This is a genomic window from Actinacidiphila rubida (assembly GCF_900110255.1).
Classification (GTDB): Bacteria; Actinomycetota; Actinomycetes; order Streptomycetales; family Streptomycetaceae; genus Actinacidiphila; species Actinacidiphila rubida.
The window spans coordinates 1-54694 of sequence record NZ_FODD01000040.1 but is presented as its reverse complement, the minus strand read 5'-3'; the positions used below and the strand labels follow the sequence as shown (position 1 = coordinate 54694).

General features: G+C 73.5%; 57 protein-coding genes and 1 riboswitch (1 of these 58 cut by a window edge). Of the genes, 32 read left to right on the top strand and 25 right to left on the bottom strand.

The features are described from left to right. The 4 genes from BMW99_RS31270 to BMW99_RS31255 form a co-directional block, all read right to left on the bottom strand. Positions 1-1282: the 5' portion of a cobyric acid synthase gene (locus BMW99_RS31270; RefSeq protein WP_075018008.1), read on the bottom strand. The gene continues 245 nt to the left of window position 1, outside the view; 1282 of the gene's 1527 nt are visible here — the first part of the coding sequence; the start codon lies at positions 1280-1282; the stop codon falls past the left edge of the window. Next, the gene (locus tag BMW99_RS31265) at positions 1279-2253 is read right to left on the bottom strand and encodes a cobalamin biosynthesis protein (RefSeq protein ID WP_075018007.1); all 975 of its coding nucleotides are present in this window, start codon (positions 2251-2253) and stop codon (positions 1279-1281) included. The genes BMW99_RS31270 and BMW99_RS31265 overlap by 4 nt, the downstream gene beginning before the upstream one ends. A gap of 127 nt (positions 2254-2380) precedes the next feature. Beyond that, positions 2381-2578, bottom strand: a riboswitch (cobalamin riboswitch). Positions 2579-2765: 187 nt separating this feature from the next. Further along, on the bottom strand, positions 2766-2978 hold the full coding sequence (locus BMW99_RS31260) for a hypothetical protein (protein WP_069467374.1): 213 nt from the start codon (positions 2976-2978) through the stop codon (positions 2766-2768). A gap of 19 nt (positions 2979-2997) precedes the next feature. After that, entirely contained in the window at positions 2998-4206 is a 1209-nt protein-coding gene (locus BMW99_RS31255; protein ID WP_075018006.1) for an inorganic phosphate transporter, read from the bottom strand. A gap of 221 nt (positions 4207-4427) precedes the next feature. On the opposite strand from BMW99_RS31255, the gene BMW99_RS31250 reads away from it, so the two are divergent. The 3 genes from BMW99_RS31250 to BMW99_RS31240 all read left to right on the top strand — a co-directional run bounded on the left by BMW99_RS31250 (position 4428) and on the right by BMW99_RS31240 (position 7818). Next, the gene (locus tag BMW99_RS31250; RefSeq protein WP_075018005.1) at positions 4428-5129 is read left to right on the top strand and encodes a class II aldolase/adducin family protein; all 702 of its coding nucleotides are present in this window, start codon (positions 4428-4430) and stop codon (positions 5127-5129) included. A 137-nt stretch (positions 5130-5266) separates the two neighbouring features. Further along, positions 5267-6382 (top strand): alpha/beta hydrolase family protein, encoded by a 1116-nt coding sequence (locus BMW99_RS31245; protein ID WP_075018004.1) that lies wholly within the window; start codon positions 5267-5269, stop codon positions 6380-6382. Positions 6383-6447: 65 nt separating this feature from the next. After that, complete coding sequence (locus BMW99_RS31240; RefSeq protein ID WP_075018003.1) at positions 6448-7818, top strand: hypothetical protein; 1371 nt, start codon at positions 6448-6450, stop codon at positions 7816-7818. A gap of 55 nt (positions 7819-7873) precedes the next feature. Here the strand turns inward: BMW99_RS31240 and BMW99_RS31235 are convergent, their stop codons facing one another. Beyond that, positions 7874-8326, bottom strand: a complete 453-nt coding sequence (locus BMW99_RS31235; RefSeq protein WP_075018002.1) for a VOC family protein — start codon at positions 8324-8326, stop codon at positions 7874-7876. Positions 8327-8533: 207 nt separating this feature from the next. Between BMW99_RS31235 and abc-f the strand changes: the two genes are divergently transcribed. The 3 genes from abc-f (at position 8534) to BMW99_RS31220 (ending at position 11682) form a co-directional block, all read left to right on the top strand. Continuing rightward, a complete protein-coding gene (gene abc-f, locus BMW99_RS31230) occupies positions 8534-10132 on the top strand; it encodes a ribosomal protection-like ABC-F family protein (RefSeq protein ID WP_069465928.1) in 1599 nt (532 codons plus the stop codon). Between the two features lie 455 nt (positions 10133-10587). After that, a complete protein-coding gene (locus BMW99_RS31225; protein ID WP_069465929.1) occupies positions 10588-10812 on the top strand; it encodes a helix-turn-helix domain-containing protein in 225 nt (74 codons plus the stop codon). A 78-nt stretch (positions 10813-10890) separates the two neighbouring features. Then, the gene (locus BMW99_RS31220) at positions 10891-11682 is read left to right on the top strand and encodes an enoyl-CoA hydratase/isomerase family protein (RefSeq protein WP_069465930.1); all 792 of its coding nucleotides are present in this window, start codon (positions 10891-10893) and stop codon (positions 11680-11682) included. Between the two features lie 12 nt (positions 11683-11694). Here the strand turns inward: BMW99_RS31220 and BMW99_RS31215 are convergent, their stop codons facing one another. Beyond that, the gene (locus BMW99_RS31215) at positions 11695-12423 is read right to left on the bottom strand and encodes a hypothetical protein (RefSeq protein WP_075018001.1); all 729 of its coding nucleotides are present in this window, start codon (positions 12421-12423) and stop codon (positions 11695-11697) included. Positions 12424-12561: 138 nt separating this feature from the next. Between BMW99_RS31215 and BMW99_RS31210 the strand changes: the two genes are divergently transcribed. The 5 genes from BMW99_RS31210 to amaP all read left to right on the top strand — a co-directional run bounded on the left by BMW99_RS31210 (position 12562) and on the right by amaP (position 15034). Further along, positions 12562-13062, top strand: a complete 501-nt coding sequence (locus BMW99_RS31210) for an Asp23/Gls24 family envelope stress response protein (RefSeq protein ID WP_079176249.1) — start codon at positions 12562-12564, stop codon at positions 13060-13062. Positions 13063-13143: 81 nt separating this feature from the next. Then, a complete protein-coding gene (locus BMW99_RS31205; protein ID WP_069465309.1) occupies positions 13144-13341 on the top strand; it encodes a hypothetical protein in 198 nt (65 codons plus the stop codon). Next, entirely contained in the window at positions 13341-13721 is a 381-nt protein-coding gene (locus tag BMW99_RS31200; protein ID WP_069465310.1) for an Asp23/Gls24 family envelope stress response protein, read from the top strand. The genes BMW99_RS31205 and BMW99_RS31200 overlap by 1 nt, the downstream gene beginning before the upstream one ends. Continuing rightward, complete coding sequence (locus BMW99_RS31195; RefSeq protein WP_407640344.1) at positions 13718-14428, top strand: DUF6286 domain-containing protein; 711 nt, start codon at positions 13718-13720, stop codon at positions 14426-14428. Before BMW99_RS31200 ends, BMW99_RS31195 begins: the two co-directional genes overlap by 4 nt. Before the next feature lie 9 nt (positions 14429-14437). Further along, positions 14438-15034 (top strand): alkaline shock response membrane anchor protein AmaP, encoded by a 597-nt coding sequence (gene amaP / locus BMW99_RS31190; protein WP_069465311.1) that lies wholly within the window; start codon positions 14438-14440, stop codon positions 15032-15034. 102 nt (positions 15035-15136) lie between these two features. Here amaP and BMW99_RS31185 read toward each other — a convergent pair whose 3' ends face one another. The 4 genes from BMW99_RS31185 to BMW99_RS31170 form a co-directional block, all read right to left on the bottom strand. Continuing rightward, positions 15137-15898 carry an SDR family oxidoreductase gene (locus BMW99_RS31185; RefSeq protein ID WP_069465312.1) on the bottom strand — a complete coding sequence of 254 codons (762 nt, stop codon included), beginning with the start codon at positions 15896-15898 and terminating at the stop codon, positions 15137-15139. A gap of 3 nt (positions 15899-15901) precedes the next feature. Next, on the bottom strand, positions 15902-17701 hold the full coding sequence (locus BMW99_RS31180) for a glycoside hydrolase family 15 protein (protein WP_069465313.1): 1800 nt from the start codon (positions 17699-17701) through the stop codon (positions 15902-15904). 726 nt (positions 17702-18427) lie between these two features. Continuing rightward, on the bottom strand, positions 18428-18679 hold the full coding sequence (locus tag BMW99_RS31175) for a hypothetical protein (protein ID WP_075018000.1): 252 nt from the start codon (positions 18677-18679) through the stop codon (positions 18428-18430). 161 nt (positions 18680-18840) lie between these two features. Then, positions 18841-19863, bottom strand: coding sequence for a DEDDh family exonuclease (locus tag BMW99_RS31170; RefSeq protein WP_069464267.1), 1023 nt, complete (start codon positions 19861-19863; stop codon positions 18841-18843). Between the two features lie 142 nt (positions 19864-20005). Between BMW99_RS31170 and BMW99_RS31165 the strand changes: the two genes are divergently transcribed. Genes BMW99_RS31165 through BMW99_RS31155 form a run of 3 tightly spaced genes read left to right on the top strand, consistent with a single transcriptional unit; the run spans position 20006 to position 22701 of the window. Next, positions 20006-20932, top strand: a complete 927-nt coding sequence (locus tag BMW99_RS31165; protein ID WP_069464265.1) for a sterol desaturase family protein — start codon at positions 20006-20008, stop codon at positions 20930-20932. After that, a complete protein-coding gene (locus BMW99_RS31160) occupies positions 20929-21639 on the top strand; it encodes a lysoplasmalogenase (protein WP_075017999.1) in 711 nt (236 codons plus the stop codon). The genes BMW99_RS31165 and BMW99_RS31160 overlap by 4 nt, the downstream gene beginning before the upstream one ends. Before the next feature lie 6 nt (positions 21640-21645). Beyond that, complete coding sequence (locus BMW99_RS31155) at positions 21646-22701, top strand: zinc-dependent alcohol dehydrogenase family protein (RefSeq protein ID WP_075017998.1); 1056 nt, start codon at positions 21646-21648, stop codon at positions 22699-22701. Positions 22702-22731: 30 nt separating this feature from the next. Here the strand turns inward: BMW99_RS31155 and BMW99_RS40910 are convergent, their stop codons facing one another. Further along, a complete protein-coding gene (locus BMW99_RS40910; protein WP_143080587.1) occupies positions 22732-22968 on the bottom strand; it encodes a hypothetical protein in 237 nt (78 codons plus the stop codon). A gap of 242 nt (positions 22969-23210) precedes the next feature. Between BMW99_RS40910 and moaA the strand changes: the two genes are divergently transcribed. After that, on the top strand, positions 23211-24200 hold the full coding sequence (moaA, locus tag BMW99_RS31150) for a GTP 3',8-cyclase MoaA (protein ID WP_075017997.1): 990 nt from the start codon (positions 23211-23213) through the stop codon (positions 24198-24200). Here moaA and BMW99_RS31145 read toward each other — a convergent pair. Further along, positions 24183-24422 (bottom strand): hypothetical protein, encoded by a 240-nt coding sequence (locus tag BMW99_RS31145; RefSeq protein WP_069464641.1) that lies wholly within the window; start codon positions 24420-24422, stop codon positions 24183-24185. The two genes, moaA and BMW99_RS31145, sit on opposite strands and share 18 nt — an antisense overlap. A gap of 273 nt (positions 24423-24695) precedes the next feature. Continuing rightward, positions 24696-25151 (bottom strand): DUF3099 domain-containing protein, encoded by a 456-nt coding sequence (locus BMW99_RS31140; protein WP_075018016.1) that lies wholly within the window; start codon positions 25149-25151, stop codon positions 24696-24698. A gap of 209 nt (positions 25152-25360) precedes the next feature. Here BMW99_RS31140 and BMW99_RS31135 point away from each other — a divergent pair, with 209 nt between their 5' ends. Then, complete coding sequence (locus tag BMW99_RS31135) at positions 25361-25657, top strand: GlsB/YeaQ/YmgE family stress response membrane protein (protein WP_075017996.1); 297 nt, start codon at positions 25361-25363, stop codon at positions 25655-25657. Positions 25658-25925: 268 nt separating this feature from the next. Here BMW99_RS31135 and BMW99_RS31130 read toward each other — a convergent pair whose 3' ends face one another. Genes BMW99_RS31130 through BMW99_RS31120 form a run of 3 tightly spaced genes read right to left on the bottom strand, consistent with a single transcriptional unit; the run spans position 25926 to position 29451 of the window. Beyond that, positions 25926-26483, bottom strand: coding sequence for an RNA 2'-phosphotransferase (locus BMW99_RS31130; RefSeq protein WP_075017995.1), 558 nt, complete (start codon positions 26481-26483; stop codon positions 25926-25928). A 56-nt stretch (positions 26484-26539) separates the two neighbouring features. Further along, positions 26540-27931, bottom strand: a complete 1392-nt coding sequence (locus BMW99_RS31125) for a metallopeptidase TldD-related protein (RefSeq protein ID WP_069465234.1) — start codon at positions 27929-27931, stop codon at positions 26540-26542. Beyond that, on the bottom strand, positions 27928-29451 hold the full coding sequence (locus BMW99_RS31120) for a TldD/PmbA family protein (protein ID WP_069465235.1): 1524 nt from the start codon (positions 29449-29451) through the stop codon (positions 27928-27930). Before BMW99_RS31120 ends, BMW99_RS31125 begins: the two co-directional genes overlap by 4 nt. A gap of 243 nt (positions 29452-29694) precedes the next feature. On the opposite strand from BMW99_RS31120, the gene BMW99_RS31115 reads away from it, so the two are divergent. The 3 genes from BMW99_RS31115 (at position 29695) to fabI (ending at position 32212) form a co-directional block, all read left to right on the top strand. Beyond that, on the top strand, positions 29695-30582 hold the full coding sequence (locus tag BMW99_RS31115) for a lytic polysaccharide monooxygenase auxiliary activity family 9 protein (protein WP_069465236.1): 888 nt from the start codon (positions 29695-29697) through the stop codon (positions 30580-30582). Positions 30583-30704: 122 nt separating this feature from the next. Next, a complete protein-coding gene (gene fabG, locus BMW99_RS31110; RefSeq protein WP_069465237.1) occupies positions 30705-31424 on the top strand; it encodes a 3-oxoacyl-[acyl-carrier-protein] reductase in 720 nt (239 codons plus the stop codon). A 5-nt stretch (positions 31425-31429) separates the two neighbouring features. Beyond that, positions 31430-32212, top strand: a complete 783-nt coding sequence (gene fabI / locus BMW99_RS31105) for an enoyl-ACP reductase FabI (protein ID WP_069465238.1) — start codon at positions 31430-31432, stop codon at positions 32210-32212. A 45-nt stretch (positions 32213-32257) separates the two neighbouring features. On the opposite strand, the gene BMW99_RS31100 is transcribed toward fabI, so the two are convergent. Further along, complete coding sequence (locus tag BMW99_RS31100; RefSeq protein WP_069465239.1) at positions 32258-32935, bottom strand: FadR/GntR family transcriptional regulator; 678 nt, start codon at positions 32933-32935, stop codon at positions 32258-32260. A 23-nt stretch (positions 32936-32958) separates the two neighbouring features. Between BMW99_RS31100 and BMW99_RS31095 the strand changes: the two genes are divergently transcribed. The 4 genes from BMW99_RS31095 to BMW99_RS31085 all read left to right on the top strand — a co-directional run bounded on the left by BMW99_RS31095 (position 32959) and on the right by BMW99_RS31085 (position 35483). Next, entirely contained in the window at positions 32959-34287 is a 1329-nt protein-coding gene (locus tag BMW99_RS31095) for a CynX/NimT family MFS transporter (RefSeq protein ID WP_075017994.1), read from the top strand. A gap of 42 nt (positions 34288-34329) precedes the next feature. Then, positions 34330-34452, top strand: a complete 123-nt coding sequence (locus BMW99_RS42760) for an SGM_5486 family transporter-associated protein (protein WP_256090617.1) — start codon at positions 34330-34332, stop codon at positions 34450-34452. Positions 34453-34639: 187 nt separating this feature from the next. Further along, complete coding sequence (locus BMW99_RS31090; protein WP_407640343.1) at positions 34640-34888, top strand: hypothetical protein; 249 nt, start codon at positions 34640-34642, stop codon at positions 34886-34888. A gap of 64 nt (positions 34889-34952) precedes the next feature. Then, positions 34953-35483: a SixA phosphatase family protein gene (locus tag BMW99_RS31085; RefSeq protein ID WP_075017993.1), complete on the top strand. Its 531-nt coding sequence runs from the start codon at positions 34953-34955 to the stop codon at positions 35481-35483. A gap of 37 nt (positions 35484-35520) precedes the next feature. Here BMW99_RS31085 and serB read toward each other — a convergent pair whose 3' ends face one another. Then, the gene (gene serB / locus BMW99_RS31080; protein WP_075017992.1) at positions 35521-36786 is read right to left on the bottom strand and encodes a phosphoserine phosphatase SerB; all 1266 of its coding nucleotides are present in this window, start codon (positions 36784-36786) and stop codon (positions 35521-35523) included. A gap of 321 nt (positions 36787-37107) precedes the next feature. Here serB and BMW99_RS31075 point away from each other — a divergent pair, with 321 nt between their 5' ends. Then, complete coding sequence (locus BMW99_RS31075) at positions 37108-39705, top strand: FHA domain-containing protein (protein ID WP_075017991.1); 2598 nt, start codon at positions 37108-37110, stop codon at positions 39703-39705. A gap of 159 nt (positions 39706-39864) precedes the next feature. Here BMW99_RS31075 and BMW99_RS31070 read toward each other — a convergent pair whose 3' ends face one another. From BMW99_RS31070 to BMW99_RS31060, 3 genes are all read right to left on the bottom strand, one after another. After that, positions 39865-40686, bottom strand: coding sequence for a transglycosylase SLT domain-containing protein (locus tag BMW99_RS31070; protein ID WP_069467086.1), 822 nt, complete (start codon positions 40684-40686; stop codon positions 39865-39867). 330 nt (positions 40687-41016) lie between these two features. Continuing rightward, a complete protein-coding gene (locus BMW99_RS31065; protein ID WP_177226124.1) occupies positions 41017-42108 on the bottom strand; it encodes an S-adenosylmethionine:tRNA ribosyltransferase-isomerase in 1092 nt (363 codons plus the stop codon). Beyond that, a complete protein-coding gene (locus tag BMW99_RS31060; RefSeq protein ID WP_075017990.1) occupies positions 42105-42812 on the bottom strand; it encodes an SDR family NAD(P)-dependent oxidoreductase in 708 nt (235 codons plus the stop codon). The genes BMW99_RS31065 and BMW99_RS31060 overlap by 4 nt, the downstream gene beginning before the upstream one ends. A 222-nt stretch (positions 42813-43034) precedes the next feature. Here BMW99_RS31060 and BMW99_RS31055 point away from each other — a divergent pair, with 222 nt between their 5' ends. Both BMW99_RS31055 and BMW99_RS31050 read left to right on the top strand, forming a co-directional pair. After that, entirely contained in the window at positions 43035-44186 is a 1152-nt protein-coding gene (locus tag BMW99_RS31055; RefSeq protein ID WP_075017989.1) for a GAF domain-containing sensor histidine kinase, read from the top strand. Beyond that, on the top strand, positions 44179-44823 hold the full coding sequence (locus BMW99_RS31050) for a response regulator (protein WP_069465829.1): 645 nt from the start codon (positions 44179-44181) through the stop codon (positions 44821-44823). Before BMW99_RS31055 ends, BMW99_RS31050 begins: the two co-directional genes overlap by 8 nt. Before the next feature lie 89 nt (positions 44824-44912). Here the strand turns inward: BMW99_RS31050 and BMW99_RS31045 are convergent, their stop codons facing one another. After that, on the bottom strand, positions 44913-45701 hold the full coding sequence (locus BMW99_RS31045) for a hypothetical protein (RefSeq protein ID WP_069465828.1): 789 nt from the start codon (positions 45699-45701) through the stop codon (positions 44913-44915). A 122-nt stretch (positions 45702-45823) separates the two neighbouring features. On the opposite strand from BMW99_RS31045, the gene BMW99_RS31040 reads away from it, so the two are divergent. The 4 genes from BMW99_RS31040 to BMW99_RS31025 all read left to right on the top strand — a co-directional run bounded on the left by BMW99_RS31040 (position 45824) and on the right by BMW99_RS31025 (position 49271). Beyond that, positions 45824-46615 (top strand): ABC transporter ATP-binding protein, encoded by a 792-nt coding sequence (locus BMW99_RS31040; protein WP_069465831.1) that lies wholly within the window; start codon positions 45824-45826, stop codon positions 46613-46615. Between the two features lie 198 nt (positions 46616-46813). After that, positions 46814-47245 (top strand): NfeD family protein, encoded by a 432-nt coding sequence (locus BMW99_RS31035; protein ID WP_075018013.1) that lies wholly within the window; start codon positions 46814-46816, stop codon positions 47243-47245. Positions 47246-47383: 138 nt separating this feature from the next. After that, positions 47384-48346 (top strand): SPFH domain-containing protein, encoded by a 963-nt coding sequence (locus BMW99_RS31030; protein WP_069466584.1) that lies wholly within the window; start codon positions 47384-47386, stop codon positions 48344-48346. Positions 48347-48503: 157 nt separating this feature from the next. After that, a complete protein-coding gene (locus BMW99_RS31025; RefSeq protein ID WP_069466585.1) occupies positions 48504-49271 on the top strand; it encodes a sulfite exporter TauE/SafE family protein in 768 nt (255 codons plus the stop codon). A 78-nt stretch (positions 49272-49349) separates the two neighbouring features. On the opposite strand, the gene BMW99_RS31020 is transcribed toward BMW99_RS31025, so the two are convergent. The 3 genes from BMW99_RS31020 to BMW99_RS31010 all read right to left on the bottom strand — a co-directional run bounded on the left by BMW99_RS31020 (position 49350) and on the right by BMW99_RS31010 (position 51955). Next, positions 49350-49853 (bottom strand): HNH endonuclease, encoded by a 504-nt coding sequence (locus BMW99_RS31020; protein WP_069466586.1) that lies wholly within the window; start codon positions 49851-49853, stop codon positions 49350-49352. Between the two features lie 684 nt (positions 49854-50537). Continuing rightward, positions 50538-51077 (bottom strand): YbhB/YbcL family Raf kinase inhibitor-like protein, encoded by a 540-nt coding sequence (locus tag BMW99_RS31015; protein ID WP_069466587.1) that lies wholly within the window; start codon positions 51075-51077, stop codon positions 50538-50540. Between the two features lie 80 nt (positions 51078-51157). Beyond that, complete coding sequence (locus BMW99_RS31010) at positions 51158-51955, bottom strand: sporulation protein (protein WP_069466588.1); 798 nt, start codon at positions 51953-51955, stop codon at positions 51158-51160. Positions 51956-52050: 95 nt separating this feature from the next. Between BMW99_RS31010 and BMW99_RS31005 the strand changes: the two genes are divergently transcribed. Together BMW99_RS31005 and tyrS are read left to right on the top strand one after the other, a co-directional pair. Beyond that, complete coding sequence (locus tag BMW99_RS31005; protein WP_075017988.1) at positions 52051-52689, top strand: DNA-3-methyladenine glycosylase; 639 nt, start codon at positions 52051-52053, stop codon at positions 52687-52689. A 152-nt stretch (positions 52690-52841) separates the two neighbouring features. After that, on the top strand, positions 52842-54122 hold the full coding sequence (tyrS, locus tag BMW99_RS31000) for a tyrosine--tRNA ligase (RefSeq protein WP_069461862.1): 1281 nt from the start codon (positions 52842-52844) through the stop codon (positions 54120-54122). Positions 54123-54694: the final 572 nt, after the last annotated feature.

Genomic DNA, 54694 nt, shown 5'->3' with positions numbered 1-54694 from the left:
CCCAGACCGCTCCGACCCGGCAGCCGTCGAGGAACTCCTCGTCACCGCCGTGCAGTTCGGCGACCCCGTGGTGGATCTCGTAGCCGGACACCGGCCGGCCCAGCGCCTCGCCCTCGGGCCGTGCGAGGGTCTTGTGCGCGGCGAACCGCACGGTGACCGGCAGCAGCCCGAGGCCGTCGACGGTGCCCGCGCGGGACTCCACGTCGTCCTCGATGCGCGTGCCCAGCATCTGGAAGCCGCCGCAGATGCCGAGCACCGGACGGCCCTGCGCGGCGCGGCGCGCCACGGCGTCGGCCAGCCCCCGCTCGCGCAGCCAGCGCAGGGCCCTGACCGTGCCGCGGGTACCGGGCAGTACCACGAGGTCGGCGTCGGCGATCTCCTCGGGCCGGTCCACGAACCGCACCACCACGCCGGGTTCGGCGGCCAGCGCGTCGACGTCGGTGAAGTTCGACATCAGCGGCACCGCCGCCACGGCGACCCGCAGCACGTCCTCGCCGAGCGGCGCCGCGGCCGCCTTCGACTCGCGCGCCCGCAGCCCGTCCTCCTCGTCGATGCCCAGACCGTGCGCGAACGGCAGCACCCCCAGCGCCGGGCGGCCGGTGAGCTTCAGCAGCATGTCCAGGCCCGGCCGCAGCAGCGACACGTCGCCGCGGAACTTGTTGACCAGGTAGCCGCACACCAGCGCCTGGTCCTCGGGCGAGAGCAGCGCGGTGGTGCCGAAGAACGACGCGAAGACACCGCCGCGGTCGATGTCCCCGACCACCAGCGCCGGCAGCGACGCGCGGCGGGCCAGCGCCATGTTGACGATGTCGGTGCGCCGCAGGTTGATCTCCGCGGGGCTGCCCGCGCCCTCGCAGATCACCGCGTCGTGGGTGCGGCCCAGCTCCTCCAGGCAGCCGACCACGGTGTCCAGCAACTCCCGCTGCCGGCCGCCGTGGTAGCCGCGGGCGCTCAACTCGCCCACGGCGCGGCCCAGGACGATGACCTGGCTGCTGCTCTCCCCGCCCGGCTTGAGCAGCACCGGGTTCATCAGGGCCGTCGGCTCCACCCGCGCGGCCTGCGCCTGCATCGCCTGGGCGCGGCCGATCTCCGCGCCGTCCCGGGTCACGAACGAGTTCAGGGACATGTTCTGGCCCTTGAACGGCGCGACCCGCAGACCCTGCCGGACCAGCCACCGGCAGATGCCCGCGGTCACCACGCTCTTGCCGGCGTCCGAGTGCGTCCCGGCGACCAGCAGCCCCTTGACCCGGCGCCCGCCGGCCGTCCCGCCCGTCCCGCTCACCGCGCCTCCCTCGGCCGTCCGGACACGCCGCCGCGGGCCCGCGCGGCGGACAGCAGCAGTGAGGCGCCGAGCGCCAGCGCGTTCACCCGGCGCGAGAGCCGGACCGCGCGCGGGATGTCCGCGGCCCCGGGGGCGCGGAACTCCGCGCCGAGCAGCGGCCGGTGCTCGACGCGGCCGGCGTAGGCGAGCGTGCCGCCCAGGCGCAGCCGCAGCGCACCGGCGAACGCGGCCTCCACCGGGCCCGCGTTGGGGCTCGGGTGGCGGCGGGCGTCGCGGCGCCAGGTGCGCAGCGCCGACGCGGGATGCGGGCCGGAGGCGGTGGCCAGCGCCGCGGTCAGCCGGGCTCCGGGGTAGCCCGCCGCGTCGTCCAGGCGGGCCGAGGCCCAGCCGAACCGCAGGTAGCGCGGCGAGCGGTGACCGACCATCGCGTCAAGGGTGTTGACGGCCCGGAACCCGGCCAGCCCGGGCACGCCGAGCAGCCCGCCCCACACCAGGGCGCCCACGACGGCGTCCGAGGTGTTCTCGGCGACCGACTCCACCACGGCGCGGGCGATGCCGCCCTCGTCCAGGTGCTGGGGGTCGCGGCCGCACAGGTGCGGCAGCCGGGCGCGCGCCGCGGCCAGGTCGCCGGACTCCAGGGCGGCGCCGATCGCCGCCGCCTCACGGGCCAGCGACGTGCCGCCGAGCACCGACCAGGTGGCGGCCGCGGTCAGCGCGACACCCAGTACGGGCGAGCGCCGCACGGCGCGTTCGGCGAGCGCGGCGGCAGCCGCCGCACCTCCGGCGCACAGCGCCGTGTGGACCGCCCCGTTCAGGCGGTCGTCGCGCCACAGCCGGCGTTCCAGTGCGAGTGCCGCGCGCCCGAAGGCCGCGACCGGATGGCCGCGGCGCGGGTCGCCCGCGGCGAGGTCGCACAGGAAGCCGAGTGCGGCGCCGTACGCGTAGACGCGTTCGGCACGCGGGGCAGGCATCGGCTCAGCCCGCCGTCACGCTCCGCGGGGGCGAGCACAGGGGGGAACAGGGCGGTGCGCCGGGGGTGTTGGGGCCAACTCGGGTGCCGGGCATGGCAGGGGTCCTCACTCAGGGTCCGCGCCCTGGTTCGACGTGACCGGCGGTGAGAGTCTCCTGGCTCCCGGATCAACGCACTCCCGGTCTTCCAGCCGTCGAACACGGCCGTGACGTACGGGTTGGGAGTGCACTCCCCGGTGACAGTGGCGGGACCGCGCCGGATTCGCACCGGACTTCCTCTCCTGCCGCCGTATGGCTTCCGGCAGTTCACCACGTGCGGGATACCCGGTCAACTCCGCGTTGACCTGGGGCGACGTACTGTGTCGAGCCCCACACCCCGCCCGCGGCGCGCCACCGGCCCACTCGCGCCGCGCCGGCGGGCCGCCCGGGCCGCGCTCCGGAACGCACGCAGGGCCGCGCCTCGGCGGCGCGGCCCTGCCCTCAGCGGTCCTGCCCGGTGCTGCCCGGTGCTGCGTTACTTCTGGACGATCAGGTAGATGCCCCAGACGACCGCCGCCGCGCACGCGGCGAAGCAGACCCAGGCGCCGGTGCGGCCGAGCGCGGCGGCGGGGCCCGCGGCGCGGCGGGAGAGGCCGACGATGCCGAGGGTGAAGACGCCGACCAGGCCGACGGTGGAGACGAGGGTGACGGCCAGGACCGTGAGGAGGGCGTGCCAGTCGATGCTCATGGGAGGGCTCTCGCGGGGATCAGGCGGCGGTGCCGGAGGCGGGCGCCGGGGCCGGCGGGGGAGGGGTGACGGCGGCGATCGCGGCGGTGACCGCGTCCTGGGGTCCGGCGGCCGGCGTGCCCGGCACCGGCTCGTTGACGTTGGCGTGGGTGACCGGCTTGCGGCGCGCGGCGCTGCGGATCGCGGCGCAGGCGGCCAGGGCGATCACGGCGACGGCGGTGACGCCCCACGTGCCCTGGTCGGCCAGCAGCGCGGCACCGGCCGCGACGAGGCCGGCCGCCGGCAGGGTCAGCACCCAGGCGGAGACCATCCGGCCCGCGGTGCCCCAGCGCACCACCGCGCCCTTGCGGCCCAGGCCCGCGCCCATCACGGCGCCGGAGCAGACCTGCGTGGTGGAGAGCGCGAAGCCCAGGTGGGACGAGGCGAGGATGGTGGCCGCCGCGCCGGTCTGCGCGGCGAAGCCCTGCTGCGGCTGGATGTCGGTCAGCCCGCGGCCCATGGTGCGGATGATCCGCCAGCCGCCGAGGTAGGTGCCCAGCGCCATCGCTGTGCCGGCCGAGACCATGACCCACAGCGGCGGGTCGGAGTGCGGCGCGAGCACGCCGCCGGTGATCAGCGTCAGGGTGATCACGCCCATCGTCTTCTGCCCGTCGCTGGTGCCGTGGGCGAGCGAGACGAGGCCGGCCGAGGCGATCTGGCCGGCCCGGTAGCCGCGCGAGGTGGCCTCGGGGTCGGCCCTGCGGCCCACCCGGTAGGTGACGCGGGTGGCCAGCGTGGCCGCGAGCCCCGCCACCACCGGTGCGGCCGCGGCCGGGATCAGGACCTTCATCACCACGGCGTCGCCGTGGATGCCGTGCGTGCCCGCGGCCACCAGCACGGCGCCGATGAGCCCGCCGAACAGCGCGTGCGAGGAACTGGAGGGCAGGCCCGCGAGCCAGGTGACCAGGTTCCACAGGATCGCGCCGACCAGGCCGGCGAAGATCACCTCGGGTTTGATGCCGGCGGACTCGTCGATGATGCCGCCGGAGATGGTCTTGGCGACGGCGACCGACAGGAAGGCGCCGACGAGGTTGAGCACGGCGGCCATGGCCACCGCCGTCTTGGGCTTGAGCGCACCGGTCGAGATGGTGGTGGCCATCGCGTTGGCGGTGTCGTGGAAGCCGTTCGTGAAGTCGAACACGAGCGCTGTCGCGATCACGATTCCGATCAGGAGCGTGATGTGTTCCATGGACCCAGGCATTCGTTCGATCGGGCAGTGGCAGGGCGACCGTACGAAGACATGATGAACGGAAGGTGAACTGGGGAGGGATTCAAGGTGTTGCCATGAACGTCACATGAACCACCTTGGAATCGTCAGCGTCTCACAGGTGTCCGACAGGCGTCGCACGCCGTCGCTCGGGGCCGCGCCCGGGCCCGCCGCCGCACTCGCCGGCGGCAGTGGTATGACGGATACCGAACAAGTGCCCAGGGGAAGGGTCCGACGTGCGCGACGCAGTGGAGAACGCCTGGTCGGAGGTGGTGGCCACGGCCCGCAGGACCGTGGCGGACGGCCTCGTCGTCGGCACCTCGGGCAACGTCTCGGCACGGGTCGGCGACCTCGTGCTCGTCACGCCCACCGGTGTCCCCTACGACCGGCTCGGCCCGGACGACGCCGTCGCCGTGGACGTGGCCACCGGCGAGCAGGTGCGCGGCACCCTGCGGCCCACCAGCGAGCTGCCCACGCACCTGGCGGTCTACCGGGCCACGGATGCCCGTGCCGTCGTGCACACCCACGCCCCGCACGCGACCGCGGCCTCCACGCTGGTCACCAAGCTGCCCAACGTCCACTACATGGCGGCGGCGCTCGGCGGCCGGGGCGGCCAGGTCCTCGTCGCCGGCTACGCGCTCTACGGCAGCGACGAGCTGGCCCGCGAGGTCCTCAAGGCGCTGCGCGACGGCCGCACCGGATGCCTGATGCGCAACCACGGCACCCTCGTGCACGGCGACACCCTGGAGCAGGCGTACGACCGGACCGCCCAACTGGAGTGGATGTGCCGGGTGTGGCTGCTCGCCAGGTCCGGCGACGGCGTGCCGCGCACCCTCTCGCACCGCGACATGGCCCGGGTCGCGGACAAGCTCGAGGGCTACGGGCAGGACGCCCCGCCCCGCTGACGGGCCCTCCGCCGCGCGGCCCTCGCCACGCCGACGGAGCCCCGCCCCACCCGGTTGCCCCGGTCGCCCTGACCGGCCCCCGCCCCGCCGGACGCGCTCCCGTGGCAGGCATCCCGGGGGCCGCCCACACTGGGAGCGTGCGCCTTCGTACCGGTGTGGCCCTGGCGGTCACCGCAGCGGTGGGTGCCGGGACGGCCGTGCTGGCGGCCGGCCGGTACGGGTCGGGTCTGGCCCTGAAACCGTCCGCCGCGGGCCCCGCCCCCGAGGGCCTGGTCAGCGTCCGCGGCGTCGGCCGCGACCGGGTCGTGGTCGACCGCAGCGACGCCTCCGCCCGCCCCGGCGTCCACGGGCTGACCGGCCGCGGGCTGCACGCCACCGTCGGCCCGGTCCTGAGCCAGGACGACCGCACCGTCACCCGCCGCCTGCTGCGCGTCGACCGCGGCACCCTCGGCGCCGGCGGCTTCGTGCGGGTGACCCCGCAGGCCTACGCGGGCGACCCGCGCAGCGCCCGCGGCCTGGACTTCGAGGACGTCCGGGTCGACGGTGAGCTCGGTCCGATGCCGGCCTGGTTCCTGCCGGGCGCCCGGCCGGCGTGGGTGATCTGCGTGCACGGCGCCGGCGCCACCCGCGAGCAGGCGCTGACCGTGCTGCCCGCCCTGCACGGCTTCCGCTTCCCCGTGCTCGTGCCGTCCTACCGCAACGACCCCGGCGCGCCCCCGTCCCCCGACGGCATCGGGCATCTCGGGGACACCGAGTGGAGCGACCTGGACGCCGCGATGCGGTACGCCGTCGACCACGGCGCGCGGCGGCTGGTCCTCTACGGCTGGTCCACCGGCGCGACGATGGCGCTGCGGGCCCTGTCGCAGTCCCAGGTGCGCGGCACCGTCACCGGCCTGGTGCTGGACTCCCCGGTACTGGACTGGCGCTCCACCGTCCGCGCCTCCGTCCACACCCGCGGCCTGCCGTCCGTGCTCAGCCCGCTCGCCGAGCGCGCCACCGAGGGCCGCACCGGGCTGCGCGCCGCCCGGCACGCCGAGGCCCTCGACCCGGACCTGCTGACCGTGCCGACCCTCCTCCTGCACGGTCCCGACGACCACTTCGCCCCGTACCCCGCCTCCCGGCGCCTCGCCGACCGCCGCCCCGACGTCGTCACCCTCCACAGCGTGCCCGGAGCGCCGCACACGGCCGTGTGGAACGCCGACCCGGACGCCTACGAGGAGACGCTGCGGCGCTTCCTGACGCCGCTCATGTGAGCGCTTACCCCCCGCTTCGGGAGGCTCGATTGGGAATCTGGGCGCTCAGCGGCGAGACTGATCAGGTGACGTCCCGTAGCCCGCGAGACACTCCGCTCCGACTCGTCCCCCGCCGGCCGCTCACCGCCGCCCGCAGGACCGCCACGACGCGCAGGTCCAGGCCTCCGCGCCCCCCTGAGGGCACGCCCTCGGTGCCCGAACTCGCCCGCATGGCACGGACCGAACTCGCCACCGCCGCACGCCTCGCCCGCTGGGCCGGCGGCGGCCCCGGCACCCCGGCCCTGACCGGGATACTCCCCGAGCCCGTGGTCCTCGCGGCCGCCGAGGAACTGGGGCTGACCGCCGGTCAGGTCCGCGCCGCCTGGGACCGCGCCAGGCTCGCCGGACTGGTCGAACTGCACGACGGCGCCGCCCGGCCCGGCTGGCGGCTGCGCGCCTGGGACGACGACGACACCGCGGTGCTGCGCGGCTGGGTCGCGCTCTTCGACGCCTGGTCGCTCGCCCATCCCTTCCTGCCCGGCCACGCCACCGGCCCCGACCCGGCGCTGGTCGCCGAAGTCGTCGAGGCCGCACCGCAGTTGATGTCGCTGCTGCACCTGTCCAACGGGCCGGTGCCGATCGACGCCCTGCTCGACCTGCTCCGCCAGCGCGTCGCCGAGCTGCGCACCGAGCGGCACGAGCCGCCCGCCGAGGGCATGAGCGACCCGCTGCCGGCGCTGCTGGACTGGACGCTGGACGCCGCCGCCCTCGTCGGCGCGCTCCGCCCCCGCGACCCGCAGCGCCCCGACGAGGTCGTGCTGACCGCGCTGGGCAGCTGGGCGGTGTGGGTCAAGCTGGAGCAGATCTGCGTCGCCGCCCAGGGCCCCGAGGGGCACATGGAGCAGTCGGCGTCGACGATGCTGCGGGCCTGCGCGGGCCTGTCCCCGGGCCCGGCGCGCACCGAGTACCGGGCCTGGCTGGCGGCCCGCCCGGTGGCTCCCGCCGTCGCCGAGCTGCTGGACACCGCGCGCGGCGACGACGCCCTGCTGCGCGGCCTGGCCTTCGAGGCGCTGCGGGTGGTCGGCGACGCCGCCGAGCCCGCCGTGCGCGCGGTCGTCGAAGAGCCGGTCCTGCGCCCGTACGCGGTGCTGTGGCTGGCCGAGCTCGAGGGCGGCGACCCCGACGACGCGACCGCGCTGCTCACCCGCGAGGAGGCCACCTGGCTGTGGGTCGACACCGCGGCCGCCGTCGCCGACCACGGCGAGGGCCACCTGCTGGTCAGCCATCTGGAGACCGCCGTGCAGGGCTCGGTGCGCGGGCTGCTGCAGGAGGTCCGCGACGTCGGGCACCCCCGCACGGTCCACGTGCTGGTCGCGCTCGCCGCGGTCCATCCCGACCCCGCACTGGCCAAGCAGATGCGCCGGGCGGCGTTCCAGGTGCACACCGGCGAGGCGTGAGGGGGCGGGCGTCCGACGGGGTCAGGTGTCCGGCGAGGCCGGGCGCCCGGCGAGGTCAGGTGTCCGACGGGGCCGGGGGGTCGCACGGCTCCTGGGGGTCGGCGGGGGTCGCCTGCGGGACGTAGGTGCCGAACGTCCAGACGTTGCCCTCGGGGTCGTGCACCGCGTACTCGCGTGAGCCGTACTCCTGGTCGGTGAGCGGCATCACCACCACGGCGCCCATCGCCACCGCCCGGTCGTGGTGCGCGTCGGCGTCCTTGACCACGACGTACAGCGAGGCCGGGCCCAGCCGCCCGCGGGCCCGGCCGTACGGGGTGTCCGGTTCCTCGCGGATCGAGCCGAGCATCACCATCCCGTTCCCGTAGGCCAGTTCGGCGTGCGCGATCGAGCCGTCCTCGTTCTCGTACCTGGCCACCTCGGTGAAGCCGAAGGCGTCCTTGAGCAGGGACATCGCGCCGCGCGCGTCGCGGTAGCGCAGCCCCGGATAGATGGTCGGCGGCTCGGCCATGGACGGTCATCCTCTCGTCGGACGGGGGCGGTCCCCGTGTCCGAGTATGTGTGATCCGCCCCACATGTGCCCGTGAAGACCGGGCCGAGCGTCCGGCGGCCGCCAGTAGACTGACCGCATGGCAGTTTTCCTCCTCGATTAGCCGCGGCGTACGCCCGACCCCCGACCCCCGACACCCGTCGCCCGTACCGCCCTGGAGCTTTTCCCGTGATCACTGCCACCGGCCTCGAACTGCGCGCCGGCGCCCGCGTCCTCATCGAAACCGCGTCCTTCCGCGTCGCCAAGGGCGACCGCATCGGCCTGGTCGGCCGCAACGGCGCCGGCAAGACCACGCTGACCAAGGTGCTGGCCGGCGAGGGCCAGCCGGCCGGCGGCAGCGTCACCCGCTCCGGCGAGGTCGGCTACCTCCCGCAGGACCCGCGCACCGGCGACCTCGACACCCTCGCCCGCGACCGCATCCTGTCCGCGCGCGGTCTGGACAGCGTGCTGCGCAAAATGCGGGAGAACGAGGAGCGGATGGCGAACGGAAAGGGCGCCACCCGTGACAACGCGATGAAGAAATACGCGCGCCTGGAAACGGAATTCCTCACCAAGGGCGGTTACGCCGCCGAGGCCGAGGCCGCCACCATCGCCGCCGCACTCGGCCTGCCGGACCGGATCCTCGGCCAGCAGCTGCACACCCTCTCCGGCGGCCAGCGCCGCCGGGTCGAGCTGGCGCGCATCCTGTTCTCCGACGCCGACACCCTGCTGCTCGACGAGCCCACCAACCACCTGGACGCCGACTCCATCTCCTGGCTGCGGGACTACCTCAGGACCTACCGCGGCGGGTTCATCGTCATCTCCCACGACGTGAACCTCATCGAGACCGTCGTCAACAAGGTCTTCTACCTCGACGCCAACCGGTCGCAGATCGACGTCTACAACATGGGCTGGAAGCTGTACCAGCAGCAGCGCGAGGCCGACGAGAAGCGCCGCCACCGCGAGCGCTCCAACGCCGAGAAGAAGGCCGCCGCGCTCAACGCGCAGGCCGACAAGATGCGGGCCAAGGCCACCAAGACCGTCGCCGCGCAGAACATGGCCCGCCGGGCGGACAAGCTGCTGTCCGGACTGGACGCGGTGCGGCAGGCCGACAAGGTCGCCAAGCTCCGCTTCCCCGACCCCGCGCCCTGCGGCAAGACCCCGCTGATGGCCGCGGGCCTGTCGAAGTCCTACGGCTCGCTGGAGATCTTCACCGACGTCGACCTGGCCATCGACCGCGGCTCACGGGTCGTCATCCTGGGCCTCAACGGCGCCGGCAAGACCACGCTGCTGCGGCTGCTCGCCGGCGTCGAGAACCCCGACACCGGCGAGGTCACCCCCGGCCACGGGCTGAAGCTCGGCTACTACGCGCAGGAGCACGAGACGCTCGACCCCGACCGCACGGTCCTGGAGAACATGCGGTCCGCGGCGCCGGACACCGACCTGGTGGAGATCCGCAAGATCCTCGGCTCGTTCCTGTTCTCCGGCGACGACGTGGACAAGCCCGCCGGCGTGCTCTCCGGCGGCGAGAAGACCCGGCTGGCACTCGCCTCGCTCGTCGTGTCCAGCGCCAACGTGCTGCTGCTCGACGAGCCCACCAACAACCTCGACCCGGCCAGCCGCGAGGAGATCCTCGGCGCGCTGCACACGTTCACCGGCGCCGTCGTCCTGGTGACCCACGACGAGGGCGCGGTCGAGGCCCTGCAGCCCGAGCGGATCATCCTGCTGCCCGACGGCGTCGAGGACCTGTGGGGCCAGGACTACGCGGACCTGGTGGCGCTGGCCTGACCGGCCGGCGCGCGCGGGACCGCCGGTCCCGGGGGGCCCGGTCCGGGCCCCCCGGGACCCCGTCCGGGCCCCGGTTCCGAAGCGTTCCGGGGCGGGCCCGGCGCCGGGTGATCATGTCGGTTGGATCATTCGGCCCATCGAAGATCCATCATCTGCGTGAGCCGGGCTGGTACCCGCGCCGCGCGCGTCCCGACGTGTGCCCGACGGTCCGTGATCAGGGGTGTCGCCAGGGTAAACACCTGTCCGACCGTGGCTGACCTGCCGAGACTCCCGCACCGCCGTTCCGCGGCCCGAATGTGCGGCGCGGGAATCGGCCGTTTCCCGCGTTCTCCGGCGCCTATCGCGGCATTCACCGTGCGCATGTCCGGTGATGGACCTTGTCGAATGGGTGGCCAGGAGGCCGGTTAGGGGTGATCATGAGAGTTCCATAGCGCACTTCCCTGGAGGAGGCACGGGTGGCCGAGACTCTGAAGAAGGGCAGCCGGGTGACCGGCCCGGCGCGCGAGAAGCTCGCGGCAGACCTGAAGAAGAAGTACGACTCCGGTGCGAGCATTCGGGCACTGGCTGAGGAGACCGGCCGGTCGTACGGGTTCGTGCACCGCATGCTGAGCGAGTCCGGCGTGGCCCTGCGTGGTCGCGGCGGCGCCACGCGAGGCAAGAAGACCGCCACGGCGGCCTGATCCGACCCGGGCCCCCGACGGGCCCCGTGGATGGTTACTCTTCGGTAATCCAGTCCGCGGCCGCTCGGAGGTGCCCCGATGTCCGAAACCAACATCCTGCTCGAACGCGACGGAGTCCGGCTCGCAGTCGACGACACCGTCGCGACCGTCACCCTGTGCAATGCCGCCAAGCGCAACGCTCAGTCTCCCGCCCTGTGGCGGGCGCTGACCGAGGCGGGCCGGCAGCTGCCCGGGCAGGTACGGGTCGTGGTGCTGCGCGGTGAGGGCGTGTCGTTCTCGGCAGGCCTCGACCGGCAGGCGTTCACGTCCGAGGGCTTCGACGGCGAGCCGTCGTTCCTCGATCTGGCGCGGGGTCCCGAAGCGGACCTGGACGCGACCGTCGCCGAGTACCAGGAGGCGTTCACCTGGTGGCGGCGCACCGATCTCCTCACGGTCGCCGCCGTCCAGGGCCATGCCATCGGTGCCGGCTTCCAGCTGGCCCTCGCCTGCGACCTGCGGGTGTGCGCCGACGACGTGCAGTTCGCCATGCGCGAGACGAGCCTCGGCCTGGTCCCCGACCTCACCGGCACCAAGCCGCTGGTCGAGCTGGTGGGCTACGCCCGCGCGCTGGAGATCTGCGTCACCGGCCGCTTCGTGCACGCCGAGGAGGCCGAGCGCACGGGCCTGGCCAACCTCGTGGTGCCCGCCGCCGAACTCGACGCCGCCGTCGCCGATCTGACCGCGGCTCTGCTCGCCCCGCCCCGCGACGCCGTCAACGAGACGAAGGCGCTGCTGCGTTCCGCGCTCTCCGCCGGCGCGGCCGCACAGCACGCCGCCGAGCGGGCCGCCCAGGGCCGTCGCCTGCGCGACCTCGCGGGTGTCGGCGAGTAGCCCCGCGCACCGTCAGAACGCGTCGGTGACGACGAGGGCGACGGAGACCGGGCCAAGGGCGCCGGCTGCCGCGGCCGTGGCGGCCGCCGCGGCCGCGTCCCGGGCGACGGGCAGCGGCGCGCGGCCGGGACCGACCGCGATCTGCAGCTGCACCCGGCGCCTGCCCGGCGCGTCCCCGTCGTCGGTGACGCGTACGCCGGGGAGCGTGCCCAGATGCCGGGTGAGACCCCGCACGCCCGTCACCGCGCACACCGCGGCGGCCACGGAGGCGGCGAGCGCGTCGTAGGCGTCCGGGTCCGCCCCGCGCACCCCGTCGTCGGCCGGTGCGCCGTCTCGTCCCCCGTCCGGCGGCACCGGGCCGTCCAGGATGCCGGTGACCGCCAGATCGACCGCGGTCACCGTCGCGCCCAGCGCGTCCTCCGCCTCCTGCCACAACGCGTCCCGCAGCCGCGCGACGACCACCGGCAGCGGCTCGTCCACGGTCGTCTCGACGTCCGCCTCGATCCGCAGCGGCCCGTGCGGCAGCGCGCCCGGCGGTGCCGCGTCCGGTACCTCGCCCGCGGGGCCGTCGAGCAGTATCGCCACCGGCCCCAGCCGCACGCCCGGCAGCGCGTCCGCCGCGCGCCGCAGCACCCCGGCCGCGGCCCGTTCGGTGATCCACAGCGGGTCGTCCGGCGTGCCGAGCGGCAGCAGCCGGCCCAGGGCGACCTGTTCACGAACGGTGGTGCCCAGTCGGTCCATGCGCGCCGCGCCGCCTTCCGTGGGCCGACCACTCGATCGGGGGGCCGGCGGTACCCTCTGGCCGCATCACCCCGGCGGACCCGGGCATGAGCACTTAGTGTGGTGCACGGAGCAGCCCACCAGAAGGGACGACTCGCGATGACCGACAGTGCACAGGGCAGGTCCGAACCTGACGGCGCCTCGTATCCGGCCGAGGGCAGGACCCTGGAGAAGGGGTACGCGGGCGGCGCCGCCCGCAGGGCGCTGGGCGACCCGGCGACCCGGGGACGCACCACCATCGCCGACGGCGTCGTGGAGAAGATCGCCGGCCTGGCCGCCCGGGACGTGGTGGGCGTGCACGCCATGGGCACCGGCCTGTCCCGCACCTTCGGCGCGGTCCGCGACCGCGTGCCCGGCGGCGGACGCTCCGTCAGCCGCGGCGTCAAGGCCGAGGTCGGCGAGGTCCAGACGGCCCTCGATCTGGACATCGTGGTGGACTACGGCGTGTCCATCGTGGACGTGGCCCGCGCGGTGCGGGAGAACGTCATCGCGGCCGTGGAGCGGATGACCGGTCTGGAGGTCGTCGAGGTGAACGTCGCGGTCGGTGACGTGAAGCTCCCCGACGAGGAGGATGAGGACGAGCAAGTGCGGGTGCAGTAGGTGGGACCGGGACGACCGGCCGGTGACGGTCCGGGACACTGCAGACGCTGCCCGGTGGGCTGAGGGGACGGAGTGCGCGGGATGAGCATGGCAGTGATCGGCCTGGCCGTCGGAATGGCACTCGGGTTCGCCGGATACTTCGGCGGGTTCGGGGCCTTTCTGCTGGTGGCGGCGCTCGGCGTGGTCGGTTTCGTGGTGGGCAAGTTCATCGACGGGGACCTCGAGCCGGGGGATTTCTTCCGGACGCGCGACCGTGATCACCGCGACCGGCGGCGTTGATGGGGACGCTCGTCCCCGCGCAGTTGCCGGCGTCCGAACGCGGCGGCCTGCGGATCGCGGACCGGGTGATCGCCAAGATCGCCGCCCAGGCGGCCGGTGAGGTCCTGTCAGGTGCGCCCGGCGCCCACCTGGTGCCCAAGGACGCCGCCCCGCACGCCGCGGTGTCGGTGCGCAAGGGCCCGCGGAACGCGGCACGGCTCCGGCTCACCCTGGAACTGGGCTACCCCGTCGACATCGGCTCGGTGTGCGGCCTGGTGCGCCGCCATGTCACCAGCAGGGTCGAGGCGCTGACGGGCATGACGGTGCCCGAGGTGGCCGTCGAGGTCGAGCGGCTGCACTCCGCCGCCGTCCGCCGCAAGGAGGAGGGGAGGGTGGAGTGAGCGACGGCACCCCGGGCCCCCGGCCCGGCTCCGAGGAGTCCGAGCCGACCGTGCGGCTGCCCTCCGCCGTGGCCACCGGCACCGCGGCCGGCGCCGGCACCGCGGAACCCGGGCACGGTGCCACCCGCCGCATCCCGCAGCAGGGCGAGCCGGGCGCGGTCAGGGCCCGCCGCTTCTGGTCCTCGCGGCGCGTGCCGGCCGCCGTGACGGCGGCCGCGATCCTCGCCCTCGGCGGCCTGTTCCTGTACGACGTCGCGTCGGTGCGCGCCGGCCGCAAGGCGATGTACTGGCGCAAGAAGCTCGCCGACGAACTCGCCACCCGGCACCTGGACGACACGTGGATCATCCTCGGGGCCAGCGTGTCCGCGGCCCTGGGCCTGTGGCTGCTCGTGCTCGCGCTGACGCCGGGCGAGCGGTCGGTGCTGCCGATGGCCCGGCGCGGCCCGGACGCGGTACGGGCCGGTCTCGACCGGCACGCGGCCGAACTCGTGCTGCGCGACCGGGCGATGGAGGTCTCCGGTGTCCGGTGGGCCCGCGCCGTCGTCAAGCGGCGCCGCATCAAGCTCCGCGCCACCTCGCACTTCCGCGACATCGACGATGTCCGCAGGGACCTCACCGAGGCCGCGGAACGGGCGGTGCGGCAGCTCGGACTCGCCCGGCAGCCGCGCCTGACGGTGCGTCTGCAGCGGGCCGAGAAGGGGACGTGAGGAGCAGCCGTGCGCACCTCGATCAACCGGATCCTGCTCGGGCTGACCGGCCTGCTGCTGCTCGCCCTGGGCGCGGCCGTGCTCATCGGCAGCCTGGACCTGCAGCGCAGGTGGGACTTCACGATGCCGTCGAGCTGGCCGTTCAGCGGCCCCAAGGACGTGCTGCTGAGCGCCCACGACCGCACCCGCTACCGTTCCCGCGGCTGGTGGTGGCCGACGGTGATCGCCGCGCTGGGCGTGCTGTTCCTCGGCGCCCTGTGGTGGCTGCTCGCCCAGGCCCGCACCCGGCGGTTGCGGCAGCTGCGGATCGACAGCGGCGACGGCCAGGGCGCGCAGATCCGCGGCCGGGCCGTGGAGAACGTGCTGTCCGCCGAGAGCGAGGCGTACGACGGCGTGGAGTGGGCCGGTTCCACGCTCATCCGCAAGCGCCGCGTGCCGCAGGCCCGGCTGGTCCTGGGCCTGGCCCCGCACGCCACGCCCGTCGAGGTCGTCGACGGCCTGGACACCGAAGTCCTGGAGCGCGCCCGCACCTCCACCGGCCTGGACGCGCTGCCCGCCGAGGCACGGCTGCGCGCGGTCCGGCACCGCGCGAGCCGCGTCACGTGAGGATCGCCTGAGGACCGCACGACCCGGCCGGGCCGGCGCGGTCCCCGCCGGCCGGGGGCAGACCGCACGCCCCCCGGCCGTCCAGGCGCGCCCGACCCGGCGTCAGAAACCGTGCCGCGCCCCGCCGTCGACCGGCAGCATCAGGCCGGTCAGGTAGGACGCGGCCGGGGACAGCAGGAAGGCCGCGGTCCGGCCGAACTCCTCCGGGGTGCCGTAGCGCCGCAACGGGATGGTCGCCTCGTGCCGGGCACGGGTGGCCTCCGGCTCGCCCCCCAGCGCGTCCAGCTCGCGGACCCGGTCGGTGTCGATGCGCGACGGCAGCAGGCCCACCACCCGGACCCCGCGCGGGCCCAGCTCGGCCGCCAGGGTCTTGGCGAACCCGGCGAGGCCCGGGCGCAGCCCGTTGGACACCGCGAGTCCGGGGATCGGCTCGTACACCGAGCCGGACAGCACGAACCCGATCACGCCGCCCTCGCCGAGCACGCCGGCGGCGGCCCTGGCCAGCCGCACCGCGCCCAGGAACACCGTGTCGAACGCGGCCCGCCACTGCTCGTCGGTCATGTCCGCGGCCGGGCCGGCCGGCGGCCCGCCGACGCTGATCAGCACCCCGTCGACGCGGCCGAACGCCTCCTGTGCGGCGCCGAGCAGCCGGTCCGCGGCCGCCGGGTCGCCGTTGTCCGCGACCAGGCCCAACGCCCGCTCCTCGCCGCCCAGTTCGGCGACCGCCCGGTCCAGTGACGCGGCGTTGCGGGCGGACAGCACCACCCGGGCGCCCTCCGCCGCCAGCTCGCGGGCCGCGGCGAGCCCGAGGCCCCGCCCGCCGCCCGTCACCACGAACACCCGGTCCTTGAGTCCGAGGTCCACCCCTCAGCACCTTCCCTTCTGACGGCCCGACAACGTCAGCGCCGTGTTCACCAGCCCGATGTGGCTGAACGCCTGCGGGAAGTTCCCCAGCAGGCGGCCCGCCACCGGGTCCCACTCCTCCGAGAGCAGCCCCACGTCGTTGCGCAGGCCCAGCAGCTTCTCGAACAGCTCGGTGGCCTCGTCCGTGCGGCCCGTGCCGTGCAGGGCGTCGGCGAGCCAGAACGAGCAGGCGAGGAAGGCGCCCTCGCTGCCCGGCAGGCCGTCGACGCCGCCCGAGTCCGGGCTGTAGCGGCGCACGAAGCCGCCGTTGTCCAGCTCCCGGCGCACCGCCTCCACCGTGCCGTGCACCCGCCGGTCGCTGGACGGCAGGAACCCGACCTGCGGGATGAGCAGCGTCGCCGCGTCCAGTTCCTTGGAACCGTAGTACTGGGTGAAGGTGTTGCGCTCGGCGTCATAGCCCTTCTCGCAGACCTCCGCGTGCACCTGCGCCCGCATCGAGCGCCACCGGCCGACGTCGCCGCGCAGCTTCGGCGACGCCTCCACGGTGCGCACCGCTCGGTCGGCGGCGACCCAGGCCATCACCTTGGAGTGGACGAAGTGCCGTCGCGGGCCGCGCACTTCCCACAGGCCCTCGTCGGGCTCGCGCCACTTGGTCTCCAGGAACTCCATCAGCGCCCGCTGCAGGTTCCAGACGTGCACTTCGTCCTTCAGCCCGCGGTCACGGGCCAGGAACAGCGAGTCGAGGACCTCGCCGTACACGTCGAGCTGCAGCTGCCCCGCGGCGGCGTTGCCGACCCTGACCGGGGCCGAGCCCTCGTAGCCCGACAGCCACGGCACCTCGTACTCCGGCAGCCGGCGCTCCCCGGCGATGCCGTACATGATCTGCAGGTCCGCCGGGTTGCCGGCCACCGCGCGCAGCAGCCAGTCGCGCCACGCGCGCGCCTCGTCGAGAAAGCCGCAGGAGATCAGCGCGTTGAGGGTCAGCGCGGCGTCCCGCAGCCAGCAGAAGCGGTAGTCCCAGTTGCGGACGCCGCCGATCTCCTCGGGCAGCGAGGTGGTGGCGGCCGCCGCGATGCCACCGCTGGGCGCGTACGTCAGCGCCTTGAGGGTGATCAGCGAGCGCAGCACCGCGTCCCGCCACGGGCCGTCGTAGCGGAACTGCGCCGACCACTGCTCCCAGTCGTCCAGGCTCTGCTGGAGCGCCTGGTACGGGTCGACGCGCCGCGGGCGCTTCTCGTGCGAGGGGTGCCAGGTGAGGACGAACGCGATCGTGTCGCCCGCCGCCACCGTGAAGTCGGAGAACGTGCGCATGTCGCGTCCGTAGGTGTGCAGTGGCGGGTCGGTGCGCAGCCACACGGAGTCGGGTCCGGCGATCGCCACCCGGTGGTGGTCGGTGCGCCGCACCCACGGGACGACGCTGCCGTAGTCGAACCGCAGCGCCAGCTCGCTGCGCATCGCGACCTCGCCCGTCAGGCCCTCGACGATGCGGACCACATCGGGCGCCTTGTCGCGCTGAGGCATGAAGTCGGTGACCTTCACGCTGCCCGTGGGGGTCTCCCAGACGGTGTCGAGCACGAGGGTGTCGCCCCGGTACGCGCGGCGGGCGCACCCCCCGCTGCCGCCGGCGCCCGCGGTGGGCGCGAGCCGCCACATGCCGTTCTCGTGGTCGCCGAGCAGGGCGCCGAAGACCGACGCGGAGTCGAAACGCGGTACGCACAGCCAGTCGATGCTGCCGTCGGTGCCGACCAGCGCCGCGGTCTGCAGATCGCCGATCAGCGCGTAGTCCTCGATACGTCCTGGCACGTTCCGCCTCGCCGCCCTTCGTGTCGGGTGCCCCCAGGTCAGACCGCGACCGTAGCGCGTCCCGTGGAATCGCGTGCGCCGTGGTCCGGAGCGTCGCGGCCCGGAGCACGGCGCACGCGGGGGCCCGCGGCCCCGTCGGTCCCCGTCTCGGGGTGGGCTCCGCGCGCTCGCGGAGAGGCCCGGCGCGGGCCGATGCCGTCGTGGTCCGGCCCGGGCAGCGGCGCGGGCCGGACCTGCGCCGGCGCGGGGCGTGGTCGAGAGCGGCTCCAGGTGGCCGCCGAGCAGTCGCTCGGGCACCTCGGCGGCCACCTCGGCACCGCTGATCGGCATGATCTGACGGGGCGGCATGCCGCGGACGTCCCGGACGCCGCCGGCGGCGGCGGTGGTCCCGGTGGGCCGCGGCCGGCATGCCGGGCCACGCCCTGGTGCGCGGGGGCGGAAGCGGCCGCGTGCGCTCACCGGCTCGTGGAGCTCTCGGGGCGGGACGGCGTGGCCGGGACGTGTGGCGGACCCGACCGGCACCGGTGCGGCCCTCGGCGCGGCCGCGACGAACCCGTGGTCCGCCACCCGGCGCTCACGGCGGTGCGCTTGCCGGAGGCCCAGCCTGATCACGAGGGGGATCGTCACCGGGCAGCAAAGGGCGAGGGCCACCCGCCGGCGGGACGCCAGGAACGCCCCACGACCGTGGAACCCGGGCGTGGGGCGCCCCCGGCAGGGGATCGGAGGTCAGGCCCCGGCGGCCGAGCCGACGCGGTCGACGATGCCGCCGCCGCCCTCGGCCTTGGCGCAGTGGGCGCCGCAGTACCAGTGGCCGTCGACGTCCACGCCGTGCCCGATGATCTGCACCCGGCAGTGCTCGCAGATCGGCGCCATCCGGTGGACCGCGCACTCGAAGCAGTCGAAGACGTGCACCGCGCCCTGCGCGTGCACCTCGAAGCTCATCGCATAGTCGTTTCCGCAAACCTCACATCGGGCCATGAGGCACAGGCTGCGATCCCCGGCGGCGCACGGCAACGCGCGGCAGGGCGCGTCGCCCCCGGTCCACCCGAATGCCGGACCGCTCCCATGGTGCCGCGCGACGATGCCGCGCGGTGCCGCGAGGATCAGTCGCGCTCGGGCCGGGGCCCGGGGCCCGCGGCTCAGCCGTGCACGCCGGACGCGGGCCGTACGGCCTTCAGCAGCTCGCCGAAGGCCCGCTCGTCGATGACCGGGGTGCCGACCTGGCGGGCCCTGACCGCCTTGCTGGTGGACGAGTCCGGGTCGTTGGTGACCAGCAGGCTGGTCAGCCGGCTCACCGAGGACGCCACGTGCAGGCCGGCCTCCGTCGCGCGGTCCTCCAGCAGTTCGCGTTCGGTGCCGGTGTCCCCCGTGAACGCCACCCGCATCCCCTGCACCAGCGGCCCGCCGGGCTCCAGCCGGCCGGGGTTGGGGTACGGGCACGCCGGGCGCCTGCGGGCCGGCCGCCAGGAGCCGTGCGGGCCCGAGCCGTACAGCCGCCCGTAGCGCGGGCCGGGCACCGGCGCGGGGCCGTCCACCCACTCGGTGAGCGGGCGGCACACGTGCAGCGGCAGCGGCAGCTCGGCGGCGGCCGCCAGCCGCAGGCTCGGCCGGAACGCCTCGGCGAGCACCCGGGCGTCGTCCAGCGCGTGGTGGGCCCGGCGCTGCACGACGCCGTAGTGCGCGGCCAGCGACTCCAACTTGTGGTTGGCCAGCGGGAGCCGCAGCTCCTTGGCGAGCACGATGGTGCACAGCCGGTGCTCCACCGGCGCGGCCGACCGCGCGCGGGCGTACTCGCGGGCCAGCATCGACCAGTCGAAGACCGCGTTGTGCGCCACGAGGACGCGGCCCGCGAGCCGTTCGGCGAGCGCGTCGGCGATCTCGGGGAAGAGCGGGGCGTCGGCGAGCATCGCGCTGGTGAGCCCGTGGATCCACACCGGGCCGGGGTCGCGCTGCGGGTTGACGGGCGAGTACCAGTGGTCCTGCACCTCGCCGTGCGCGTCCAGCCGGTAGACCGCGGCCGAGACGATCCGGTCGTCCCGCCCGAGCCCGGTGGTCTCCACGTCGACCACCGCGTAACCCTCGGGATACCCGGCGGGCCACGGGGCGGGCGCGGCGGTCGCGCCGCCGAACACGTCGGGGGGCTCGGTCTGTTCGTCCAGCATGGTCATCGAGGATAGGGGCCGCCGCCGACAGCCGATCATCGGGCTCCGCCGTGCACCTCGCGGGTGACCGCCGGGCACCCGCCGCATACCAGTGGGTAACAACGTCTAGCGGACCCGCCGCGCGTGCCCTTATGGTGCGCTCATGCCGCAACTGCCCGATGTCGTGCTGTGGTCGATACCCGCGTTCGTGCTGCTCACCGTCGTGGAGATGGTGAGCTACCGCATTCACCCCGACGAGGACGCGGAGGGGTACGCGGGCAGGGACACGGCGGCCAGCCTGTCGATGGGAATCGGCAGCCTGTTCACCGACGCCCTCTGGAAGATCCCCGTCGTGGCGATCTACGCCGGGGTGTACGCGCTGACGCCGCTGCGCGTGCCGCTGCACTGGTGGACGGTCCTGCTGATGCTGCTCGCCCAGGACTTCTTCTACTACTGGTCGCACCGCGGTCACCACGTCATCCGCATCCTGTGGGCGTGCCACGTGGTGCACCACTCCAGCCGCAACTTCAACCTCTCGACCGCGCTGCGCCAGCCGTGGACCAGCCTCACCTCGTGGCCGTTCTACCTGCCGCTGATCGTGCTCGGCGTGCACCCGGCGGCACTGGCCTTCTGCTCCTCGGTCAACCTCGTCTACCAGTTCTGGATCCACACCGAACGGGTCGACAAGCTGCCCCGCCCGCTGGAGTTCCTGCTCAACACGCCCTCGCACCACCGGGTCCACCACGCCTCGCAGGGCAGTTACCTGGACCGCAACTTCGGCGGCATCCTGATCGTCTGGGACCGCATGTTCGGCTCGTTCACGGCCGAGACCGAGCGCCCGGTCTACGGCCTGACGAAGAACATCGCGACGTACAACCCGCTGCGGGTGGCCACGCACGAGTACGCGGCCATCGCCCGGGACGTGGCCGCCGCGGGCGACTGGCGGGACAAGATGCGGCACCTGGTGCTGGGCCCCGGCTGGCGGCCCGGGACCGCGGCCGGCACCGCCGCGGCCGCCGAAGGCGTGGCCGTCGAGGGCGCGACCGGGGACGCGGCCGCGGGAACCGTCGCCCGCGGGTCCGCGGCGTGAGGGCCGACCGCGCGCGGGCGGCGCTCCGGGTCTTCCTGCTCCTGGCCGTGCTGCACCTGGTGGCCGTCGGCGCCGGGATCGACGCCCTGCGGCTGGCCACCAAGCCGCTGCTCGTGCCCGCGCTCGCCGCCCACGCCGCCGCCCGCGGCGGCCCCCGGTTGCTGCTCGCGGCGCTGGCCTGCGGCTGGGCCGGCGACGTGCTGCTCGAGATCGGCGGCACCGCGGCGTTCCTGCTCGGCATGGGCTGCTTCGCCGCCGGGCACGTCTGCTACCTGCGGCTGTTCGCCGCTCGCGGCGCGTTCCGCGGGAGTCGCGCCACGCGGGTGCGGTGTGCGGCCTACGCGGTGGTGTGGGTGGCGCTGATCACCGCGCTGTGGCCGGGCCTGGACGCCGGGATGCGGATCCCGGTGGCCGGCTACAGCCTGCTGCTGACCGCGATGGCCGCGGGTGCCTTCGGGCTCGGCAGGCCGGGCGCGGCCGGCGGGCTGCTCTTCCTGCTCTCCGACGGGCTGATCGCGGCGGGCCTCGCCGGCTGGCCGCGCCCGCCCGCCCACGACCTGTGGATCATGCTCACCTACGCGGCGGCACAGTTCTGCCTGGTCCGCGCGGTGCAGGCGACGCCCGAACGCGCGGCCGCGAACCCCGGCACGTACGGTGGGAAGGCGGCGGCCGACCGGCCGCGCACCCACCCTCTGACCACGGAGTAGCCCCCCATGCGCGCCACCGTCATCCAGGCCCCCCACGACATCCGGGTGGAGGAGGTGCCGGACGCGGCGCTCCGCAACCCCGGCGACGCCGTCGTCCGGGTGGTCCGCGCCTGCATCTGCGGCAGCGACCTGTGGGCGTACCGCGGCGAGTCGGCGCGCAAGCCCGGCCAGCGGATCGGGCACGAGTTCCTCGGCGTCGTCGAGGAGACCGGTGCCGAAGTGACCGGGCTGCGGCCCGGCGACCTGGTCGTCGCGCCCTTCGTCTGGTCCGACGGCGTGTGCACGTACTGCGCCGACGGCCTCACCACCTCCTGCGTCCACGGCGGCTTCTGGGGCTCCATCGGTGAGGAGGGCCAGTCCGACGGCGGCCAGGGCGAGGCCGTGCGGGTGCCGTTCGCCGACACCACCCTGGTCAAGCTGCCCCCCGAGGCGCTCTCCGACGACCACCTGCTGACCGGCCTGCTCGCGCTGTCCGACGTGTTCGGCACCGGCCACCACGCGGCGCTGGGCGCGGGCGTGCGGCCCGGCAGCACCGTGGCCGTCGTCGGTGACGGCGCGGTCGGCCTGTGCGGAGTCCTGGCCGCCCGCCGGCTCGGCGCCGAGCGGATCATCGCGCTCGGCCGCCACCAGGACCGCACCGACATCGCCAGGACCTTCGGCGCGACCGACGTGGTCGCCGCCCGGGGCGAGGAAGCCGTCGCCGCCGTGCGCGAACTGACCGGCGGCCAGGGCGCGCACGCCGTCATCGAGGCCGTCGGCACCGAGCAGTCCATGCGCACCGCCGTCGGCATCACCCGCGACGGCGGGGCGATCGGCTACGTCGGCGTGCCGCACGGCAGCGGCACCGGGCTGGACCTCGGCGAGATGTTCGACCGCAACATCGCGCTGCGCGGCGGCGTCGCGCCGGTCCGCACGTACATCGAGGAACTGCTGCCCGGCATTCTCGACGGCAGCACGGACCCCGCCCCCGTCTTCGACCACGCCGTCGACCTGGACGGCGTGCCCGGCGGCTACCGCGCGATGGACGAGCGCACCGCGCTGAAGGTGCTGGTCACCTTCTGACGGGTGTTCTGACCGGTGTTCCGCCGGCGTCTACCGGTCGCGGCCGCGCGGCGGCCGCAGGTCGGCCGCGCTGAGCAGCGGCAGCACCACCCGCGCCGCGTCCCGGCGGGCCGGCCGCGTCCGCCGCGCGTGCGCCTGCGCCGGGGGCGCGGCCGGCACGGGGTGCGGCAGTCGCACGCTGCCGAACGGCCGGCGGGCCGGCTGGGGCGGCGGCTCCGACGGCGGGGGAGAGGCGGACGGCGGCGGGGGCGGCGGTGCGGCAGTCATCGTGAGGGACCCCGATCGGGCGGGAGCGGGCTGTGCCCGGTTCAACGACCGGCCGCGTCCGGGGGCACCCCCCTTCTGTCCAGCCGATTTCAACAAACTGTTGCTGAAGCCCTCCCATCGCGTACGCTGCGGCGAACCTCCGGCGCACCGCCGGCCGGCCGGATTGTCGCCGGCCGGTCTTAGGGTGGGGGGAGGGATGAGACCGAGCGGCGCGACCGGGCGCCCGGAGGGAGGGCGGGACCGTGCTCATCGACACCTACGGCCGTGTGGCGACCGACCTGCGGGTCTCCCTCACCGACCGTTGCAACCTGCGCTGCACCTACTGCATGCCGGAAGAGGGCCTGCAGTGGCTGGCCAAGCCCGACCTGCTGACCGACGACGAGATCGTCCGCATGGTGCGCGTCGCGGTCACCGAACTGGGCGTGAAGGACGTGCGGTTCACGGGGGGTGAGCCGCTGCTGCGCCCCGGGCTCGTCGGCATCGTCGAGCGCTGCGCCGCCCTCGACCCGCGGCCCCGGCTGTCGCTGACCACCAACGGCATCGGCCTGCGGCGGACGGCCGCCGCGCTGCGCGACGCCGGCCTGGACCGGGTCAACGTCTCGCTCGACACCCTGCGCCCCGAGGTCTTCCACACCCTGACCCGGCGCGACCGCCACCACGACGTGATCGCCGGACTGGAGGCGGCCGGCGACGCGGGGCTCCGCCCGGTGAAGGTCAACACGGTGCTGATGCGCGGGATCAACGACGACGAGGCGCCCGACCTGCTCCAGTGGGCCCTGGACCACTCCTACGAGCTGAGGTTCATCGAGCAGATGCCGCTGGACGCGCAGCACGGCTGGCAGCGCGGCGACATGGTCACCGCCGACGAGATCCTGACCGCCCTGCGCACCCGCTTCGACCTGCGTCCGGAGGGCGACTCGGAGCGCGGCTCCGCGCCCGCCGAACGCTGGCTGGTCGACGGCGGCCCGGCCACGGTGGGCGTCATCGCCTCGGTCACCCGTCCGTTCTGCCGTGCCTGCGACCGCACCCGGCTCACCGCGGACGGCCAGGTGCGCAACTGCCTGTTCGCCCGCGAGGAGTCCGACCTGCGGACCGCGCTGCGTGCGGGCGCGGACGACGCGGAGATGGCAGAGCGGTGGAAGGCCGCGATGTGGGGGAAGAAGGCCGGTTCGGGACTCGACGACCCGGCCTTCCTGCAGCCCCAGCGGCCGATGTCAGCGATCGGCGGCTGAACCGCCGGATTCGGCTGGATCCCGCCACTCGGCCAGCGGTACCACGTCCTTGAGGAAGCCCCGCATGCCGAGGAAGGACGACAGGTGCTCGCGGTGCTCCTCGCACGCCAGCCAGGTCTTGCGGCGGTCGGGCGTGTGCAGTTTCGGATTGTTCCAGGCCAGGACCCACACGGCGGGGGTGCGGCAGTCCTTGGCCGAGCAGATCGGCGTCTCGTCGTTCACGACGCCCAGTAAACAACCCCGCGCGGTGCTCGCGCGCCGGCACGTCCCCGGGGCGTGGGGCCCGGGTGGGCACGGCCGCGGACATGGCGACGCCGGGCAGCCACGGGGGGAGCCGCCCGGCGTCGGTCCGTCGCTCCGACGGGGGATGCGGAGCGCGTTACGCAGTATGTCACGCGCTCAGCCTGCCGTGGAGAGGTAACTCCATGATTGATCTGAGCTTTTCTTGAGGTTGGGAGCGGCCGCCGGCGGCCCGGCCCATGCGTGACCACGCGGTCACACAGAGCGCTCCGCCTCCGGGTGTTCGGCTCCCGCGGGCCCGGCCTCGCGGTATGCGTCGTGCGCCTGCCCGTCGTCCGCCCGCCCGCTGCCGGCCTGCTCCGCGCCGGAGTGGCCGGCGGCTCGAGCGCGCTCCGAGGTGGTCTCCACGCGCGAGGCCTCCAGCGCGGGCCGCACCGGCGGCGGGATCACCACGGTCGGCATCGCCGGAGGCCTGTTCTCCCGGCCCGCGTTCGCGATCACCACGGCGACGTACGGCAGCAGGGCGCCCAGGACGAGCGTCGCCCACGCCAGCGGCCGTTCCACGTTCCACAGGACCACGGTGAGGATCACCGAGACGGTCCTGATCGACATGGAGATGATGTAGCGGCGCTGCCGGCCCCTGACGTCGTCGGAGAGGCTGGTCCGCGCTCCGGTGATCCTGTAGACCCCCGGTCCGTCCTGCTTGCCCATGCCGCCCACCGCCTGCTCCGTCGCCGGACCCGCTGATCGCCGGTCACAGCATTCCGGTCCGGCACTTCTTACGGTACGCCGCGCGCCGCCCCGGCATCAGGGTGGGGGCCGCCATCCGGCCGCCGCCGACATGCGGGGTCGCCCGGACGGCCGCAGACTCATGATCAACCGCCGGGCGCCCCTGCCCGGCCGCGGAGGAGGCGAGCGCCATGGGCTGGTTGTGGGCCATCATCGTCGGCCTGGTCCTCGGACTGATCGCCAAGGCGATCCTGCCGGGCAAGCAGTCGCTCCCCCTGTGGCTCACGGTGATCGCCGGCATCGGCGGCAGCGCCCTCGGCAACGGGGTGTCGAGCTGGCTGGGTGTCCGCGACACCAAGGGCTTCGACTGGACACGGCATGCGCTGCAGCTGGTCGGCGCGATCGTGCTCGTCGCCCTCGGCGACGCGCTCTGGCGGACCTACAAGGGCAGGAACAACCGCTCGGGGACGCCGAGTTCCGCGGTCTAGGCACCGCGGGCCGCGGTCGTACAGCCGGCCGGTCGCGAGGGCGGCTGCGCGGGTCACCGGGCCGCATCGGGCGCGTGGCACGCCTAGGGCGCGTCCGCGCAGTCCCGTCTGGCCGGCGACGCCTGGCACGCACGCTCGCTGCGTTGTCGGGCTCGTCCGAGGAGGCCCGCTACGAGGACGACCCGGACGACCTCCGCCTTGCGATCGCACGCACCAGACGCCGCCGACCCCGCCCTTCGGGCGGACGACGCGACTGTGCGGACACGCCCTACGCGTCCGGCAGCACCCGCAGCCGCCCGGCGGGGACGGCGTCGGTCAGCCACACCCCGTTCGCGCTGACGCGGAAGGTGTGGCCGGCCGCGGCGAGCGCGGCCGCGTCGACCTCCAGCACGACAGGGCGGCCGTGGCGCGCGCCCACCCGCACCGCGGTGTCCCGGTCCGCCGACAGATGCACGTCCTGCCGCGTCATGGGACGCAGGCCCTCGCGCAGGATGGCCGGCAGGGTGGCCGCGGCCGTGCCGTGGTAGAGCACGGCGGGCGGCGTGGCGGCGGCCAGGCCCAGGTCCACCTCGATCGAGTGGCCCTGGTTCGCGCGGATCCGCCGGCCGTCGGCCGAGAACGCGAACCGCTGCTTGGCGTTGGTCGCGACCATGTGGTCCAGGTCCGCTCGCGAGAAGCGGCGGCCCTTGGCGGCGCACGCGGCCCTCAGCACCTCCACGTCGACCCAGCCGCCCTCGTCGAGCGTGATGCCGACCGCGTCCGGCTGGTGCCGCAGCACCATCGAGAGGAAACGCGAGATCCGTACCGTGGTCTTCTCGTCCGCCATGCCCCCTGCTTCCCGGGCCCGCGGGCCCGACGTGGCCCGCGGTCCGCGCCCCGCGGTCAGACTCCCTTGCTGACCGAACTCATGTTGAAGTCCGGGACGCGCAGCGCCGGCGCCGCGGCCCGGGTGAACCAGTCGCTCCACTCGCGCGGCAGCGTCCGCTCGGTGCGGCCGGCCTCCACGGCCCGGCCCAGCACGTCCACCGGCGACTCGTTGAACCGGAAGTTCGTCACCGCGCCGGTGACCTCCCCGTTCTCCACGAGGTAGACGCCGTCCCGGGTGAGGCCGGTGAGCAGGAGCGTGGCCGGGTCGACCTCGCGGATGTACCAGAGGCAGGTCAGCAGCAGGCCGCGCTCGGTGTCCGCGACCATCTCCGCCAGTGACCGCCCGCTGCCGCCGTCCAGGATCAGGTTGTCCGCCTGGGGGGCGACCGGCACCCCGGTCAGGCCCGCGGTGTACCGGCTGCTGGTCAGCTGCTGCAGCGTGCCCTCGCGCATCCACTCCACCGGACCCACCGGCAGTCCGTTGTCGAACACCGAGGCGTCGTCGCCGGAGGCGTGCTCGATGACGAACGGCGCGCACTCCAGGCCGGGTTCCGCGGGGTCGCTGCGCAGGGTCAGCGGCAGCGGCGACAGCTTCTCGCCCATCCGGGTGCCGCCGCCGGGCCTGCTGAAGACCGTGCGCCCCTCCGCCGCGTCCCGCGCGCCGGACGACCACATCTGGTAGATCAGCAGGTCCGCGACGGCGCTCGGCGGCAGCAGCGTCTCGTAGCGGCCGGCGGGCAGGTCGATCCGGCGTTCGGCCCAGCCCAGCTGCCGGGCAAGGTCGGCCTCCATGGCCAGCGGGTCCACGTCGGTGAAGTCCCGGGTGGAGGCGCCCGCCCACGCCGAGCGGGTGCGGTCGGTGGACTTGGCGTTCAGCTCCAGGGTGCCGGTCGGCTGGTCGTGCCGCAGCCGCAGCCCGGTGGAGGTGCCCAGGTACGTCGACGTCACCGAGTGGTAGGCGAAGCCGTACAGCTCGCGGTCGGCGGCACGGGCGGCGCCGAACGCCTCGCCCAGCGCGGGCGCGAAGGCCGCGAACACCTCGGAGGACGTCTCGGCCGGTGCCTCGGTGAACGCCGGTGACTGCGGGACGCCCCCGACCAGCGGCTGGGCGTCTTCGGCGGGCCCCGCGTCGCGGGCCGCCGCCTCGGCGGCGCGGACCAGCGGTTCGAGGTCGTCCGCGGTGACGGCGCTGCGGCTCACCACGCCGGAGGCCGTGCCCTGCGTGCCGTCGACGGTGGCGATCACGGTCAGAGTGCGGCCGCGGGTCACACCGTTGGTGGTCAGCGCGTTGCCCGCCCAGCGGAGGTTGGCGCTGGACTGCTCGTCGGCCAGGACCACGCAGCCGTCCGCCCGGGAGAGCTCCAGGGCCCGCTCGACGATCTCGTGCGGCTTCGTCCGGCTCGTCATCGTCCCGCCTCCTGCGTGGTGTTGAGAATGCTGACGTTCCGGAACAGGGCCGAGGGGCAGCCGTGGCTGACGGCCGCGACCTGGCCCGGCTGGGCCTTGCCGCAGTTGAACGCCCCGCCCAGCACGTAGGTCTGCGGGCCGCCGACGCCCTCCATCGAGCCCCAGAAGTCGGTGGTGGTCGCCTGGTAGGCGAAGTCCTTCACCTGGCCCGCCAGCCGGCCGTCGCGGATCAGGTAGGCGCGCTGGCCGGTGAACTGGAAGTTGTAGCGCTGCATGTCGATCGACCAGGAGCGGTCGCCGACGACGTAGAGGCCGCGCTCCACACCGGAGATGAGGCCTTCGGTGCCGGGTCCCGATGGGTCGGCCCGCAGCGAGACGTTGGCCATGCGCTGCACGGGGACGTGACCGGGGGAGTCGGCGAAGGCGCAGCCGTTGGAGCGCTCGAAGCCGGTGAGCTTCGCGATGCGGCGGTCCAGCTGGTAGCCGACCAGCACGCCGTCCCGGATCAGGTCCCAGGACTGGGCGGCCACGCCCTCGTCGTCGAACCCGACAGTGGCCAGGCCGTGTTCGGCGGTGCGGTCGCCGGTGACGTTCATCAGGCCGGAGCCGTAGGCGAGGGTGCCGAGCTGGTCGAAGGTCGCGAAGGAGGTGCCGGCGTAGGCGGCCTCGTACCCGAGCGCGCGGTCCAGCTCGGTGGCGTGGCCGATCGACTCGTGGATCGTCAGCCACAGGTTGGAGGGGTCGACCACCAGGTCGTACGTCCCGGCCTCGACCGAGGGGGCGCGCATCTTCTCGGCCAGCAGCTCGGGGATCTCGGCCAGTTCGGCGTCCCAGTCCCAGCCGGTGCCGGTCAGGTACTCCCAGCCGCGGCCCACCGGCGGGGCCAGGGTGCGCATGGAGTCGAACTCGCCGGAGTCCGGGTCGACCGCGACGGCGGTCAGCGTGGGGTGCAGCCGCACCCGCTGCTGGGTGGTCGTGGTGCCGGCGGTGTCGGCGTAGAACTTGTTCTCCTGGACGGTCAGCAGCGAGGCGTCGGCGTGCGAGACGCCCTCGGCGGCGAGCAGCCGCCTGCTCCAGTCGGCCAGCAGCGCGGTCTTCTCCGCGTCCGGCACGTCGAACGGGTCGACGTCGTAGGACGACACCCAGGTCCGGTCCGCGTGCACCGGCTCGGCGGCCAGTTCCACCCGTTCGTCGGAGCCGGCGGCGGCGATCACCTTGGCGCTGAGCTTGGCCATGGCGACGGCCTGCGACGCGACCTTCGCCGCCGCGTCCATCGTCAGGTCGACGCCGGAGGCGAAGCCCCACGCCCCGCCCAGCACCACCCGCACCGCGAAGCCCAGGTCGGTGGTGTCCGAACTCCCGGCCACGCGGGCGTCGCGCAGCCGCCAGTCGGCGCTGCGCACCCGTTCCAGCCGGAAGTCCGCGTGCTCGGCGCCCAGCGCGCGGGCACGGGCCAGCGCCGCGTCGGCGAGTGCCCGCAGGGGCAACGCCAGGAATGACTGATCGACCTCATGAGGCACGACGGACTCCCCTTCGCTCTGCGTCCTCGCAGTGAATCATGTCCGGGCGGGGCCGGGCGCGAGGATTCCGCTTGCCCTGTGGACAACCACCGGGACGGGAGGGAGCCCTGATACGGCGTCACCCCTTGAGTCTGGTCCAGACCAATCTCTATGCTCATGACAACCGCCCTCCCGACGGCACGCGCAACCGCCCTCACTCCTGTCCGCAGAGCATCAACTCCCGCACGACAAGGAGCCCCCCACATGTCTGCACGCCGCACCACCGCCGTGCTCGGCGCCGCCGCCGCGGCCCTGGCCGCCACCGTGCTCACGCCTGGCTCGGCGAGCGCCCACGGAGCGCTGAGCAGCCCCGTGAGCCGGATCGCCGCCTGCTACGCCGAAGGCCCCGAGCACCCGCAGTCCCAGGTCTGCAAGGACCTCGTCGCCGACAGCGGCACCCAGCCGCTGTACGACTGGAACGAGGTCAACATCGCGGACGCCAACGGGCAGAGCCGCCAGATCATCCCCGACGGTCACCTGTGCTCGGCCAACCGCGACAAGTACCGCGCCCTGGACTGGGCCAGGACCGACTGGCCGGCCACACCGGTCACCGCCGGCCAGACCTCGGTCAGCTTCCGCGTCACGGCCCCGCACCGGGGCACGATGACGCTGTACATCACCAAGCAGGGCTACGACCCGACCCAGCCGCTGAAGTGGTCCGACCTGGACGCCACCCCGATCGCCGTCTACGACACGGTCGCCTCCGCGCCCAGCGGCTACTACGGCTTCACCGCCGACCTGCCCGCCAGGACCGGCCGCCAGCTGATCTACCAGGTGTGGCAGCGCAACGACAGCCCGGAGGCGTTCTACGGCTGCGCGGATGTCGTCTTCGGCCAGTCCGGTGCCGCCACCCAGGCCGCCGCCCCCAAGGCGCCGACCGAGGCGCAGATCCTGGCGGGCGAGTCGAGGTCCACCGTGAGCCACCACGGCCACGGCGGTACCGAGGCGATCGCGACCAGCGACGTCGCCGCGAGCAAGCCGGCCGCCGCGACGCTCGAGGCCGCCCTGTCCGGCAGTGCCGTCCTGGCCACCGGTGCCCTCGGACTGCTCTTCTGGAGCCGCCGCCGGGCCGCGGCGCGCCTGCGGGACTGATGCCCCTGCTGTAGGAAACCCACAGGGACCCGCAGGGGCAGCCTGTCGAGGCCGATTCCCCGTAAAGGTGTCGGGACCGATAGTTTTCCTATCGTCCAGACGTCTAGAGGGAAGGTGATCCGTTGAGCCGCTCGGTTCTCGTCACCGGAGGAAACCGGGGCATCGGCCTCGCCATCGCCCGGGCATTCGCCGACGCAGGCGACAAGGTCGCCATCACCTACCGCTCGGGCGAGCCCCCGGCGGACCTCGTCTCGCTCGGCGTTCTCGCCGTGCGCTGCGACATCACCGACGCCGAACAGGTCGAGCAGGCGTACAAGGAGATCGAGGCGGCGCACGGCAACGTCGAGGTGCTCGTCGCCAACGCCGGCATCACCCGTGACCAGCTGCTGATGCGGATGTCCGAGGAGGACTTCACGTCCGTCCTGGACACCAACCTCACCGGCACGTACCGGGTCGTCAAGCGGGCCAACCGCGGCATGCTGCGCGCCAAGAAGGGCCGCGTCGTGCTCATCTCCTCGGTCGTCGGGCTGCTCGGCTCGGCCGGGCAGGCCAACTACGCGGCCTCCAAGGCCGGCCTGGTGGGCTTCGCCCGCTCCCTGGCCCGCGAGCTGGGCTCGCGCAACCTCACCTTCAACGTCGTCGCCCCCGGCTTCGTGGACACCGACATGACGCGCGCCCTCACCGACGAGCAGCGCGCGGAGATCGTCGCCCAGGTGCCGCTGGGCCGTTACGCGCAGCCGGAGGAGATCGCCGCCACCGTGCGCTTCCTCGCCTCCGACGACGCTTCGTACATCACTGGTGCCGTCATCCCCGTTGACGGCGGATTGGGCATGGGTCACTGATCACCATGAGCGGAATCCTCGACGGCAAGCGCGTCCTGATCACCGGCGTGCTGATGGAGTCCTCCATCGCCTTCCACGCCGCCAAGCTGGCCCAGGAGCAGGGTGCCGAGATCATCCTGACCGCGTTCCCGCGGCCGACCCTGACCGAGCGCATCGCCAGGAAGCTGCCCAAGCCGGTCAAGGTCGTCGAGCTCGACGTCACCAACACCGAGCACCTGGACCGCCTCGGCGACATCGTGCGCGAGGAGCTCGGCGGCCTCGACGGCGTCGTGCACTCCATCGGCTTCGCGCCGCAGGACGCCCTCGGCGGCAACTTCCTCAACACGCCGTTCGAGTCGGTGGCCACCGCGATGCACGTCTCCGCGTACTCGCTGAAGTCCCTGACGATGGCCTGCCTGCCGCTGATGACCTCCCCCGAGGGCGAAAGCGGCGGCGCGGTGGTCGGCCTGACCTTCGACGCGCAGTTCGCCTGGCCGCAGTACGACTGGATGGGCCCGGCCAAGGCCGCGCTGGAGGCCACGTCCCGCTACCTGGCGCGCGACCTGGGCAAGCAGAACATCCGCTGCAACCTCGTCTCCGCCGGCCCGATCGGCTCGATGGCCGCCAAGTCCATCCCGGGCTTCACCGAGCTGGCCGACGTGTGGAACCACCGCTCCCCGCTGGAGTGGGACCTGTCCGACCCCGAGCCGGCCGGCCGCGCCATCGTCGCCCTGCTCTCGGACTGGTTCCCCAAGACCACCGGCGAGATCGTCCACGTGGACGGCGGCCTGCACGCCATCGGCGCCTGACACGCGTTCTCCTCGTAAGGGGCGCCCCACCAGGTGGGGCGCCCCTTACGCGTTGCTGAAGCGGCAGTAGAAGGCGTGGTCACGCGCCTCGGCAGCCGCGCCGTCGGCGTCGCCGGCGCGGATCGCGGCCACCAGACGCGCGTGGTCAAGGTGGTCCCCGGCGTGCAGCTCGGTGCCGATGTCGGCCCGCAGGTAGTCGCGCAGCACCTCGCCCAGGTCCGCGTACAGGGCGGTGAGCACGGTGTTGTGCGAGGCCGCCACCACCGCCAGGTGCAGGGTCGCGTCGGCCTGCACGAACACCTCGGCCTCGCCGGACTCCCAGGCGTGTTCGCGCCGCTCCAGCAGCGCCTCCAGCTGCTGGAGGTCCGCCTCGGTGCGGCGCTGCGCGGCCAGGGACGCGGCCGTCGCCTCCAGGGAGCCGCGCAGCTCGGCGATGTGCAGCGGCTCGGCGTCCGCGAACCGCCGCTGCATCACCCCGGCCAGCTCGCTGGTCGCCACCACGTAGGTGCCCGAGCCCTGCCGGATGTCCAGCAGGCCGTTGTGCGCCAGCGCCCTGACCGCCTCGCGGACGGTGTTGCGGGCCACACCGAGGCGCTCCACCAGCTCGGGTTCGGTCGGGATCCGGGTGCCGACCGGCCAGGTGCCGGAGGTGATCTCGGCACGCAGTCGCGCGATCACCCGGTCGGCGAGAGCGGCGGGCCGGGGCAGGGGTTCGAGATTCATCCCATCATTCTATGATGGGAACCATGCGCGATGACGAACCCCTCACCCTCGACGTGGCCACCGCACCCCAGGCACCGCCCTCCCCGGCCTCCGACACCGGTGGCCCGGGCCCGGGCCCCGCGCCGTGGGTGCGCCGTCTCGTCGTCGTCGGGCTCGTCCTGGCCGCCGTCAACCTGCGGCCCGCGATCACCAGCCTGGGCGCGCTGCTCAAGGAGGTCCGCGACGGCCTCGGGATGAGCGGCACCATGGCGGGGCTGCTCACCTCCGTGCCCGCCGCCTGCTTCGCGCTGTTCGGCTTCGCCGCTCCGCGGCTGGCCCGCCGCCACGGCCCGGGAGCCGTCGTCCTCGCCGGCATGGTCGCGATCACCGCCGGCCTGCTGCTGCGGCCGTTCGCCGGCGCCACGCCCGTCTTCCTGGCGGCCAGCGCCCTGGCCCTGGCCGGCATCGCCGTCTCCAACGTGCTGATGCCGGTGATCGTCAAGCGCTACTTCCCCGACCGTGTGGGCACCGTCACCGGCGTCTACTCCATGGCGCTGTCCCTGGGCACGGCGCTGGCCGCCGCCGTCACCGTGCCGCTGACCGACGCCATGGGCGGCAGCTGGCGGCTGGGGCTGGGCGTGTGGGCCGCCCTGGCGGCGGTCGCGATCGTCGCCTGGCTGCCGCTGGCCCGCGACCGCTCCGCGTCCGCCGCCCGCCCGGTCGCCGTCGTCACGGCCGGCCGCGCCGCCGGGGAGCGCACCGGCACGCCGCACGCCCTGGCCGCCGGCGAGCACGGCAGCATCCTGCGCAGCCGCACCGCCTGGATGCTCGCCTGCTTCTTCGGGCTCCAGGGCACCGCCGCCTACGTGACCATGGGCTGGATGCCGCAGATCTTCCGCGACGCGGGGATCTCCGCCGGCCAGGCGGGCCTGCTGCTCGCCGTCACCATGGTGATGGGCGTGCCCCTGTCCTTCGTGCTGCCGCCGCTCGCCGCCCGGATGCGCTCCCAGGGCCCGATCGTCGTCGTGCTCGGCGCCTTCCAGGTCGCCGGGTTCGCCGGCCTGTGGGCCGCGCCCGCCGCCGCCCCCTACCTGTGGGCGCTGCTGCTGGGCATCGCCAACTGCGCCTTCCCCCTGGTGCTGACGATGATCGGGATGCGCTCCCGCACCGGCGCCGGCGTGGTGCGGCTCTCCGCGTTCGCGCAGAGCACCGGCTACCTGATCTCCATCCCCGGCCCGATCCTGGTCGGCACGCTCAACCAGACCAGCGGCGGCTGGGGGCTGCCGATCGCGCTGATGATCGCCCTGGTCGTGCCGCAGGTCGTGTGCGGTGTCCTGGCCGGCCGCAACCGCCACATCGAGGACGAACTGTGACCCCGCCGCGGGCTTCCGGGGAACCGGTGCGAGACTGAGCGCATGCCCGTACTCGAACCGAACCCCCCGCAGCCGCAGCGGCGGCTGCTGATCATCTTCGGCCTGATGATGGGGGTGCCCGCGATCGTCGCGATCATCGCCACCATCGGCGCGCGGATGGGCTGACGCCCCGACAGCTCCCTGCCCCGGGCCCGACCCCGACCCGGGGGTGGGGACAACCCCACCATCCCTAGGGGGTCAGGCTCAGGGTCAAGTAGGTGGACGACCGGATGGGACCGGAGGCCCCGCGCCCGTAGCGTCGAAGTGCAGTCAGACCTACGGCACTTCGAGGCTCCCCACGGAGGCGGTCACCGTGACCACGCAGTCCCCGCACCTGTACACCCGGCAGCAGCCGGCCGACTCCCGCACCGGGCGGCAGGCCGGCGTGCAGACCCGGCTGCCGTGGTGGGGCGTGGCCCTGCCCGTGGTCGCCTTCGCGGCGCTGCTGGCGCTGCTCGCCGGCGGCCCGGCCTCCGCGGACGCCTCGGCCGCCGCGCCCGGCGCGGACACCCTCCGCTCGATCGCCGCCACGCTCGGCAGCGTCCTGCATCACCTGCTGTGACCGTTGTCCACAGCCCTTCGGCCATCCCGCGCCTGACCGCCGGTTTTCTGGAAAGCTGAAGGGCATGACCGTCGATTCGCCCCGTACCGTCGTCCTGCTCCGGCACGCCAAGGCCGACTGGCCGCAGGTTCCGGACCACGAGCGCCCCCTGGCCGACCGCGGCCGGCTGGACGCGCCGTCGGCCGGCCGCCGCTTCGCCGACGACGGCATCAGTCCCGACCTCGCCCTGTGCTCCACCGCCACCCGCACGCGTGAGACCTGGAAACTCGTCGCCCACGAGATGCCGCACCGGCCGAAGACGGTCTACGAGGAGCGGCTGTACGACGCGTCGCTCGGCGATCTGATCGCGCTCGTCGGCGAGACGCCCGACGACGTGTCCACCCTTCTGCTCGTCGGCCACAACCCGGGCATGCACGCCCTGGCCGACGCCCTGTCCGGCTCCGCCGAGGGCGACACGCTGGCCCGGATGACCCGCGGCTTCCCCACCGCGGCCTTCGCCGTCGTCTCCTTCGACGGCTCGTGGAAGTCCGTCGAGCACGGCGTCGGACGGCTCACCGCGTTCTGGGCGCCGCACGAGTCCGACAGCCACTCCTGACAGCCACTCCTGGGCGAGCTGCCCAGCGCTCCGCTGGTCAGGGGGCGGTCGTCACGCCGTCCAGCGCGTCGGCCGCCTCGATCTCCTCGCGGGTGACGCCCAGCAGGTAGAGCACCGTGTCGAGGAAGGGCACGTTCACCGCGGTGTCGGCCGCCTGGCGGACCATCGGCTTGGCGTTGAAGGCGACCCCGAGGCCCGCCGCGTTCAGCATGTCCAGGTCGTTCGCGCCGTCGCCGACCGCCACGGTCTGGCTCAGCGGCACCCCGGCCTGCGCGGCGAACTCGCGCAGCAGCCGGGCCTTGCCCGCCCGGTCCACGATCGGGCCGGTGACCCGGCCGGTGAGCCGGCCGTCGACCACCTCCAGGGTGTTGGCGGCGGCGAAGTCGAGTCCCAGCCGCTCCTGGAGGTCGTCGGTGACCTGGGTGAACCCGCCGGAGACCACGCCGACCTGGTAGCCGAGCCGCTTCAGGGTGCGGATCAGCGTGCGGGCGCCGGGGGTCAGCCGCACCTCGGCGCGGACCTTGTCCACCACGGACACGTCCAGCCCGGCCAGCAGGGCCACCCGCGCGTGGAGCGACTGCTCGAAGTCCAGGTCGCCGCGCATCGCCGCGGCCGTCACCTCCGCCACCTCGGCCTCGCACCCCGCGTGGGCCGCGAACAGCTCGATGACCTCGTCCTGGATCAGGGTGGAGTCCACGTCCATCACCACCAGTCGCTGCGCCCTGCGCTGGAGGCCGGCCGGGACGACCGCGACGTCCACGCCACGGGCCGCCGCCTCGGGGGCCAGCGCGGAGCGCAGCACCGCGGGCTCCGCACCCGAGACCGCGAACTCCACCGCGGTGACGGGGTACTTCGCGAGCCGGAAGATCCGGTCGATGTTGCCGCCGGCCCCGGTGATCAGGGCCGCTATGGCCGCCGTGGACTCCGCGGTCAGCGGCTGCCCGAGGACCGTCACATGGGAACGGCCGGTGCCGCGCGGGCGGTTGTCGCCGAGGCCGGAGATGATCTCGGCCTGCAGGCGCATGCTCTCCGCCCAGCTGTGGACCGTCGCCCGCAGATCGCCCTCGGCGCCCCGCGGCGGGGCGCTGACCAGCGCGCACAGCACGATCCGGCCCCGGGTGACGACCTGCTCGATGTCGACCACGTCCACCGCGTACGCGGCCAGGGTGTCGAACAGGCCGGCCGTGATGCCCGGCCGGTCCTTGCCGAAGATCTTGACCAGAAGGGTGGGAACGTCGGCCGGCGGTACGGCGGCGGGCTCGTCACCCGGGCGGTGGGGCCGGCTCTGCGAGGGGGCGTCCATGTCCATGGTCCCCCCACGGTAACCGTCCGGCGGTGTCCCATGGTCACCCGTCCCGCGTGGCGGACACCCAGGTCGCGGCGGCCGCGACCGCCACCCGCCCGCCCGCTGAACCGGCGGCGAACCGGAGCGGAACGGCGCCCCCGCCCATTCCGGTGCGCGGTACGGCGGTTGGCACCGCGGGGTGACCGCGGTGTCGTGGACCGGGCACAGAACCCGCACACCAGGGTGCTTTCTGTTACGAGACCGGGGCCTGCGATAGTTCCTCCCGATGTTCGCTATCCATAGACTCCCCTTGATGGGGGACTACTCGGGGGACAAACAATGGGGCATGGGGTGCCTGAACTCGTACTCGAACTGAACGGAAAGACCTGGACGCTGGACGCGTCCCGGTCGTACAGCCTGGGGCGCGATCCGCAGGGCGACCTGGTCCTCGAGGACGCGCGGGTGTCCTGGCGCCACGCCACCATCCGTCGTGGTGAACGCAGTTGGGTCATCGAGGACCTCGGCAGCACCAACGGCACCTTCGTGCAGGGGCAGCGCGTCCAGCAGACCGAGGTCGGGCCCGGCTCCGCCGTCCACCTCGGCAACGCCACCGAGGGCCCGCGGCTGCAGTTCACCGCGGGACAGGCCGCCGCCCAGGCCCCGCAGGCGGCGCCGGCCTACGCGCCGGCCCAGGCCCAGGCCCCGCAGGCGTACGCCGCGCCTGCTCCGGCCGCCCCCGCGCAGCCGCAGCAGCCCGCCGCCGCCGGCTGGGGCGCGCCGCCCGCGCAGGTCCCGCCGCAGCAGCCCGCGTGGGGCGGCGGGCAGGCGCCGTACGGGCAGCAGCCCCCGCAGGGCATGCCTCCCGTCCCGCAGCAGCAGGGGGCGCACCCGCAGCAGCCCGCGCCGCAGCGGCCGGGCGGTGCCGATCGCAGCCCGACGACCTTCCACCAGCTCGCCCTGGGCCGCGTGATGAAGATCGGCCGCGCCCTGGAGAACGAGCTCGTCGTCTCCGACCTCCAGGTCTCGCGCTACCACGCCGAGTTCCGCGCGCACCCCGACGGCCGCTACGAGATCGTCGACCTCGGCAGCCACAACGGCACGTACGTCAACGGCCAGCCGATCCAGCGCCACCTGCTCGGCGCCAACGACATCGTCGGCGTCGGCCACTCCACGTTCCGCCTGGTCGGGGACCGGCTGGAGGAGTTCGTCGACACCGGCGACGTCTCCTTCTCCGCCCGCCGCCTGTCGGTGACGGTGCCGCACGGCAAGACGACCAAGACGATCCTGAAGGACGTGTCGTTCGGCGTCCCGGAGAAGTCTTTGATCGGCGTCATCGGCCCGTCCGGCTCCGGCAAGTCCACGCTGCTGCGCGCGCTGACCGGCTACCGGCCGGCCGACCAGGGCGAGGTGCTGTACGACAACCGCAACCTGTACAAGCAGTTCGCGGAACTCCGCCAGCGCATAGGCCTGGTCCCGCAGGACGACATCCTCCACAAGGAGCTGCAGGTCAGGACCGCCCTGCGGTACGCGGCCAAGCTCCGTTTCCCGGGCGACACCGCGTCGGCCGAGCGCGAGGCGCGGATCAACGAGGTGCTGCGCGAGCTCAAGCTCGACATCCACGCGGACAAGCGGATCACCTCGCTGTCCGGCGGCCAGCGCAAGCGGGTGTCGGTGGCCCTGGAACTGCTCACCAAGCCGTCGCTGATCTTCCTGGACGAGCCGACCTCGGGCCTGGACCCGGGCATGGACCGCGACGTGATGAAGCTGCTGCGCGGGCTCGCCGACGACGGCCGGACCGTCCTGGTCGTCACCCACTCCGTGGCCGAACTGGCCCTGTGCGACAAGCTGCTGGTCATGGCGCCCGGCGGTGCGGTCGCCTACTTCGGGCCGCCGGACGAGGCGCTGACCTTCTTCGGCTACGAGACCTGGGCCGACGTCTTCTCGGCGTTCGAGAACTACCGCGACTACGACTGGTCGGGTCGCTGGCGCGGTTCTCAGCACTACCAGACGTACGCCGCCGAGCTGGACACCGCCGCTCCGCAGCAGGCGCACTACATCCCGCAGCAGGCGGCCCGGCCGACCAAGCCGCAGAGCTGGGGCTCCCAGCTGTGGACGCTGGTCCGCCGCTACCTGTCGGTGATCATCTCCGACAAGGGCTTCATCGGGCTGATGGTGATCCTGCCCGCGGTGCTGGGCGTCGTCAGCGTGCTGATCCCGGCCGACAGCGGCCTGGGTCCCGGCCCGGCGCACGCGCACTTCCAGAACAAGGACGCCGGCACCATCCTGATGATCCTCGCGGTCGGCGCGTGCTTCGCCGGCGCGGCGAACTCGGTCCGCGAGCTGATCAAGGAACGGGTGATCTACGAGCGTGAACGCGCGGTCGGCCTGTCCCGCAGCGCGTACCTGATGTCGAAGATCATCGTGCTGGGCCTGATCACCGCCCTGCAGGGCGCGATCATCTGCGGCATCGGCTTCGCGCCCCGCAAGCTGCCCGCCGAGGGCGTCGTGCTCAAGGCCCACCCGGCCATCGAGATGGCGCTGGTGATCATGGCCTTCGGCATCACCTCGATGATGGTCGGCCTGATCATCTCCTCGCTCGTGAAGACGTCCGAGAAGACCATGCCGCTGCTGGTCATGTTCGCCATCGTGCAGATCGTCTTCACCGGCGTGCTCTTCCAGCTCTTCGGCAAGCCCGGCGTGGAGCAGCTGTCCTGGCTGATGCCGGCCCGCTGGGCCGTCGCCGGCGCGGGGACCACCGCGGACCTCAACGTGCTGCTGCCGTGGGACCCGACGCACCAGTCCGTCGACCCGCTGTGGAAGCACACCGCGGGTACCTGGACGCTGGACATCGGCGTGCTGCTGCTGATCAGCGTGCTGTGCGCGTTCGTCGTCGCGCGCCTGCTGCGGCGCCACGAGCCCGAGGTCATGCGCAAGTAGCGCGTGGGCAAGCGCGCGAAGGGCGGTGGGACACGAGGTCCCACCGCCCTTTCGCGTTCCGCGCATCGGCGCCCGGGACATCCGGGACGCGGAGGGAACGCGCGGATCAGTACGCGCCGAGCACCGCGCGCGGATCACGCACGCCGCTCAACACCCCGATCAGTACGCGGAGTACACGTTGTCGATGGTGCCGTACACGTGGTACGCGTAGTTGCACGCCGCGGTGATGTTCGCGACCGGGTCGTAGATGTCCCACGAAGTGCCGTCGACGTGGTACGTGTTGAACGTCGGGTTGATCACCTGGAGCAGGCCCTTGGACGGAATTCCGGCCGCGGCGTTGGAGTCCCACAGGTTGATCGCGTTCGGGTTGCCGCTCGACTCGCGGATGATGTTGCGGTAGATGCCGTTGTAGGTGCCCGGGATGTTGTGGGCGGCCATGACGTCCAGCGAGTGGCGGATCCAGCCGTCGAGGTCGTTGGTGTAGGTCTTCACCGCGGCCGGGGTGGCCTTGGCGGCGACCGGCACGGCCTTGAGGGTGGCGCGCTGCATGGAGCGGTTGGCGGCGGCCTTCTCGGCGGCCCGCTTGACCGCGGCCGCCTGCGCGGCCTTCTTGGCGGCGGCGTCGGCGGAAGCCTTCCTGGCGGCCGCGTCAGCGGCCTTCTTCTTGGCCAGGGCGTCGGCGGCGGCCTTCTTGGCGGCGGCGTCGGCAGCGGACTTCTTGGCCGCGGCGGCCTGGTCGGCGATCGCCTTCTGCGACGCGGAGTCGGTCTTCGCGTCCGGGGCGGCGTCGGTCTTCTTGACCTCGGCACCGGTGGAGACCTTGTAGCCGGTCGGATCACCGGCGGCGGAAGCAGAGCCCCCGCCGGTCGCCTGGAGACCGGTGACTGCCAGAACGACGGCGGTCGCGGCGGCGGCACCGGCCGCCGTGATCTTGTGCTTCTTGGACAGTCGGCCGATCTTCGGGATCGTGGGGAGCTGCATCTCGGGTTACCTCTTCCGGTTGGGACCCGAGAATCTTTAGGTGGTCGTAAAACTGAGGTCAATGACGATTCCTACGATTCGAATTCGTAGATGGACCCGGAATCGGCACCTGATTTCCGGCGGTGCGCCCGCAAGGGCCGTACCCGCTATTCCACTAAGCCGCTTAGTATGTGACCCACGTCCTATAGGTGACGTCACATGCCGGCACCCCCGGCGTCGCGCATGGTGACGGCGGGGGTGCCATAGGTGACGCTCAATCAGGAGCGTCTGAGAATAGGATAATAGGCGAAAACGGGCATTCAGGGCACAATGCCCGAAACGGCTTCCTCCTCACGGGAGCAGCAGGTTGACGTCCCCGAACTCGTGCCACAGGTAGCGTGCCCGCAGCGCCTCGGCGTAGACCCGCTCCAGCAGGGCGTCACCGGAGATCGCCCGCAGCATCAGCAGGTGCGAGGCCTCAGGCTCGTGGAGCCCCGTCAGCAGGCCGTCCACGACCCCGACGCCCCGCTCCGGGGTGACCACCAGCTCCGTCCAGCCACGGGCCGCACGGACCACGCCCCGAGCGTCGGCAGCCGACTCCAGGGCCCGCACGGCCGTCGTCCCCACCGCCACCACCCGGCCGCCGGCCGCGCGGGCCGCGTTCACCTGCCAGGCCGTGCTGGCCGGCACGGCGAAGGGCTCCGCGTACGGCGGCTCGTGCGCCTCGGCCGACGCCACACCGGTGTGCAGCACGATCGGCGCGACCTGCACGCCCCGGCTCACCAGCTCCGTGACCAGCGGCGCGGTGAAGGGCCGTCCCGCGCTCGGCATCTCCGCCGACCCGGCGCCGCCGGCCGGCCCGGTCGCGAACACCGTCTGGTACGCCGACAGCGGCTGGTCGCGCTCGGTGTAGGAGTAGCGGATGGGCCGGCCGTGCCGGTGCAGGTACCGCTCCACGGCGGGCACCGACGGCTCGGCGACCCACAAGCGGTCGCCCGACGCGTCCAGCGCCGCCACCAGCCGCAGCTCCGCGCCGCCGCGCAGCCGCACCACACCCCCGGCCGGGCCGCCGGCCCGGCGCTCGGTGGACCCCCGGCCGTCGGGGCTGCGCACCTCCACCACCCACCGGCCGTCGTCACGGCGGGTGGAGAAGTGCACCACGACGTCCTCGCCCGGCAGCCGGCCGTCCACCGCGGCCGGCAGGGTCCGTGAGGTGTTCACCACGAGCACGTCCCCGGCCCGCAGCAGCCGCGGCAGCTCCCGGAAGCCGTGGTGCGTCACCGCACCGCCCTCCCGGCGGCCCACCAGCAGCCGCACCGCGTCGCGCCGCGGCGCCGGCACCCGCGCCAGCAGCTCGGACGGCACCCGCAGACCGGCCAGACCCGCCGCGTCCACCCGGTCCGCCTCCGCGTCGCACGTCTCGCAGGTGATCACCGCGGTCATCGCGCCTCCACCAGGCCGGGGGCCGCGTACCGGCCGCTCGCGGCCCTGCCGTCCAGCAGCCGCAGGAAGGCCGGCACGACCTCCTCCGGCAGCGGGCGCGCCCCGAAGTCCGGGTCGTCGGGAACGGCCGCCGCGTACAGGCCGGTCCGCAGATCGCCCGGGTCGACCCACCACACCCGCACGTCCGGCTCCTCCTCGGCCAGGACCGCCGACAGCTGCTCCAGGGCCGCCTTGCTGGCGCCGTACCCTCCCCACGTGGGGTACGCCTCCACCGCCGCGTCCGAGCTGACGTTGAGCACCGCGCCGCCGGCCGACCGCAGCGCCGGCAGCACCGCGCGCACCAGCGCCAGCGGCGCCACCACATTGGTCTCGAGCGCCGCCCGCAGCCCCTCCACGGGCAGCTCGGCGAGCGGCACCAGCGGCTCCGCGCCCAGCGCGCTCGCGTTGTTCACCAGCAGGTCCACCCCGCCGAGCGCCTCGGCCGCCGCCACGAGCTCCGCGCGGTGCGCGGCGTCCGTGACGTCCCCCGACCGCGCCTCGACCCGTACCGGCGGGGGAGCGCCCCGCTCGATCTCCGCGGCCGCCGCGCCGAGCACGTCCGCGTCCCGCCCGTCCAGCACGAGGTCCCAGCCGCGGTCCGCGAGCGCGGCGGCCAGCGCCCGCCCCAGCCCCCGCGACGCCCCCGTGATGATCGCCACCGGCATACCACCCTCACCAGCCTCCGTGTCAGGGCCTGACGGCCCGGTCCGGCACCAGCGCCGGACCACCTGGCTTCACCGTAGGAACGCGGCGGCGGCCTCCGCCTCGGCCGCCCGCACCAGGCACCCCGGGCACTTGGGACTAGGCCCCTGACTAGGACCGACGGACCAGGACGGTCCGTCCGGCGGCGCATACGCGCTGTCACCCGCCGCGGGTACGGTGGGGGCATGTCCCCCCGGACGCCGCGAGGCGGCATCGAAGCGGTCAGCGCCGCGGTCCTGGCGATGAACCGCAGGCTGGAGGTGCGCGAGGTCCTGCAGACCATCGTCGCCTCCGCCCGCGAGCTGCTCGGCGCCGAGTACGCCGCGCTCGGGGTGCCCGACGACCACGGCGGCTTCGCGCAGTTCGTGGTCGACGGCGTCACCGACGCGCAGTGGAAGGCCATCGGCCCGCTGCCCCGGCAGCACGGCGTGCTCGCCGCGATGCTCCACGAGGGCACCCCGCAGCGCCTGTCGGACGTCCGCGAGTTCGACAGCTTCGCCGGCTGGCCGCGCGCCCACCCGGTGATGAAGGACTTCATCGGCATGCCGATCGCCGACGGCGAGGAGATCCTGGGCGCCGTCTTCCTGGCCAACAAGCAGTGCCCGCGGCAGCCCGGCGGCGGCTGCGGCTTCACCCAGGACGACGAGGACCTGCTGCGGATCCTCGCCGACCACGCCGCCATCGCCCTCACCAACGCGCGCCTGCACGAGCGCAGCCGCGAGCTGACGCTGGCGGGGGAGCGGGCCCGCATCGCGCACGAACTCCACGACGCCGTCTCCCAGAAGCTGTTCTCGCTGCGGCTCACCGCGCAGGCCGCGGCCGCCCTGGTCGACGGCCAGCCCGGCCGGGCCAAGGAGGAGATCCGGCAGGTCGCCGCGCTCGCCGCGGAGGCCGCCGACGAGTTGCGCGCCGTCGTGGTGGAGTTGCGGCCCGCCGCCCTCGACGAGGACGGCCTCGTCGCCACCCTGCGCACCCAGGCCGAGGTCCTGGACCGGGTGCACTCCGCCGGCGTCAGCTTCCACGCCGTCCAGGTGCGGGCGCTGCCCGCCGCCCAGGAGGAGGCGCTGCTGCGGGTCGCGCAGGAAGCCCTGCACAACGCGCTGCGGCACGCCGGCGCCGGCACCGTCAGCGTCACCCTCGAAGGGCGCGGCAAGGGCGTGCGGCTGCGGATCAGCGACGACGGGCGGGGGTTCGACCCCCACGCGGTGCGGCAGGCCGGCCGGCACCTGGGCCTGGTGTCCATGCGCGACCGGGCCGACGGCGTCGGCGGCCGGCTGGCTGTGGAATCGGAGCCCGGCAAGGGCACCGTCATCGAGATGGAGGTGCCCGGTGGCTGACAGCGTCATCCGCGTCCTGCTGGTCGACGACCACCAGGTCGTACGGCGCGGCCTGCGCACGTTCCTGGAGGTCCAGGGCGACATCGAGGTCGTCGGCGAGGCGGCCGACGGCGCGGAGGGCGTCGCCCGCGCGCAGGAGCTGCGGCCCGACGTGATCCTCATGGACGTCAAGATGCCGGGCACCGACGGCATCGCGGCGCTCCAGTTGCTGCGCGACGCGCAGAACCCGGCGCGGGTGCTCATAGTGACGAGCTTCACCGAGCAGCGCACCGTCGTACCGGCGCTGCGGGCCGGCGCGGCCGGATACGTCTACAAGGACGTCGACCCGGTGGCGCTCGCCGACGCGATCCGCTCGGTGCACGCCGGGCACGTCCTCCTCCAGCCCGAGGTGGCCGGTGCGTTGCTCGCGCAGGACCACGGCACGTCCGGTACCGGACGCGCCACCACGCTGACGGACCGCGAACGCGAGGTGCTCGGCCTCATCGCGGACGGCCGGTCCAACCGCGAGATCGCGCGGGCCCTGGTGCTGTCCGAGAAGACGGTGAAGACGCACGTCTCCAACATCCTCATGAAGCTCGACCTGGCGGACCGCACCCAGGCGGCGCTCTGGGCCGTCCGCAACGGCATCGGCGGCTAGGGGGTCCGTCGTCCGGATCTCCGCGGCGCCTCCCTCCCTCGCCTTGCAGCCGCACGCACCGCACACCCCAGGGGGCCGGCCCACCCGGCCTACGGGCGGCGGCGGTCGATCTCCTCGACGTACGCGTTGTACGCGGCGACCTGGGCGCGGCGGGCCGTCCGCTCGACGGGGCGCAGCAGTTCCGCGCGGGCCGCGATCTGCGACGCGGAGATCGCGGCCCCGTGCCCGTCCGCCGCGATGTCCACGAGCGCGGCCACCCGCTGGGCCAGTTCCAGGACCCGTACCGCGCGCGGCGGATAGCCGGGCGCGAGGACCTCGCGCCCCCGCTCGGCCCGCGCCCGGTACGCCTCCAGCGCGGCCTGCGCGGACGGCCCCGCGCCGGCGACGTCCAGCCGCGCCAGCGCGTCCGTCGCGTCCCGCAGTGCCTCCGCCAGTTCCCGCTCGGCCTCGCCCAGCGAGGGCACGTCGGCCGGCGGCGCGTCCCGCACGACCTGGCACTGCCACTCGACCTCGACGTGCAGGTCGCCGGCCGGCCCGGCCTCGTGCACCTCGGGGACGAGCCCCAGGGACAGCGCCCCGACGGTGATCACCGCCTGCCCGGCGGCCAGCGCCAGCGCGTTGAACTCCGGCGGTCCGCTGAGCCCCAGCGGATGGCCCGCGACGGGCAGCGCGAGCCGCAGGCCCGTCACACCCATCGCCCGCAGCCGGCCCAGTCCGAGCGTCAGGCCCACGGGGGTGTGCTCGCCCGGCAGTTCGGCGATCCGGTGGATCGCGTCCTCCGCGGTGATCCGCTCCGCGACGTCATCCGGTGCGGCAAGTCCGGCAAGGAGGGCATTTCCCCATGCGGTCAGCCGCCCGGAGCGAGGTTCATCAAGCATGCCCCCAGCCTATGGACTGGACCCGGTGCGCGGTGGCGTAAGTTTTCCCCGGGGGTTCCTTCTGGCCCGTGCCGACGTGGGCACACCGGACTGCCGAGACTGCAATGGGAGACAACGCGCTCATGAGCGATGTACTGGAGCTGGTGGACGTATCCGTGGTCCGCGACGGACGGGCTCTGGTGGACCAGGTCTCGTGGTCGGTGGCCGAGGGCGAGCGCTGGGTGATCCTGGGCCCCAACGGAGCCGGCAAGACCACCCTGCTCAACGTCGCGTCCAGCTACCTCTTCCCGACCACTGGCACCGTCCAGATCCTCGGCGACAAGCTCGGCGGCGTCGACGTCTTCGAGCTGCGGCCCCGGATCGGCATGGCCGGCGCCGCCATGGCGGAGAAGATGCCCCGCAGCCAGACCGTGCTGGAGACCGTCCTCACCGCCGCCTACGGCATGACCGCCACCTGGCACGAGGGCTACGAGAAGGTCGACGAGGACCGGGCCCGCGCGTTCCTCGACCGGCTCGGGATGAACGACTTCCTCGACCGCAAGTTCGGCACCCTGTCCGAGGGCGAGCGCAAGCGCACCCTGATCGCCCGCGCGATGATGGTCGACCCCGAGATGCTGCTGCTCGACGAGCCCGCCGCCGGACTCGACCTCGGCGGCCGCGAGGACCTGGTCCGCCGCCTCGGCCGGCTGGCCCGCGACCCGATCGCCCCCTCCATGATCATGGTCACCCACCACGTCGAGGAGATCGCGCCCGGCTTCACCCACGTGCTGATGATCCGCCAGGGCAAGGTGGTGGCCGCCGGCCCGATCGAGGACGAGCTGACCTCGCGCAACCTGTCGGTCTGCTTCGGCCTGCCGCTCGTCGTCGAGCGCCGCGGCGACCGCTGGACGGCCGCGGGCCTGCCCCTGAGCTAGGACCTTCTGTGGGGATCTCCGCGGCGTCGCGGTGTCCCCGCTCACCGCCCCCTTCCCCGGAGGTCTTCCGGGACGTTTCCCCGCACATGCCCGAGATCACCGCGAAGGCCATGCCGTGCCCGGATCCGGTCATGAGCTGGCCGGTTCACATGTCCCGCACGACAAGAACCTGCCCTGCCAAGGGCGTTGGCGCCTACGATTGACCACGTGGACGCATGGGTGTGGTGGCTGATAGCCGCGGTGGGACTGGGCATCCCGCTGGTGATCACGGCAATGCCCGAATTCGGCATGTTCGCGGTGGGCGCGGTGGCCGGTGCGGCCGCCGCGGGACTCGGCGGCGGCATCGTGGCCCAGGTGATCGTGTTCGTCGCGGTGTCCGTGGCGCTCCTGGTGTTCGTCCGGCCGCTGGCCTACCGCAACCGCCAGCGCCCCGAGCAGCGCAGCGGCATCGACGCCCTCAAGGGCAAGCGGGCCGTGGTGCTGGAGCGGGTCGACGCCGGCGCGGGCGGCCGGATCAAACTCGGCGGCGAGGTCTGGTCGGCCAGGGCTCTGGACACCGGCCGGGTCTTCGACCCCGGGGATCACGTGGACGTGGTGGAGATCGACGGCGCGACCGCCGTCGTCATGTAGCAGGCCTCGAACCGGCGGACAACAGGCCGCGGGGCGAGGGGAATTCGCCGATCCCCGCCCGGAGCGCGCCGGCTGTCTGCGACAATTGATCATGTCGTCGTACGTGACACATCCGGCTCAACCGGCGCGGGAGCGGCCATGCAGCCCATCATCATCGTCCTCATCATCCTGGTGGTGCTCGTCTTCATCGCGCTGATCAAGACGGTGCAGGTGATCCCGCAGGCCAGCGCGGCGATCGTGGAGCGCTTCGGCCGCTACACCCGCACCCTCAGCGCCGGGCTGAACATCGTCGTCCCGTTCATCGACACCATCCGCAACCGGATCGACCTGCGCGAGCAGGTGGTCCCGTTCCCGCCGCAGCCGGTGATCACCCAGGACAACCTGGTGGTCAACATCGACACCGTCATCTACTACCAGGTCACCGACGCCCGCGCCGCGACGTACGAGGTCGCCAGCTACATCCAGGCGATCGAGCAGCTGACCGTCACCACGCTGCGCAACATCATCGGCGGCATGGACCTGGAGCGGACCCTCACCTCCCGCGAGGAGATCAACGCGGCGCTGCGCGGCGTCCTCGACGAGGCGACCGGCAAGTGGGGCATCCGCGTCAACCGCGTCGAACTCAAGGCCATCGAACCGCCCACCTCCATCCAGGACTCCATGGAGAAGCAGATGCGCGCCGACCGCGACAAGCGCGCCGCGATCCTCACCGCCGAGGGCATCAGGCAGTCCCAGATCCTCACCGCGGAAGGCGAGAAGCAGTCCTCGATCCTCCGCGCCGAAGGTGACGCCAAGGCCGCGGCCCTGCGCGCCGAGGGCGAGGCGCAGGCCATCCGCACGGTCTTCGAGTCCATCCACGCGGGCGACCCGGACCAGAAGCTCCTCGCCTACCAGTACCTGCAGATGCTGCCGAAGATCGCCGAGGGCGACGCCAACAAGCTCTGGATCATCCCCAGCGAGCTCAACGACGCGCTCAAGGGCCTCGGCGGCATGATGAACATCCCCGGCGTGTCCAACGGCGGCAACGGCGGCAACGGCGGCTCGAACCCGTCCGCGATGCCCGCCCCTCGCCGCGAGTCGCCCCGCTTCGACAAGGACTGATCCCGCAGCGACCCCGCCGCACGTCCGCCGCAACCCCGCCGGCCCCGGCGGGAATCCGGCCGCCGCCTTCGACAAGCGGTCCGCACGGCTGGCATGATCACCGCGCACCCCTCGACCTCCATGGCGGGGAGGCTGCACAGCGATCACGGAGAGCCCTATGTCCCCAGCAGAAGCAGTGGCGGTCCTCGCGGCCGGCGTCGGTGCGGGCACGATCAACACCATCGTCGGGTCGGGAACGCTGATCACCTTCCCCGTCCTGCTCGCGGTCGGTCTGCCCCCGGTCACCGCCAACGTCTCCAACGCCCTCGGGCTGGTGCCCGGTTCGGTGGCCGGAGCCATCGGCTACCGCAAGGAACTCACCGGCCAGCGCGACCGGCTGCTGCGCCTGGGCACCGTGTGCCTGATCGGCGGCGCCGGCGGCGCCATGCTGCTCGTCACGCTGCCGTCCAAGGCGTTCGACGCGATCGTGCCGGTACTCATCGGCCTCGCGCTCGTCCTCGTCGTCCTGCAGCCGCGCCTCGCCCGCTTCGTCCAGGCCCGCAGGGACGCGGCCGGCAGCAGCGCCCCCACCGACGGCGGCCCCGTCCTGCTCCTCGGGATGCTCGTCGCCAGCGCCTACGGCGGCTACTTCGGCGCCGCCCAGGGCGTCCTCTACCTGTCCCTGATGGGCCTGCTGCTCGACGAACCGCTGCAGCGCGTCAACGGCCTCAAGAACGTCCTGGCCGCGATAGTCAACGGCATCGCCGCCGTCTTCTTCGTCATCGTCGCCCACATGGACTGGGCGGCCGTCGGGCTGATCGCGGCCGGCGCCACCCTCGGCGGAATGGTCGGCGCCCGCATCGGACGCCGCCTGCCGCCCACCGCCCTGCGCGGCCTCATCGTCGTCGTCGGCCTCGCCGCGATCGTGCAACTGGCCCTGAAATGACCGGTGGGCGGAGCGCCGTGCGCTCCACCCACCCGTTCTGCCCGCGCGGTCCCGCACGCCCGCGGCGCCGGGCCGCCGTCAGGCCGGGAGCGCCAGCCACTCCGGCAGGCGCTCCCGCTCCCGCACACCCAGCGCCAGCAGCAGCGCGTCCCCCGGCGTCGGCTCGAACGGCCGGACCAGCAGCGTCATCCCCGCCTGCTCCGGCGTACGGTCCGCCTTGCGCTGGTTGTCCTCCGCGCACGCCGCCACCGTGTTCAGCCAGGTGTCGCCACCCCCGCGCGACTTCGGCTGCACGTGGTCGACGGTCGTCGCCCGCCGCCCGCAGTACGCGCAGCGGTGCCGGTCACGCACCAGCACACCCCGCCGCGACCACGGCGCCCGTTGTCGGAACGGCACCCGCACGAACCGGCAGAGCCGGATCACCTGCGGCACCGGGACCTCGACGTCGGCCGCGCGGATGCGCAGCCCGGGATGCGCCTGCTCGACGACCGCCTTGTCCTGCATGACCAGGACGACGGCACGCCGCAGCGACACCGTCGACAGCGGCTCGAAACTCGCATTCAGCACCAGCGTGTCGCGCATCCCTGCCCACCTCCCGGACCCCGTCGCCCCCCAACGGGCGAAGTGGGTCCACTGTGCCCGGGGGCCGATCCGTGGACAACGCAATTTCCCCACGACAGACGGCAGGTGAGCGGGACACGGCATTCCGGAAAAGCTCCGGGGAAGTTCCGGGAATGACGATCAAGGACCGGTCGCACACCCGGCGGCGAATGCCGGGCAACCGGTGAGACGCCGATCGAAACGGCGAGGCGGGTAAAGAAAAGGCGATCATCCGAAGCAAGCGACCGCACCGTGGACGACCGCACCGTGAACGACCACGCCGAAGGTCCACGCCGAACGTCCACGCCGAACGGCGAACCTCCCCGGACCAGCGCCACCGCGCGGACCACGGAGAACGCCCGCGCCCCGGATCCCGCCCCCCGTGAGACGGGCACCCGGAGCGCGTCAGCCGGCGCGGACGCCCGGTGACGGACCCAGGCTCCGGCAGACGGCCGGGGCACGACAGACCACACCCCCGGCCGCTCGGGCACGAGAGGATCCGCCGCGCGACGCACCGCCGCCCCCGCAGCAGCGGTGCCGGCCACCCGGAACACGAGCCGCCCGGGCACATGGTCCGGGTGGCCGCCGCGTCACCGGGCCACGCACCACTGTGCGCGGCCCGGCACCGCTCCGCAAACGATTAACCACGCAGCGGAACGGGCGGAGTCAGGCGCCCTCGGGATTCTCGTACTCGCCGATCAGCTGCGCCCTGGCCAGCGTGTGGAAGCGCAGGTTGAAGCCCACCACGGCCGGCGAGGCGTCCGCGTCCGGACCCAGCTTCTCCTGGTCCACCGCGTACACCGTGAACACGTACCGGTGCGGGCCGTCGCCGGGCGGCGGCGCCGCCCCGCCGAAGTCCCGCGTGCCGTAGTCGTTCCGCGCCTGCACCGCGCCCGCCGGCAGCCCCGCGAAATCACCGGTGCCCGCACCGCGCGGCAGCTCCGTCACCGACGCAGGAACGTCGAACAGCACCCAGTGCCAGAAACCGCTGCCGGTCGGCGCGTCCGGGTCGTAGCAGGTGACGGCGAAGCTCTTCGTCCCCGCCGGGAAGCCCTCCCAGCGCAGCTGTGGCGACGTGTTGCCCGCCGCAAACACCTGGTCGTCCTTGAGCGTCGCCCCCGCCGACACGTCGTCGCTGACCACCGTGAACGCCGGGACCGGCGGGTGGAAATCGTGGGGGAGCGGCCGCCGCGCTTGCTCGGTCACCTCGGCACCTCCTGATCGTCCGGATCGTCCTGACCGCGAGTCACCTCGCCGCCAGAGCCTTCGCACGCGAGCCTAGAACCCTAGAACCAGTTCCGCTTACCGCCCACCTCGGCGAGCCACCCGTGCAGGTACGCCGCCCAGTCCGTCTGCTCCACCGCGTGCATCCCCATCGTGAACGAGCGGTGGGTGTCACTCCCCGTGCTGAACAGGCCCGGCTTCTTGTCCATCTCCAGCACGACGTCCATCGCGTCGGCGTCCGCCACGAACGTCAGCTCCACCTCGCTCAGCCCGCGGTACTGGCTCGGCACCCGGAACTCGATCTCCTGGTAGAACGGCAGCCGCTGCCGCGTGTGGTGCAGCCGCCCCTTCTCCAGATCCGCGCCCTTGAACGCGAACCCCAGCTGCCCGAACGCGTCCAGCAGGGCCTGCTGCGCCGGCAGCGGGTGGACGTTCACCGGATCGAGGTCGCCCTTGTCGACCGCCCGGGCGATCTGCAGCTCCGTGCTCACCCCCACGTTCATCCCGGTCAGATGACGGCCGAGGAACATCGTCACCGGCGTCTCCCACGGGATCTCCAGCGCGAACGGCACGCTGTGCACCGCCTCCGGCAGCAGCACGAACTCCCCGCCGATCTGCTCCCGGTGGAACTCGATGTTCTGGTGGTGCTCCGTCTCGTTGCCCTGCGCGTCCCTGCGCTCCACCTCGACCCGCGCCTGGAGGCCCACCGACAGTCCCTGGATCCGCTGCTCGACCGAGCCGCCCTGCACGCGCACCTCGCCGTGGACCACACCGCCCGGCACCACGTCCGCCTGCGCCAGCTCGGTCTCCACCGACGCCCCGCCCGCCCCCAGGCTCGCCAGCAGCTTCTTGAACCCCATGCCCGCACCTCTCGGTTTGCCTCTTCTTTGCACAGATCTTGGCGAACTCTACGAACGCCGAGGACGCCCCGGCGGTTCCACTACGCTCGATCCCCGTGATCACCGCACCCGACCGGACACCGCTGCCCCGGTCCTTCTTCGACCGGCCCGTCCTGGAGATCGCCCCCGACCTGCTCGGCCGCACGCTGGTCCGGGTCACCGACGACGGACCGATCGACCTGCGACTCACCGAGGTCGAGGCCTACGACGGCCCCAACGACCCGGGCTCCCACGCCTACCGCGGACGCACCGACCGCAACGCCGTGATGTTCGGCCCGCCCGGACACACCTACGTCTACTTCACCTATGGCATGTGGCACTGCTTGAACCTGGTCTGCGGACCCGAGGGACAGCCCAGCGGAGTGCTGCTGCGCGCCGGCGAGATCACCGCGGGCACCGCGCTGGCCCGCGCCCACCGGCCCACCTCCCGCAAGCCCAGCGACCTGGCCCAGGGCCCCGCCCGCCTCGCCACCGCGCTGAGCGTCGACCGCACCCTCAACGGGGCCGACGCCTGCTCCGACGGCAACGGCCCGTTCCGCATCCTCGCCGGCTCCCCGCCCGCCCCCGGCGCCGTCCGTACCGGCCCGCGCACCGGCGTCGGCGGCGAGGGCGCCGGCCACCCATGGCGCTACTGGATCGACGGCGACCCCACCGTCAGCCCCTACCGGGCCCACACCCCGCGCAAGCGGTCCTGACCGCGGCCGCGCGACCGGTGCGGGAAACGATTGCGGCCACCTCGGCCGCACCGCGTACCCTCGGACTCACCGCGTCCACGCCTCTCCGGAGACCGTGGACGCCCCGACAGACCACCGACGGCATCGCGCCGACCCAAGGAGACACGGACACCGTGACGGACATCGTCGACGAGCTGCGGTGGCGGGGCGTACTGGCCCAGACCACCGACGAGGAAGCCCTGCGCAAGGCGCTCGCGGACGGTCCCCTCACCCTCTATTGCGGCTTCGACCCGACCGCGCAGAGCCTCCACGTCGGCCACCTCACCCAGATCCTCGCGCTGCGGCGCTTCCAGCTCGCCGGCCACCGGCCGATCGCCCTCGTCGGCGGCGCCACCGGTCTCATCGGCGACCCGAAGCCCAGCGCCGAGCGGGTGCTGAACGACGTCGAGACCGTGCAGTCCTGGGTCACCGCCCTGCGCGGGCAGCTCGCCGCGTTCCTGGACTTCGACACCCCGGGACCCACCCAGGCGGTCATGGCCAACAACTACGAGTGGACCGAGGGCCTGTCCGCGCTCGCACTGCTGCGCGACTACGGCAAGCACTTCAGCGTCAACCAGATGCTGGCCCGGGAGACGGTGAAGTCCCGCCTCGACGGCGAGGGCATGAGCTACACCGAGTTCAGCTACGTGATCCTCCAGTCGCTGGACTTCCTGGAGCTCTACCGCGCCTACGGCTGCACGCTGCAGATCGGCGGCAGCGACCAGTGGGGCAACATCACCGCGGGTCTGGACCTGATCCGGCGCATCGCCGGCAACCAGCCGCACGGCTCCGCCCACGCCCTCACCCAGAACCTGCTCACAAAGGCCGACGGCACCAAGTTCGGCAAGACCGAGGGCGGCGCGGTCTGGCTCGACCCCGAGCTGACCACGCCCTACGCCTTCTACCAGTTCTGGCTGAACGCCGACGACCGCGACGTGGCGCGCTACCTGAGGACCTTCAGCTTCAGGACGCGTGAGGAGATCGAGGAGCTGGAGCGGGCGACCGAGGAGCGGCCGCAGGCCCGCGCCGCCCAGCGCGCCCTGGCGGAGGAGCTGACCACGCTGGTCCACGGCGCCGACCAGTGCGCGGCGGTCATCGCCGCGTCCAGGGCACTTTTCGGCCAGGGGGAGCTCGCCGACCTCGACGAGCGCACGCTGGCCGCCGCCCTGAGTGAGCTGCCCCGGGCACAGGTCACGGAACTCGCGCCGGTCGCCGACCTGTTGGCGGCCGTCGAGCTGGTCCCCAGCAAGTCCGCCGCCCGCCGCACCATCAAGGAGGGCGGCGCCTACGTCAACAACGCCAAGGTGGAGAGCGAGGACGCGGTGCCGACCGCGGCCGATCTGATCCACGGCCGCTGGCTGGTCCTGCGGCGCGGCAAGCGCAACCTCGGCGCGGTCGAACTGACCGCCGGCTGACCGCGATCCGGCCGCTCCCGGCCGGACACGGCTGAAAATCCACGTTTGAGCGGCGGCTGAGCTTGACTCGGCCGCCGCTCCTGCGTAACGTAGTCCGAGCCGCTGAAACGGTGGGACGGGTTCACCCGACACTCACCTCACGAGCGGCCACCCACTACCTACGTCTTCCCGATCACCGGGACGGAATTCGGCATGCCGAAATCCACAACGGTGAAGCCGATTATGACTCGGCAGGGAAATCCGGTACGGTGGGAACACAACGAAGGGAAAGCCCGGAGGGGCCCGAAAGGGAACCGAAGGAAGCGTCCGTTCCTTGAGAACTCAACAGCGTGCCAAAAGTCAACGCCAGATATGTTGATACCCCGTCCCTCACGGTTCGCCGTGGTGGATGTGGTTCCTTTGAAAAGTCCTTCCTGTAGCGGGAAGGCAAGACACAGCGAGGACGCTGTGGGCGGTCGGATTATTCCTCCGATCGTCCCGCTCTTTCGTGTGTTGCCGGGATAGCCCGGAAGCATTCACGGAGAGTTTGATCCTGGCTCAGGACGAACGCTGGCGGCGTGCTTAACACATGC

What these genes read in the sequence shown, in the direction of transcription:
- BMW99_RS31265 (WP_075018007.1), bottom strand. Translation starts at nt 2,253, where the DNA reads ATGCCTGCCCCGCGTGCCGAACGCGTCTACGCGTACGGCGCCGCACTC.
- BMW99_RS31260 (WP_069467374.1), bottom strand. Translation starts at nt 2,978, where the DNA reads ATGAGCATCGACTGGCACGCCCTCCTCACGGTCCTGGCCGTCACCCTC.
- BMW99_RS31255 (WP_075018006.1), bottom strand. Translation starts at nt 4,206, where the DNA reads ATGGAACACATCACGCTCCTGATCGGAATCGTGATCGCGACAGCGCTC.
- BMW99_RS31235 (WP_075018002.1), bottom strand. Translation starts at nt 8,326, where the DNA reads ATGGCCGAGCCGCCGACCATCTATCCGGGGCTGCGCTACCGCGACGCG.
- BMW99_RS31220 (WP_069465930.1), top strand. Translation starts at nt 10,891, where the DNA reads ATGTCCGAAACCAACATCCTGCTCGAACGCGACGGAGTCCGGCTCGCA.
- BMW99_RS31215 (WP_075018001.1), bottom strand. Translation starts at nt 12,423, where the DNA reads ATGGACCGACTGGGCACCACCGTTCGTGAACAGGTCGCCCTGGGCCGG.
- BMW99_RS31210 (WP_079176249.1), top strand. Translation starts at nt 12,562, where the DNA reads ATGACCGACAGTGCACAGGGCAGGTCCGAACCTGACGGCGCCTCGTAT.
- BMW99_RS31205 (WP_069465309.1), top strand. Translation starts at nt 13,144, where the DNA reads ATGAGCATGGCAGTGATCGGCCTGGCCGTCGGAATGGCACTCGGGTTC.
- BMW99_RS31200 (WP_069465310.1), top strand. Translation starts at nt 13,341, where the DNA reads ATGGGGACGCTCGTCCCCGCGCAGTTGCCGGCGTCCGAACGCGGCGGC.
- BMW99_RS31175 (WP_075018000.1), bottom strand. Translation starts at nt 18,679, where the DNA reads ATGGCCCGATGTGAGGTTTGCGGAAACGACTATGCGATGAGCTTCGAG.
- BMW99_RS31170 (WP_069464267.1), bottom strand. Translation starts at nt 19,863, where the DNA reads ATGCTGGACGAACAGACCGAGCCCCCCGACGTGTTCGGCGGCGCGACC.
- BMW99_RS31165 (WP_069464265.1), top strand. Translation starts at nt 20,006, where the DNA reads ATGCCGCAACTGCCCGATGTCGTGCTGTGGTCGATACCCGCGTTCGTG.
- BMW99_RS31155 (WP_075017998.1), top strand. Translation starts at nt 21,646, where the DNA reads ATGCGCGCCACCGTCATCCAGGCCCCCCACGACATCCGGGTGGAGGAG.
- BMW99_RS40910 (WP_143080587.1), bottom strand. Translation starts at nt 22,968, where the DNA reads ATGACTGCCGCACCGCCGCCCCCGCCGCCGTCCGCCTCTCCCCCGCCG.
- BMW99_RS31140 (WP_075018016.1), bottom strand. Translation starts at nt 25,151, where the DNA reads ATGGGCAAGCAGGACGGACCGGGGGTCTACAGGATCACCGGAGCGCGG.
- BMW99_RS31135 (WP_075017996.1), top strand. Translation starts at nt 25,361, where the DNA reads ATGGGCTGGTTGTGGGCCATCATCGTCGGCCTGGTCCTCGGACTGATC.
- BMW99_RS31130 (WP_075017995.1), bottom strand. Translation starts at nt 26,483, where the DNA reads ATGGCGGACGAGAAGACCACGGTACGGATCTCGCGTTTCCTCTCGATG.
- BMW99_RS31125 (WP_069465234.1), bottom strand. Translation starts at nt 27,931, where the DNA reads ATGACGAGCCGGACGAAGCCGCACGAGATCGTCGAGCGGGCCCTGGAG.
- BMW99_RS31115 (WP_069465236.1), top strand. Translation starts at nt 29,695, where the DNA reads ATGTCTGCACGCCGCACCACCGCCGTGCTCGGCGCCGCCGCCGCGGCC.
- fabI (WP_069465238.1), top strand. Translation starts at nt 31,430, where the DNA reads ATGAGCGGAATCCTCGACGGCAAGCGCGTCCTGATCACCGGCGTGCTG.
- BMW99_RS31100 (WP_069465239.1), bottom strand. Translation starts at nt 32,935, where the DNA reads ATGAATCTCGAACCCCTGCCCCGGCCCGCCGCTCTCGCCGACCGGGTG.
- BMW99_RS31095 (WP_075017994.1), top strand. Translation starts at nt 32,959, where the DNA reads ATGCGCGATGACGAACCCCTCACCCTCGACGTGGCCACCGCACCCCAG.
- BMW99_RS42760 (WP_256090617.1), top strand. Translation starts at nt 34,330, where the DNA reads ATGCCCGTACTCGAACCGAACCCCCCGCAGCCGCAGCGGCGGCTGCTG.
- BMW99_RS31085 (WP_075017993.1), top strand. Translation starts at nt 34,953, where the DNA reads ATGACCGTCGATTCGCCCCGTACCGTCGTCCTGCTCCGGCACGCCAAG.
- serB (WP_075017992.1), bottom strand. Translation starts at nt 36,786, where the DNA reads ATGGACGCCCCCTCGCAGAGCCGGCCCCACCGCCCGGGTGACGAGCCC.
- BMW99_RS31075 (WP_075017991.1), top strand. Translation starts at nt 37,108, where the DNA reads ATGGGGCATGGGGTGCCTGAACTCGTACTCGAACTGAACGGAAAGACC.
- BMW99_RS31070 (WP_069467086.1), bottom strand. Translation starts at nt 40,686, where the DNA reads ATGCAGCTCCCCACGATCCCGAAGATCGGCCGACTGTCCAAGAAGCAC.
- BMW99_RS31065 (WP_177226124.1), bottom strand. Translation starts at nt 42,108, where the DNA reads ATGACCGCGGTGATCACCTGCGAGACGTGCGACGCGGAGGCGGACCGG.
- BMW99_RS31060 (WP_075017990.1), bottom strand. Translation starts at nt 42,812, where the DNA reads ATGCCGGTGGCGATCATCACGGGGGCGTCGCGGGGGCTGGGGCGGGCG.
- BMW99_RS31055 (WP_075017989.1), top strand. Translation starts at nt 43,035, where the DNA reads ATGTCCCCCCGGACGCCGCGAGGCGGCATCGAAGCGGTCAGCGCCGCG.
- BMW99_RS31045 (WP_069465828.1), bottom strand. Translation starts at nt 45,701, where the DNA reads ATGCTTGATGAACCTCGCTCCGGGCGGCTGACCGCATGGGGAAATGCC.
- BMW99_RS31040 (WP_069465831.1), top strand. Translation starts at nt 45,824, where the DNA reads ATGAGCGATGTACTGGAGCTGGTGGACGTATCCGTGGTCCGCGACGGA.
- BMW99_RS31030 (WP_069466584.1), top strand. Translation starts at nt 47,384, where the DNA reads ATGCAGCCCATCATCATCGTCCTCATCATCCTGGTGGTGCTCGTCTTC.
- BMW99_RS31025 (WP_069466585.1), top strand. Translation starts at nt 48,504, where the DNA reads ATGTCCCCAGCAGAAGCAGTGGCGGTCCTCGCGGCCGGCGTCGGTGCG.
- BMW99_RS31020 (WP_069466586.1), bottom strand. Translation starts at nt 49,853, where the DNA reads ATGCGCGACACGCTGGTGCTGAATGCGAGTTTCGAGCCGCTGTCGACG.
- BMW99_RS31010 (WP_069466588.1), bottom strand. Translation starts at nt 51,955, where the DNA reads ATGGGGTTCAAGAAGCTGCTGGCGAGCCTGGGGGCGGGCGGGGCGTCG.